The organism is Spirosoma gilvum (assembly GCF_054776815.1).
Genome location: NZ_BAAHBH010000007.1, coordinates 401,782 through 444,202, shown reverse-complemented (window position 1 = coordinate 444,202; position 42,421 = coordinate 401,782). Strand labels below are relative to the sequence as shown.

Below are 42,421 nucleotides of genomic sequence, written 5' to 3'. Positions count from 1 at the left end.
GCATCTAAGTGCGAAACTGGCCTGAAGATGAGTGTTCCAAGCAAGGGGTGTTGTAGACGACGACGTTGATAGGCGGCAGGTGTAGGCAGTGAAAGCTGTTGAGCTGAGCCGTACTAATGGCCCCGGATGCGTGTTCAAATTTGTTTTGTGATTAAGGAAGTTGTTGATTGTTGCGCTTAGTAGTGTGAAACGAAGGTTGATGAAGGCCATTCTCTTTCTGTGGGGTCTTTGAAACATTAAGGATATAGGGTACTCTGGTGAACAGAGTGCTCATAAAGAGTCAATAGGTTGGTGCTGTTAAGGCGGGTGAACACCTCTTTCCATCCCGAACAGAGCCGTTAAGCCCCGTACTGCCGATGGTACTGCTGTCACAAGCGGGAGAGTAGGTAGGTGCCACCTTTGAAATCAGGAGGCCTGTCCAGACGGACAGGCCTTTTCTGTTTTAAGACCTTCTGAAAAATGTAGGTAAGCAGCACCTGTAACGGATCAGACAAATTCTATTTGCTCGATAACAGGTAAAGTTATTTTGGCTAGAAGCTGTTCTTCCAGCAAGTCCGCCCATGCGTTCATGTAAGCAATGACATCTTCTCGAACGTTATGCTTTAAATACCGTTTCTCGAGTGGGAATCGGCCTACTATCTGCCGATCGTCAAGCCGCTCTAAATGCTTCAGATCCTCCAGCGTAAGCCCTGCGTTTAGCATCTCGCTGATAAGTAAATCAATAGGCATCTGGCTTGTGGAGCAATAGTCTTCAGCCTGTTCATTCCAGTCGCCATGCCGCTGCATCGCATACCGATGAATTTGATCTTTACTCAGTTTAGTCAGTTCCTGGGCGAGATTGCCGCAGTTACAGCCTCCCATATGTCCCCATTGGTAAGGCGCACCTTTCTTAAGGTTGTTTGCAGTTCTGCGAAGAGCTTCAATAAGTTCAGGCGTTGGACGTGCCATAAGCAAACGATTATAAGTTGATGGTTCTATATCCTTTGCTGGCAAAACAGACAGTTTTGAAAATTTGTTCTTACCAAAAAAGAAAGCCCGTCGCAAAACGGGCTTTTCAATTAACGAACTAATTCCATCAAATCTTTATCGTTTACCTCTTTCCGAATATCGGCCATATCCAGAAAGCGGGAGTAAATGCCGTCGAGTGTTGGTTTATCGTACCGGAAGCCGAGCAACTCTAATCGGTGCTTTAATGCATGACGACCCGATCGTGCCGTGAGAACAATCGACGATTTAGGAACGCCTACATCGTGCGGATTCATGATTTCATAGTTTTCTGAATGTTTCAGGAAACCGTCCTGGTGAATCCCCGACGAGTGAGCAAACGCATTTCGGCCAACAATGGCTTTATTCGCCTGAACAGGCATACGCATCATTTGCGACACCAGATTGCTGACGGGATAAAGGCGTGTTGAATCAATATTGGTGTACAAGCCTAATTCTTTCTTTACCTTAATGGCCATCACCACTTCTTCAAGGGATGTATTTCCCGCCCGTTCGCCGATACCATTGATTGTAACTTCTACCTGACGAGCGCCGTTCATAACACCTGCTAGTGTATTGGCCGTTGCTAAGCCCAGATCGTTATGGCAGTGAATGGAAATGGTTGCCTGATGAACATTGGAAACATGCTCATAGATATACGCAATTTTCTTCCCGTATTCATCAGGGAGGCAATAACCGGTCGTATCAGGGATATTTACAACCGTTGCGCCTGCACCAATAACGGCCTGAGTTAGTTGCGCAAGAAATGCCAAATCGGCCCGACCGGCGTCTTCGGCATAAAATTCTACATCTTCAACGTAGCTTTTAGCGTGTTTAACAGCCGCTACTGCCTGTTCAAGAATCTTTTCGCGCGTGCTATTAAATTTATTTCGAATATGAATGTCCGACGAGCCAATGCCAGTATGAATACGCCCACGCTTTGCCCATTTTAGGGCTTCGCCAGCCGCGTCGATATCGCCTTTTACAGCTCGGCTTAGCGCACATATCGTAGGTTCGGTTACGGCTTTTGAAATTTCGACTACGGACCGGAAGTCGCCAGGACTGGAAATCGGGAAGCCCGCTTCAATAATATCAACACCGAGCCGTTCCAGCTCTTTGGCAACTACGATTTTTTCTTCAGTGGTCAACTGGCAGCCTGGCACTTGTTCGCCGTCGCGCAGGGTAGTGTCGAAAATATAAACTCGTTGGCTCATTGTCCGCTATAAATTGATTGGATGTTGACTCGTTTGTTACCGACAAAAAAAGCCCATTCCTGCGGAGGAAGGGCTTTTTTTACAAAATATATCCTTCTCTCCGCTCTTAGAAAACGATTAGGTTTTGCAGTCGGTTAGTAGAGAGTATTGCCATTTTTAATTTGCGAAATTTCGCTGATTGCGTAAATACGCTACAAAAATAGCCGTTTTTCGAATTGTTACAAGTTTATAAGAAAAATTTTTAACATGTATAATCTTGTGCGTATCAGCTTATAAGCGTTGTAAAATCTGCTCTCCCATTGCTTCGGTGCCCAGAATTTTGTCGGCAGGTGTGTCGCTATTGGCAATATCACGTGTGCGATAACCGGCTTTCAGAACGGCATCAACAGCATTAATTATGGCCTGTGCTTCGTCTTTCAAGCCAAATGATATATCTAGTAGCAATGCGGCCGAAAGTACTGATGCCAATGGATTGGCTACGCCTTTACCCGTAATATCGTGAGCTGAGCCGTGAATAGGCTCATACACACCCGTCAGATCGCCAACCGATGCAGAAGCCAGCATGCCCATCGAACCGGCAATCTGGCTGGCTTCATCTGTCAGAATATCGCCGAATAAGTTACCAGTTACCACTACATCGAACCGCTTTGGATCTTTGATGAGCAACATAGCGGCAGCGTCGATAAACTGGTGTTCAACCGTTACGTCAGGGTATTCAGGAGCAAGTGCCTGCACCACTTCGCGCCATAAACGACTACTTTCGAGTACGTTGGCTTTATCAACCGAGCACAGTTTTTTGCCACGGGTGCGAGCGGCTTCAAACGCTTTCCGAACGATACGTTCTACTTCGTACTTGCTGTAGATCATGGTGTCGTACGCCGTATTGCCGTCGTCGAGTCGTTCGCGTTTGCCAAAATAAACATCGCCTGTTAGTTCACGAAAGAACAGAATATCGGCTCCTCGCAGAATTTCGGGTTTAATGCTCGATGCGTCGAGGAGTTCGTCAAACAGCTTGATCGGGCGAAGGTTGGCGTAAAGCCCTAACTCTTTACGCATTTTTAACAGACCCTGCTCCGGCCGTACTTTAGCCGATGGGTCGTTGTCGTATTTAGGGTGCCCTACTGCGCCAAACAGAACGGCATCGGCAGCCTTCATTTTGGTTAAGGTTTCATCGGGTAGCGGAGAGCCGGTAGCTTCAATGGCGACGTGGCCAATCAGCGCTTCATCGTAGGTAAATTCGTGCCCAAACTTTTGAGCAATTATTTCCAGAACCTGCTTACCAACGGTGGTGACTTCGGCCCCAATGCCGTCGCCGGGGACTACAAGGATGTGTTTTTTCATTGATTAAAGAGTGAAAGAGTGAACGAGTGAAAGAGCAAATCTGGCTGTCGGAGCAGAAGGATCTAGTTACTTTCACAATCCTCTTTTCAAGAATTTACATTAATTGAGAATGCAATGTTTTGTTGGTCATACCAATCGGAACGACATTTTTTTCTACGGCTTAACAGCTTCGGCAATGACGTTTTTGCCAATGACCTGGCCAATGGTTAGTTTATCGAACAAACGGCTTACCGGGAAAATGACCCGATCATACAGAACGACAGACTCTTTTGTGATTCGACCATCTTTACCCATCCATTTGTAGATTAGTGAGATGAAGTAGCCGGCAAAATCGTAGTAGCGGCAGTCAGTAACCCGGAAGCCAGCATCTTCCAGAATCTGGCGCACGAGCTTTTTATCGTAGCGACGGTAATGGCCAACATGCTCGTCCATATTACTGAAAATTTCCTGACGGGCCGGAACAAAGACCTTAATACGCCCGCCCGGTTTGAGTATGGAGTATAACTCCTTTACCATGTCGCCATGATGCTCAATGTGTTCGAGTACATTGATTGTATAAATCAGATCATATTTTTTAGGAAGCTGTCGTATATCGGTGTAAACAGGTTGTTTGATCAGTGGTAGCAGATCGGGATCGATTTCAGCGGCATCGACACTGCCGATTGGGAAACGGTTAGCGTATTCGCCGTTGCCAGCTCCAAAATCAAGAACTGCTTCGCCGGGACGAATGTCGCGGGCTACCCATCTGTACAGACCACTATTATAATTGACAGCATGGCTCATAATGGCCAGATTGTCTGACCCATTATATTCTACTTTTTCGGCCGTCTGTTTTGCCTGACTCATAAAGGACGATTGACGTGGGATTACGGTTTTTCTGTAATACTAAACACGAATTTATTAAAGGAATTGGCATTTGTACAAGTTGAGATGTTACGCTTATCAGACGGTCAGACTTAGTCCAGCGTATTTAGCATTTTTTGCGTGGCTTTAATGGCCGATACCGTTTGGTCGGAATCGAGACCACGGGTTTTAAACTCGCGATTTTTGACTTTCCAGGTAATAATGGTCTCACAAAGCGCATCGGTATGGCCACCTGTCGGAATTCGTACGGCATAATCGACCAATTCCGGGAAAATCAGTTCTTTACGCTTATAGATTTTTTTCAGGGCGTTCATAAAGGCATCGTATTGACCGTCGCCCTGAGCGTTCTCTTCAAATTGCTCATGATCAATCCGTACCTGAATGGTTGCTGATGGTTTTAGTCCTTTCGATTTGGTCAGCGAGTAATTCAGCACTTCAACACGAGCTACGGCTGTATTTTGTTGAAGTACGTCGGCAATAATATAGGGCAGGTCTTCGCGCGTGATGGCTGCTTTCTGGTCGCCTAACTCAATAACGCGCTGGGTTACTTTTTTCAACTCATCATCTGATAAGTAAATGCCCAAATCGCGCAGGTTATTTTCAATGTTGGCCTTCCCCGACATTTTACCCAAAGCATAACTTCGTTGACGGCCGAAACGCTCGGGAAGCAACGTGTTGAAATACAGGTTGTTCTTTTTGTCGCCGTCGGCATGAATACCAGCGGTTTGTGTGAATACGTTATCGCCAACAACCGGCTTATTGTCGGGAATCCGAAGCCCCGAAAACGTTTCGACAAGCTTGCTGACCTGATACAGCGATTTTTCGACCACGCCGGTTCGAATGTCGGGCATGAAATCGCGCAAAACGGCAATCGCACTGGCCATAGGCGCATTACCAGCGCGTTCGCCCAATCCATTCACGGTCAGGTGTAGTCCATGGGCACCCGCCCGAATGGCCTCCATCACATTAGCGATGCTGAGGTCATAGTCGTTATGGGCGTGAAAATCGAAATGCAGTGCTGGATAACGGTTGACGAGCTGGCTGATAAACGTAAAGGTCTCGGCAGGAGTCAATACACCCAGCGTATCGGGAAGCAGAATACGGCGAACAGGCTGCGTTTGCAGAAAATCCAGAAACTGAAGCACATAGTCGGGCGAGTTACGCATACCGTTGCTCCAGTCTTCCAGGTATACATTGACCTGCAACCCCGATTGCTGCGCCAGGTCGATGACCTGCTGAATATCATTAAAATGTTCGGCGGGTGTTTTCTTCAACTGGTGGGTGAGGTGATTCATCGACCCTTTGGTCAGCAGATTCATCACCTTTGCGCCCGACGCAAGCATCCAGTCGAGCGAAGCTTGCCCATCGACGAACGTCAGTACCTCAATCTTATCGAGCAAACCTGCTCCGGCGGCCCAATGGGTAATCTGCTGGACAGCTTCCAGTTCACCGGCCGATACTCGTGCCGATGCCACTTCAACGCGATCGACTTTAACCTCGGTCAGCAACGACTGGGCTAAAGCCAGTTTTTCGGACGCAGAAAACGACACCCCGCTGGTTTGTTCACCATCACGCAGTGTCGTGTCCATGATTTCAATATAACGACGTTTCATACTTTAAAGAGCGAAAGAGTGAATGAGCGAAAGAGTGGCTAGCGCATCATTTTTCGCTCATTCACTCTTTCGCTCTTTCGCTCTTTAAAAGGGTCTCGTTTCGGCGAAGGTTGCGATTTCGGACTTCATCGAAAGCAGATAATCAATGTCGTCGTAACCGTTGATCAGGTTGTGCTTTTTATAGCCGTTGATCGCAAAACTTTCGCTTTCGCCAGTCGAGAGCAGCGTGATGGTTTGCTCGGGCAGGTTAACTTCAATCTCCGTTTTTGGATTGGCCTCGATGGCTGCAAAGAGTTTATCGGCAAACTCTGGACTAACCGTAACTGGCAGAATACCGATGTTAAGGCAGTTATTCTTGAAAATGTCGGCAAAGAAGCTTGATACGACGCAACGGAAACCGTAATCGTAAATAGCCCAGGCAGCGTGCTCACGGCTCGAACCACTCCCGAAGTTTTTGCCACCAATCAGAATCTTACCTGAATAAGTTGGGTTGTTGAGGACAAAATCGGATTTGGGCGTATCGTCGTTATTGTACCGCCAGTCGCGGAAAAGGTTGTCGCCAAATCCTTTGCGCTCGGTGGCTTTCAGGAAACGGGCAGGGATGATCTGGTCCGTATCGACGTTCTCGATCGGCATCGGAACGGCCGTACTACGGAGTATAGTGAATTTATCGTAAGCCATTTTGATAAATGGATAATGTATAATGAAAAATGTAGAATGGATGAGTAAGGAATGGACAGGTCTTGAGGCTAAAGACGGCTTCGAGACCCATTATCCATTGACCATTATTCATTATCAATTAAAATTCTTGGGTCTGTGACAACACCAGTTACAGCGGCAGCGGCAGCAACGAGTGGGCTGGCTAGCAGTGTGCGGGCACCCGGTCCCTGGCGACCTTCGAAGTTTCGGTTAGATGTTGAAACGGCGTATTTACCGGCCGGAATTTTGTCTTCGTTCATGGCCAGGCAAGCCGAACAACCCGGCTGGCGAAGCTGAAAACCGGCATCGGTCAGGATGTCCAGAAGACCTTCGTCCTTAATCTGTGCTTCAACAATGTGCGAACCGGGCACAAGCCAGGCCGTTACGTTATCGGCTTTCTTCCGACCTTTTACAATCGATGCAAAGGCCCGGAAATCTTCGATCCGTCCATTGGTGCAGCTTCCGAGGAATACGAAATCGATGGGTTTACCGATCATGGATTCGTTTTCGGCAAAGCCCATGTATTGCAACGACTTTTTGTAGCTGGCGGCTCCGTCTTTTACAGCTCCGGCCAATGGAATCTGGTGTGTAACGCCCGTGCCTAAGCCAGGGTTTGTACCGTAGGTAATCTGCGGCTCAATGTTGGCTGCATCAAAGGTCAGGTCGATGTCGAACGTGGCGCCTTCATCGGTCTTAAGCGACTCCCAGTACGGAACCAGCTTGTCCCAGGCTTCACCTTTGGGTGCCAGTTCACGGCCATTCAGATAGTTGAGCGTAGCCTGGTCAGGCGCAATCATACCACCCCGAGCTCCCATTTCGATGCTCATGTTACAAACCGTCATGCGGCCTTCCATGCTCATATTCTCAAATACATCACCCGCATATTCGACGAAGTAGCCCGTAGCACCACTTGCCGAAATTTGAGAAATGATGTAAAGAATGACGTCTTTCGGTAGTACGGCTTTGCCCAATGTGCCATTTACGCTGATCCGCATTTTCTTGGGCTTGGGCTGCATGATGCACTGCGACGCCAGTACCATTTCGACCTCCGACGTACCGATACCGAACGCAATCGCACCAAACGCACCGTGCGTAGAGGTATGCGAGTCGCCACAAACGATGGTCATGCCGGGCAGGGTAATACCATTTTCGGGGCCCACAACGTGAACGATACCGTTTTTTTGGTGGCCCAGACCCCAGTGCGAAATGCCGTATTTGTTGGCATTCCGTTCCAGAGCCGCTAACTGATTGGCCGAAAGCGGATCAGCTACGGGTAGATGCTGATTTAAGGTTGGCGTGTTGTGATCGGCGGTAGCGAACGTACGGCCAGAAAACAATACCGATGCGCCCCGACCTTCAAGGCCAAGAAACGCCACCGGGCTAGTAACTTCGTGAATAAAGTGACGGTCGATAAACAACACATCGGGGCCGTCTTCAACGTGCCGAATGACGTGCGCATCCCAGACTTTATCAAACAGGGTCTTTGGGGTACTCATAGTTGTAGAGGATAACTTTTCTATAGGCTTTTCTCTGGTGTCGATTTAGCAGAGAAAGGTGATTACAAAATTGATATATTCAATGCAATGGTACATCCCGCCATTCGTCCAGTAAATAGCGATTTTAGCTCAGGGTGTTATTTTGGGTGTAAAACTGTATTTTAGGACTACTCCCGTGGCCAACTATTATCGGCAGGATTTGCGTCTGGAAAGCGGCCATGCGGATCGAACGTTATCTTGTTGATTTTGCGTTCGCCAAAGTTCATGACCGCATTAAAGGTACGGTTGCCGTCGAACCAGACCGATGCAGGCCATGTAACTTCGGCGGTAGTTGCATCAATCATTTTTGCGTTCGGCACTGTTTTAATGGCGGGTCCTTCTGTTGCAAACTCAACCCTCAGCACAACCGGCGACGGCATCTGTCCTGCCTGATGAACCGTTACTGTTGTTTGGCCATTTGCCGTTTTCACGGCCTGAATCGATCCTTCAACAGTTTCTGTTGTCCATAGCCAGTAATACCAGAACCATTCCAGATTTTGGCCTAACTCATTGTTCATGAAGAAGATATAATCCCAGGGCGACGGATGTTTGAAGGCCCAGGCTGTCGTATATTTTTTCATAGCGTTTATCACCGCCTTATCGCCGACAATTCCACCCAGCATGGAAAGCATCAACGGAGCTTTGCCATAGGTTTGAAACCTGTATCCGCTACCGGCATCGTTGGCACTCCACATCATAGGTGCTTCGTTTTCGTCACCACTCATTCGACCATAGCTTTGTCCCAGACCATCCAGATTATACGGCTTACCCTCTCTGTCGGCAGCTGAGAGAATATTCATATACTGGTTGAAGCCTTCATCCATCCAGCCGTAACGCGTCTCGTTCGTGCCCAGCATCATGGGCCACCACTGGTGTCCGGTTTCGTGATCGGCAGCTCCCTGATTCGAGTTAATGACCATTGGATATTCCATGCCTGCACTTGGGCCATCCTGTAAGGTCAATTGAGGAAATGGATAAGGCGCCCAAAGGCTAGAATAAAATTCGAGCGCATGACGAGAAAGCAGGCCAGCCTTTTCGAAGAGTTTGGCTCGTTCGGGCAGGTAAACCATATGAATCGGAACGGAGCCTTTGCCAGGAATGGTAGCACGGGTTGCTTTCCAGACAAAATTTTCGGCCGTTGCCCAGGCAAAGTCATTAACCTTGTCGGCCACAAAGTGCCAGGTGAGTTTGTCGCCCGGTGCCGTTGCTTGACCAGGGCCTTTTTCTGTCTCACTCACAATGGTTACTTCATTCGATGAGTTAAGCACCGTAGCAAGGCGTTTCCGGGCCATTTCGGTCAGCACCTCGTTCGGATTTTGAAGCAGACCTGTACCACTGACAATCCATCCACCAGGTACGGTTATGGACACGTCAAATTTACCGAAGTTATTATAGAACTCTGAAGGGCCGAGGTAAGGGCTTGTCTCCCAGGCAAGAAGATCATCATATTTGCCCAGACGTGGGTACCATTGTGTGGGTTGAAACAGCTTACTGTCAAATCGTTGCGTCATGCGGTGACCCCGTCCATTTGGGCCGCCAGGAAGTTTGGTATGCCAGTCAATTTCCAATTCAACCGTTGTTCCTGCTTTAACCGGATCAACCAGATTGATTGTGGCTATTGTCTGAGTAAGCCCGGAGACGGTCATTTTTGTTACGGCATTCGTACCGCCACTGGTATTACGTCCTGTTATCAGGGGAGCGGGTGCCGTAAGATCTACTGCCTGGCCAGCTACTTTCAGGCTCGTTACGATCATCCCATCCGTGGCTTCGGCTGGCACCGATGAACCACGCTGAGCTTCCGGGCGAAACAGGTTATGATCAAGGCGCAAAACGATTGTCTTCAGATCGTCCTTGCTGTTATTATGCATGCTGATTTTTTCTGACCCGGTGATTGTTTGGGTGGACGGATCGAGACTTACCTTTATGGTATAATCGGCTTCTAATTGCCAGTAATTGAGCCCCGGTCTACCCGAAAAATCACGCGTACCCGCTCTGAATGCGTTGCGGATGGAGTTGGTCATTGGAACATCGAGCCGAATCGAACGCTTTGTCGTTTCAACCGTTTTGCGGATCGATGGATTTACTTGTTGAGCCGATGCAACTGTATTGATTACCAGTAGGATAAGGATGCTGAATCGCGTGCTCATGAGTGATGAACTGTTCATATTATTGCTACCTATAGATGACTAACCCGGTACTGGTTATCGGAATACCAACAGCTCCGGTTTTGTGAAAACTTTATAGGATAGGTTGGCCTTGTTTAGGCGTAAAACCAAATTGATTTTTAAAGGCTTTGATGAAATGTGAAACGCTTTCATACCCAATTTCCATACTAACTTCTGATACGTTTTTGTCCGTGTTTCGGATCAGAAAATGCGCATGCTCAAGACGCTTCTGACGTATCCAATGCCCTGGCGACGTATGAAAATGCTCCTCAAAATCACGCTTGAACGCGGATAAGCTGCGGCCGGACAGCCGTGCTAATTCATTCATTGCCAGTGGTTTGAGGAGATAGGTGCTCATCAGATAATCCAGATCGGTTTTTTGCCCCTGATAGATATGCAGCAGAATTGATCGTAACTGCTTGGTTTTATCGAGTTCGAGCAAATGCAAGAGCAATTCCTGAAACTTCAGTCGTAATAACTCGTTGAGAAAAGGGGTTTTGGCACCAAAGTAGGGTAACAAGGAATCGATGAACGTACTGAATGTTGGTGATGACGTGAACGAGAGAATAAGGTCTGTCGGCAGGGTAGTGGATGAAGGCTGGAACAGGGCCAGATGCTGGCTGACAAACTCTTTCAATAATTTCTCATTGACGAAGAACACCAGACTCCGATAACTGTTGTCGATGGACTCGTTCATGGAGTAGCAGCCCCGCTGAAAAAACAAAATGTCGCCTTTTATGACATGAAGTTCCTGCGTAGGCGAACTAAATTTCTTTTCGCCTTCCAGAACCACAATCACAGCGTGTTCTTCAAAAAATACCTCGTTCCGTTCAGGATATACGTCGCTTCGATAGGCTACAAACGTCATTTCAGAACCGTCGGGCCGCTGAATATTCAACGCCTGAAACTGATTGGGCTGTATGGACGAGGGGACGCGAAGCATGAATTACACCAGAAACTGAAACAGGTCGGGTTGTGTATTAAGTTGGTAAATTGTCTGATTATCAGTTAATTGTCGGTAGTTTCAGGATGCATAGGATCTATACCGGATATGAATGTGATCGCTTCGTTTCTCCGCAACCAGTAAAAAAGGCGGTTGATAATCCAGATCGGACGAAAGGATTGCCTTTAATGTTGGTATATGAAAGTCGCCAGTTAAATGGCCAGGATTAAGTCTAATAATACCAACAAAGGGTTGCTTGTTTTTAAAAACCAGTGCCCCAAAATCATCATCGAGCGTTAAAACTACTCGATAATTCAAATAGGCATAACTTAAAATAATGTGGTCCGCCGTATTTCCTAAATTAACATCGTTAACATGAACAATGTCAAATCCGCTCTCTTTCAAAAATGAAACAAGCCTTGGGTTAATATTTTCGTCGGCAATCAACGCAAAATCGAATACGCTCATTAAGCTGCTAAATCAATATCGATTATGCGTTCATTTCTAATTCCATCGATTGCAAAACGAATTGCCTCCTGAACCGCTTCAGTTGAAAGGTGAGGGAACTCCCTAACGATGTCTGATATGGAAGCTCCATTGGCTATCGTTTCCAAAATTAACTCTATGCTAATACGAGTTCCCTTTATGCAGGGTTTTCCTCCCAAGATACCCGGCGTAGCGGTGATAAACTGATAGTTTGTCATGACTCTTACTAATTTATACCAGAAATTGAAACAGGTCGGGTTGGTCATTCAGGTATTCGTATACGATGTTTTGGGCCTCCATGCGCTGAATAAGGGGCTCAAAGTCTTCGCGGTGTTTCAATTCAATACCGACAACGGCGGGGCCGGTTTCCCGGTTGGTTTTCTTGGTGTATTCAAAGCGACTGATGTCATCCTCGGGGCCAAGTACGTTGAGAAAATCGCGGAAGGCACCGGCGCGTTGTGGAAACCGGATGATGAAGTAATGTTTCAGTCCTTCGTATAATAGTGACCGTTCCTTGATCTCTTCGGTACGGGTGATGTCGTTATTGCCACCGCTAACCAAACAGACTACGTTTTTGCCCCGGATTTCGTCCTTAATCATGTCCAGCGCGGCAATGGTGAGAGCACCAGCCGGTTCGGCAACAATGGCGTCTTCATCATACAGTTTCATGATGGTGGTACATACTTTCCCTTCCGGGACAAGCAGTACGCGATCAAGGTTTTTGCGGCAAACTTCGAAGGTTATATCACCCGGACGCTTGACGGCAGCCCCATCCACAAACTTATCAATCTTGTCGAGCGCGATGACATGCCCTTCTTCGATCGATACTTTCATGGAAGGCGACCCAAGCGGCTCCACACCAATCAACTTCGTTTTTGGACTAAGCTGCTTAAATACCGTCGATACACCCGCTGCCAGACCTCCTCCACCAATGGCCATCAACAGGTAATCGATCTTGACGTTAGAATCTTTGAAGATTTCCAACCCGACCGTTCCCTGACCTTCCATGACCAGCACGTCGTCGAACGGATGAACGAAGGTGCTATCGTGCGTTTTGACAAACTCCATGGCGGCATAAAATGCGTCATCGTAGGTATCGCCAACCAAAACCACTTCTACGAACTCCTTACCAAACAATTTTACCTGCTTTATTTTCTGATTTGGGGTTGTGGTGGGCATGAAGATGGTGCCACGAACGGCCATTTTTCGGCAGGCATAGGCAAGTCCCTGCGCGTGATTACCGGCACTAGCGCATACAACGCCTTTCTCAAGTGCTTCGGTCGGTAAGCTCGCCATCTTATTATACGCGCCCCGAATCTTATACGATCGGACAACCTGCAAATCTTCCCGTTTAAGGAAAATACTAGCTCCGTATCGATCTGAGAGGTTGATATTTTCCTGTAAAGGCGTATGAACCGCTACTCCCTGGAGCCGTTTGGCAGCCAGGTAAATAGTATCGAGGTCGGGGAAGGTCACTTCGTCTAATGAATTATGCACAATGAGCGTTGAAAAATAAGTTGAGTTCAGTGTATTGACGCAACGAATTTACAGGATTCATTGAGCATTCTGAAGTGGCGAATCGGCATTAGTTCAATTATGCCCCAACAGTACCAGTTTTGACTTCACCAGCCCGCTTATAATTGGCGATAATAACCCCACTTGGCGTAGCGATACTTTCTACTAATGTAAATGCTGCCGGAATGGCCCCCTTCGTAAACAACTTTTTGCCTTCGCCAAGCGTCAATGGATGAATCATGATCCAGAGTTCATCGACCAAGTCATTAGTCAGCAGCAGTTGGATAAGCTCGCTGCTACCCCATACTTGAATAGCTGAACCTGTAGTATTCCGGAGTTTTTCGATATCTGTCAGACTGTTGAGAAAAACTGAGTTGTTCCAGTCTGACTGGTTTCTGCTCCGGGACATAACATATTTTGTGACGTCATTGATGCCTGGCCAATAGTCGGCATGTTCGGGCCAATAGTTTTCCCAAATCTCAAATGTTTTTCTACCCAGAAGGATATCGGCAGGTTTCAGCAATTTCTCCATTACCTTTCTGGAAACTTCGTCATCATATGGTGCAACCCAGCCGCCATAGCTGAAACCACCTGATAAATCTTCGTCGGGGCCGCCGGGGGCCTGCATCACACCATCTAATGTGATCATAGAGAGCACAGTGATTTTTCTCATCTTACAAATTGGTTTTGTTATAGAACAAAGTTCGCTAATAACGTCTGTTGATGATGGTATAAATGCGGCAATCGTAGAGGCCTAATACGACAAGCAGAAATTCCTGTACTTGTATAAATGCAATATCGGGTAGAGCTGGTTTGATTACCTGCCCTACCCGATACAATAAGCCATGTAGACTATACGTTAGCTCCGCTCAGGACGCAGCGAACGTACGGCAGCACCAGCCTGCCACATTTCTGATTCACGCAGCTCGGCCAGTTCTACTTCGAGTTTCTCGCGGTAGTCGGGTTGTGAGTTACGGGTAATGCTAATTTCGGCTTGTTCCTGCGTTTTTACGGAGTTATATAATTGCTCAAACACCGGCTTGGTAGCATCACGGAAAGGCTTCCACCAGTCGAGGGCACCCCGTTGGGCTGTTGTCGAGCAGTTGGCATACATCCAGTCCATACCGTTTTCAGCTACCAGCGGCATCAGCGATTGGGTCAGCTCTTCTACGGTTTCGTTAAAGGCTTCCGATGGGCTATGGCCATTCGCACGCAGCACTTCATATTGAGCCGCAAAAATGCCCTGAATGGCACCCATCAGCGTACCACGTTCGCCGGTCAGGTCGGAGGTTACTTCTTTGTAAAAATCGGTTTCGAACAGATAGCCTGAGCCAACGCCAATACCCATAGCAATCGCTTTGGTACGGGCATTACCCGATGCATCCTGGTAAACAGCGAACGATGAGTTCAGACCTTTACCTTCTACGAACAGACGACGCAGCGATGTACCTGATCCTTTTGGAGCCACGAGGAATACGTCAACATCGGCTGGTGGAACAATGCCGGTTTTCTCTTTGTAGGTTACACCAAAGCCGTGCGAGAAATACAGCGATTTGCCGGGTTTAAGAGCGGCTTTTACAGTTGGCCAAAGTTCAATCTGTGCTGCATCGGAAAGCAGGAAGCAGATAATAGTGCCTTTTTCGAGGGCTTCTTCGATTTCAAACAGTGTTTCGCCCGGAACCCAGCCATCGGCTACTGCCTTGTCGTAGGTTTTGCCTTTCCGTTGGCCAACAATCACGTTGAAACCATTGTCGCGCATGTTCAGCGACTGACCTGGGCCTTGTACGCCATAGCCAATCACGGCGATCACTTCATTTGCCAGCACCTCGCGGGCTTTTTCCAGCGGGAACTCTTCCCGTGTCACTACTTGCTCCTCAACTCCTCCGAAATTAATCGTTGCCATTGTTTAATTGGTTTTGTACTCTGATTTTGGGGGTTACTCTTTTGGTTAGTGTCATTCTGGTTGGGAATGACTGTATTTATAGATAATAGGCCCATTCGGCTTCGGGAAGGTATTCAACAAGTCCCTTCTCGGTTTTGCCAACGGCTACACGGCCCGAGCGAACAAACTCCAGGATTTCGTGTCGCTTGATGTAATTGAAAAAATCAAAAATCTCGGTGTCGTTGCCCGTCTTCTCAATTACTACATAATCCAGGCCCCAATAGACGACCCAGGCTTTGTATTGCTGATTGATGGTGTCGACATCGAGCGGTTTGCTGCCCAATCCGGTTGAAATTTTGAACAGCGCAATTTCATTATAAACGATCTCGTCGTTGAGATAACCGAATACAGCTAGTACCTCAACAATCTTACGAATCTGCCGGACGAGTTTTTCGACCTCTTCACGCGATTCATGCTTAATAACAATCGTGAAACGCGATACGCCTTTGCGCTCGGTTTCGGACACGGTCAGGCTTTCGATGTTGATTCGTCGGCGCGTAAAAATGATCGTGATCCGGTTCAGCAGCCCGATGGTATTTTCCGTAAATATGCAGATGGTGTATGTTGTCATAGATCAGTTTTCTGTTTGCAGTTTACTGTCTTCTGTTGTGTTTCCGCGCTGATGTCTTCGTCCTTTTAAATCAGTCTTAAGGAGATAGTTTATAAGACCATCTATAATTTTAGCTACCTCGTCAGCTTGCTCATAACTTTTTTGAAATAATTCCTCTGATAAGTGCTCACTGTCCAGGGCTCTGTACAGTTGAGATTTTACTTCTGTTACTGATCCTTTGGCCACTCCTAAAAATTGCACAAACTCGCCACGGCTACCTCTACCAAAACCTTCTGCAATATTGTCCATTACTGAGCCACTAGCCCGTCGAATCTGCCGAGATAAGTCGTAGTCGCTCTGAAATGGCTTTTTGTTAGTAAGCTCAAGAACCAGTTTATACAATTGGCGAGCCTTTTTCCAAGCGTTTAAGTCTTCAAAACGGTGAATGGTAGCCATACTAAAAACAGAAGACAGAAAACTGTAAACAGAAAACTTAACGTAATCTGATTTGCGCTACACTGGCACCTGCGGGTACCATTGGGAATACATTTTCTTCTTTCTCGACAATGACTTCCAGCAGATACGGGCCATCGAAATTCAGCATCGTATCGAGCGCAACGGACAGGTCATCGCGATCCGTACAAGTGTGACCAGCCATCCCGAACCCTTTAGCAATCGTAATGAAATCAGGGTTTTGTAATTCCACAAACGAATACCGGCGTTCGTGAAACAATTGCTGCCACTGACGGACCATACCCAGGAAATTGTTGTTCAGAATGATTGCTTTTACAGGCTGCTTGTTCTGGACGATGGTTCCCAACTCCTGTAGTGTCATCTGGAAGCAACCATCACCAATGATAGCTACTACCTGACGGTCAGGGGCTCCCACCTGCGCACCAAAAGCAGCCGGAAGCGCAAAACCCATTGTTCCCATCCCACCCGATGTGACCAGGCTATTCGGACGGCGGAACTGATAATAGCGCGAAGCCATCATCTGATGTTGGCCTACATCGGTAACCAGAATTGACTCGCCCTTTGTCTTTTGGGAGAGCATATCGATTACTTCTGCCATTCTGATTTTACCATCTTTACTCGACAATTCAGGCAGTGTGATGGTTTCCTTCTCAATGGCGTCGTACTTCCGAAACTCGTTCCGCCAAATGGTATGATCGTTGGCATTAACCAGTGGAATTAAGGCTTTAAGAGATTCTTTGGCATCGCCAATCACCGGTGCATCGGCGCGGATGATTTTGTCGATTTCGGCCGGATCAATTTCGATATGGACAACCTTCGCCTGCCTGATGTATTTGCTGGCATCACCCGTTACGCGATCGTCGAAACGCATGCCAATCGCGATAATCACATCGGCCTGATCGGTCATCACATTAGGGCCATAGTTGCCATGCATACCCAGCCAACCTACATACAGTGGATGATCAGTGGAAATGGTCGACTGGCCCAGAAGGGTAGTCGCTACCGGAATGCCTGTTTTTTCGGCAAACTCACGAAGCTCATCTTCCGCTTTCGCAATCTGAACGCCATGCCCAACCAGTATGTAGGGTTTCTTCGCACTATTGATCAATTTGGCTGCGGCTTCCAGTTGTTCATGCTTCGGCACGCGACGGGGTCTATAGCTAATGATGCTCTGACAGCGTTCATACGAAAATGGCTTCGTCATCAACTCCAGCTGAGCGCTTTTGGTAATGTCGATCAATACGGGGCCAGGCCGACCCGACTGGGCGATGTAAAATGCTCTCGAAATAACCTCAGGAACTTCATCGGCATTAGTAATCTGATAGTTCCATTTGGTAATGGGCATCGTAACCCCCATGACATCCGCTTCCTGAAATGCATCTGTACCCAACAGTTTTTTCGCAACCTGGCCAACAATGCAAACCATCGGGGTCGAGTCGATCAATGCGTCGGCAATGGCCGTAACCAGGTTGGTGGCACCCGGGCCGGAGGTGACCAGGCAAACTCCGGCACGACCCGTTACACGGGCATACCCTTCGGCCGCATGACCAGCCCCCTGTTCGTGGCGCACCAGAATGTGATTGATACGCTCCTGAAAGTCGTACAGGGCATCATAAACGGGCATGATCGCTCCGCCAGGATAGCCGAAAATAGTGTCGACACCCTCTGCCACAAGTGCCTGCATGAGGGCATGCGAACCGTTGATGAAGGTAGGGGCCGGAATGGTTTCAATGGTTTCCGGTATGACGTTGGCGATAGCTTCCATGACGCTTGTAGCGGTTTAAGGTCGTATTCAGTTTGTTGTATTACTCCGTTTTATCAATTTAAGCTGCGATACCGCAAGCCAGAAATCTTAGTAAAGTCACTATCATTGGTCGATAATAGTGTCCAGTCATTAACCATTGCTGTAGCCGCAATGATTGCATCAGGCAACTTTATGCTTTTGTAGTGGCGACGAAGTCGCACCATCTGGAGGATAATAGATTCTGTTAAATCAACAACATTCGATTCGCTGATAAACTGACGAATGTCTTCATCTAACTCCTTATTGCCAGTAATCCAGCTTAACAATTCAATTCTGGCTATAATGGATAACACACTACTTGTTTCGACTACTGTATTCATGAACTCTGTAGCCTGATCATTCAGCAAGCCCTGAATATATTTGCTACAAGCTGAGGTATCTAAAAGATAGGTCTCTCCCATTCGTTTCGCATAGCATCTAATTCTTTCTGTAGAGCTAGCCGTTGCTCAAGTGGGAGATGTGCCCATTTTTTTCCAAACCGGCTTAGCCCTGGACCTTTGGGCTTTTCAATTTTGGCTTCCGTTCGCTCTACTGTTACTTTCAGTACATAGCCTTCCCAATCAGAAGGGACATCAACGTGTAAGTCAACAGCCCCATTTTTAGGTTCGACAGTCTGTTCAATGACGTTCATGGCTTAGTTTGTTGTTTGTAGAATAACGATTTATGAAAGCAATTTATCCACTTCTACGCTTCATCTGTTACGCACCCTTCACTCGCTGATTTTACATTCCGAATGTATTTGCCCAACACCCCTTTCGTAAATCGGGGAGCAGGTTGCTTCCATTCGCTCTTCCGATACGCCATTTCTTCATCCGATACGTGTAGAATCAGTTCGCGTGTAGTAGCATCGATGGTGATCTGGTCGCCGTTCTGGACAAGGGCAATAGGACCGCCTTCGTAAGCTTCGGGAGTAACGTGACCAACGACGAACCCGTGCGTACCGCCCGAGAAACGGCCGTCGGTGATTAGGGCGACTTTGTCGCCAAGGCCAGCGCCCATAATGGCTGAGGTCGGCTTCAGCATTTCGCTCATGCCGGGGCCTCCTTTGGGTCCCGCATTCCGAATCACAATCACCTGACCGGGTAGAATTTCGCCTTTCGACAGCGCTTCAATTACTTCGCTCTCGTGTTCGCAAACCTTTGCAGGGCCTTCAAATTTCAGGCCTTCTTTGCCCGTAATTTTAGCCACAGCTCCCGTTGGTGATAGGTTACCCCGCAAAATCTGAATGTGTCCGGTTGGCTTGATGGGTTGGCTCAGTGGGAACACAATCTTCTGGGTTTCAAAATTCAGATCAGGCGCTTCTTCCAGATTTTCGGCTACCGTCTTTCCGGTTACAGTCAGACAATCGCCATGAATAAAGCCATTCTGATACAGGTATTTTGTTACGGCCGGAACGCCCCCAATCGCGAGCATATCCTCCATATAATATTTACCACTTGGCTTCAGATCGGCAATTAACGGAGTGCGGTCGCTGATGGCCTGAATTTCGTCGAGGGTGAGTTCAATACCGGCTGCCCGCGCAATGGCTAAATAATGGAGGACGGCATTGGTCGAACCACCCAGCGCCATCACAATGGTCAGGGCGTTTTCGAGCGATTTGCGACTGATAATGTCGGCCGGGGTAATATTCCGTTCGAGCAGCAAGCGCATAGCGGCACCGATTTTCTTGCACTCTTCCTGCTTGCCTTCGTGCGTGGCTGGATACGTACTGCTGAACGGCAGGCTCAGGCCCATCGCTTCAATGCTGCTAGCCATGGTATTGGCCGTATACATACCGCCACAGGCACCCGCACCCGGAATGGAGTTTTTAATCACTCCTTCGTAATCTTCGTCGGAAATATTACCTGCGTATTTTTTGCCCAGTGCTTCAAAGGCCGATACAATATCGAGCTTCTGGCCCTTGTAATGACCCGAACGAATCGTGCCACCATACACCATAATACCGGGCCGGTCGAGCCGGGCCATTGCCATTACCGCGCCTGGCATGTTTTTATCACAACCGACCACTGTTACTACACCATCATACCACTGAGCGGCTACTACCGACTCAATCGAGTCAGCAATGAGGTCGCGGCTGGGAAGCGAATATTGCATGCCATCGTTCCCATTGGTCATGCCATCCGATACGCCAATCGTATTGAAAATAAGACCGACCAGCCCATTGGCCTGAATACCTTGCTTGACGTACACCGAAAGGCCGTTCAGGTGCATGTTGCAGGTATTTCCCTCATACCCCGTACTGGCAATACCAATTTGGGGTTTCTGCATATCGTCTTCCGTCAATCCGACTCCATAGAGCATGGCTTTGGCGGCTGGGTTACTGATCTCCTGGGTGAGGGTACGACTAAAGCGATTCAGTTGTGTAGGGGTCGATTCGGTAAGCATACTTTGCGATTAGCGAAATTTCGCTGATGGTGTAATAACGCTGTAAAGAAAAAATATGTTTTTCGAAAAGGCAAGAAAAAAGTGATTATTTGTCAGTTAAAATGAGTGCATGTTACATTTGAGGTATGACTACTGAAAGCACATCACATTATGACCATTTGGAGCAAATGTCGGTTCACGACTTGCTGGTCAATATTAATAAGGAAGATCAAACGGTTCCGCTGGCTGTAGAGAAAGCTATTCCTCAGCTTGAAGCGCTGGTGACCGAAACGGCTAAACGTATGAAAGAGGGTGGACGGCTCTTTTATATCGGAGCCGGTACAAGCGGTCGCTTAGGCGTCGTTGATGCGTCGGAGTGTCCACCCACCTATGGCGTTCCGCACGATTTGGTGGTTGGTCTGATCGCTGGTGGTGATGGAGCCATCCGCAAGGCTGTAGAATTTGCTGAAGATGACCCAGAGCAAGCCTGGAAGGATATAGCCCCTTACCACCCTGACGAGCTGGATACGGTTATTGGTATTGCGGCTTCAGGCCGAACTCCCTATGTTATAGGCGGATTGGAGGACGCCAGGAAAGCGGGGCTGCTGACAGGGTGTATTGTCTGTAACGCAGGGTCAGCAGTGGCCAAAGCGGCTGAATACCCGGTTGAAGTTGTGGTAGGGCCTGAGTTTGTAACGGGAAGTACCCGTATGAAAGCGGGCACGGCTCAGAAACTGGTACTCAATATGCTTTCGACTGCTGTAATGATTCGACTGGGCCGGGTGAAAGGTAACAAGATGGTCGACATGCAACTAACCAATATCAAGCTTCAGGACCGGGCCGCTCGTATGGTCATGGGCGAACTGAGTGTCGGTCGCGAAGAAGCAGAAGCCTTGTTGGCAAAATTCGGCAATGTTCGGGGAGCTATTAACGGCTATCATCAGTAAGAAGCCCGCTCTTAATGAATAATGAACAATGGATAATGAATAATTAGCAATCTAGCCATTATCCATTGTTCATTATTCATTGCTACAATGATCTTCTCACAATTAAGCGGAAGGGATTTTCGATGTGTTCCTGACTACCGTTCAGTATAAGTTGTGCGGCCGTTCGTCCCATCTGAGCGAAATCGGTTGAAATTACCGTAATCCCTTCCAGAAGAAACTCCTTAAGTGGCGTGTCGTTATAAGACAGAATCCCTACTTCCTGGCCGATTCCATAGGCTGTCTGCTTTATCTTCTTAATCAGCTCGACCAAGTCTTCCTCCATTAGGTTAATATAAGCTTGCTGAGGTATTATAGGCTCGTTCTGAATATCATGGATAACCCTGGTTTGAAACCCGTATTCATAACAGAATTTATAGAAACCGTTTAGTATCGCTTTGGGGTGATAGGTGTAAGAAGGCATAAGGATACTTATCGTCCTATACTTTCTTAATAACGGGAGCGCTTCAATTAGCGTTAGATAAAGATCCTTCTCAAAATTCTGAAAGACAGCCGCATAATTGCCTGTTATGCCGTCTAGCAGCTTGTCCAGAATCACTAGTTTGTGCTTGGGTAAACTATTGATCAACTCAGCCGCTTTTTCTTCTCCGTCGAAAAAATGCCCAATGATTACATAATGCGTGTGATTGCGAGCCTGGCGCTGGATTAAATCCCGAAACAGCCGAAAATCATTGTTATAAATGAAGAAGTCAATGGCTACCGAGTTCCCCAGCATCTCAACAAAGGAATCGTAGATGATCTTTTTATGCGCACTTAACTTATTAAATAATAGGAATATCTTCAGGTTATTGCCCGTTGGCGTGTAGTTGATATAAAACCCTTTGCCTTTTACCCCACCAATAATTTCTTTCTCTTTCAGCAGTTCATAAGCTCGCTCAATCGTACCCTTCGACACATCAAAAGATGCACATAGCTCATGAATTGACGGCAATTTGTCGCCCGGTAGAATATCCCGATTTTCAATACCCTCTACGATTGAATTGTAAATCTGCTGGTATTTCGGGGTATTCGAATAATCATTGATTCGAATGTGATCAAGCATCTCTGATAACAGATTTCCAGACAGCATCAACTGTAAACTTACCTTTAGGGATGTACAGAAAAAGTAAGTATGTTCTAAAAAGCAGTTAGGTCATCTGATATATTGAAAATTCTTAAAAAGTTAATTAAATAATGCCAAAAACTAGGTAGGTATAGGAAAGTTGCCCCTATATGTTTATCAATATTTGAGTATTCGCTTATGTTTTTTCTATATCTGTTTCTGGTAACCCTATTCGATCTAAATCTCCATGAAAAAAATTTATCAGCTAGCTACGCTGAGCCTAATGGCGGGAATAATACCCGGTTTCGCTCAGACGATGCAAAAAATTGAGCCGAAAAAAAGTGATTTGATGGCAGGGCAATTGCTGGCGCTGCACGTTCCCAGACCAGACTTGTCCTATGAAACTGTTCAGGCAGCAGACATAACTGTTTCGGGTAAGGTAACTGATGAGAAAGGGGATATACTGGCTGGCGTAAGTGTCATTGTGAAAGGCACTACCACGGGTACAACCACTGATGGTACAGGGGGCTTCCGAATTTCGGTACCCGATACGCGGGCAACACTGGTGTTTAGCTTTGTAGGCTATGCTAAAAAAGAAGTTGTGGTTGGTAGCCAGACTTCGTTGTCTGTTGTGTTGACTCCTGACGATCAGACCCTTAACGAAGTCGTGGTGGTCGGATATGGTAGTCAGTTAAAGAAAGAAGTAACAGGTGCTGTTCAAACCATAAGCTCTCAGGAAATTAAAGACTTACCCGTTTCGCAGATCGGGCAAAAATTACAGGGGCGACTAGCGGGCGTTCAGATCAACCAGGCCACCGGTAAGCCCGGCCAGGGAATCAGCATTCGGATTCGGGGACAGGTTTCGGTTTCGGCGGGTAGCGATCCATTGTATGTAGTAGATGGATTTCCAATCACGGGGAATATTGCCCAGTTGAACCCCGACGAAATCGAAGATCTTTCGATTCTGAAGGATGCGGCTTCTACTTCCTTGTATGGTTCGCGTGCGGCCAATGGTGTTGTGCTCATTACCACAAAAAAAGGCAAGCCGGGTCAAACGAATATTAGCTTCAGTACCTATACGGGTATCCAGAAAGTGCCGATGAAAGGCCGGGTAAAAATGCTGAATGCAGTACAGTTTGCCCAGTTTAAGAAAGAGTTCTACGAAGATCAGCTCTTGCCTGTGCCAGATATTTTCCAGAACCCGGCGCAATACGAAGGAAAAAACAACGACTGGTACGATGCCTTACTCCGGACAGCTCCGCTACAAAGCTATAACCTGAGCATTTCACACAATACCGAAAAGTCGAACACCTCGTTGGTCGCCGGTATTTTCAATCAGGATGGGGTCGTGCTGAATAATAAATACAAGCGGTACTCCCTGCGGATGAACTCAAACTATAACCTCTCCAATAAGGTTGCGGTCGGGTTCAATGTAGCGCCTTCGTATGTGTTTGATAATACACCTCGTACCGACGGTGACCGGGGAACGGGAATTCTGTTCAACGCCCTGCATACCTGGCCAATCATGCCGATTTATGATGCCAATGGCGAACTGACGAAATTCAATACATTGCCAAGTAGCACGGGTAATATTTTCAATTATCCAAACTGGGTACGGGCCGCCAATGAACTGGTCAACGAATCGAAGAATACCAACCTGTTGGGGAACGCCTATATTCAGTTCCGCCCCATCACCGGGCTGACGTTGAAATCGACGATGAATATAGAATATACGAATACTAAATTCTTCTTCTTCAACCCCTCTACGGCCACGAGCGCTATCAACGTACCCATTCCGACAACCGCTGTTTCCACCCGCAATAGTCAGGAGAATATGTCCTGGCTGAACGAAAACTTAGCAACGTATGCCAGGAGCTTTAACGATCATAACTTCGAACTGTTAGCGGGTTTTACGAATCAGAAGTTCCGGTCGGAGTTTTCGCAGATCCAGGGTAATACGTATGCGGATGATCGGCTACCAACCATTCAGGGAGCCTTGAACATTGACCGGACAACTTCGCAGAACGGAGCCAACCAATGGTCGTTAACCTCGTATCTTTCTCGTTTAACCTACAACTACAAAGGTAAGTATCTGTTAACGGCGGCTGTCCGTACGGATGGGTCATCCCGGTTCGGTTCCAACAATCGCTGGGGTACATTCCCATCGGCTTCAGTAGGCTGGGTCGCGTCGGATGAAGAGTTCCTCAAGACCGTACCACAGGTGTCGTTTGCCAAAGTACGGGCCAGCTATGGTGTAATCGGTAATAACAACATTGGTAACTACACCCAATATGCTCTGGTGAATAATACGACCAATGCTGTATTTGGAAGCACAGTAGCAGCCGGGTCTGTGGTTACGTCGCTGGCTAACCCAAATCTGGGCTGGGAAACCACGAAGCAGTTTGATGTAGGCCTTGATCTGGGCCTGTTCAACGACCGTATCCAGTTCATCTATGATTTTTATACAAAACGGACCACGAATCTGTTGTATGCGGTGCAGATTCCGCAGGAGTCTGGTTTCACCAACTTCAACGATAACATTGGCGAGATCAAATTCTGGGGCCACGAATTCTCACTGACCACCAAAAACACAACGGGTAAATTGAAGTGGACCACCAACGCCAATATTTCGTTCAACCGAAATCAGGTAGTATCGCTGGCACCAGGTATCGATCGGGTGTATGGTACGATTGGACCATTCCACATTACCCAGGTAGGGCAGCCCTTTGGTCAATTCTATGGCTTGGTAAAAGAAGGCTATTATACAAGTGCCGAACAAGTCAAGAGTTCCCCCATTATTCCGGGACGCTCGGCTATCGGAACCATCAAATTTAAAGATGTAAACGGCGATGGCGTGATAACCTATGGTGGCGACCAGGATGACCGCGCTATTATTGGTAGCCCATTCCCCAAGTTTACCTACGGGATTACCAACGATCTGAAATACGGCAATTTCGACTTCTCGATCACCGGTTCTGGATCGTACGGCAACCAGTTGTGGGTTCGTCACCTGTATAGCACGGCCAACCTGGATGGAGTGTTCAACATGGTTGAAGGGGTAAAAGACCGGTTCCGGGTTCAGAATACCCTCGTCAATGGCGCGGCTGTTGCCACCACGGTAATCAATCCCGGAGCTGGCCAATTTGGCGCTGTTAACAATGGCGGTAACTACACCGGTATCGAACGCGACTGGCCAAGCTCACAGTTTATAGCCGATGCATCGTTCTTCACGATTAAAAACATAACTCTGGGCTATAATATTGGGGCTGTGAACAAGCTGTTTAAATCGGCCCGGGTGTATGCATCCTGTCAGCAAGTGTACATTTTCACGAAATACTGGGGCGGGCCAAACCCCGAAACCAGTGGCAACACGACGGGTAACGGTGATGGCGGGAACCTGAGCCAGGGTATTGATTTCTCGAACTATCCAGTGCCACGTACGTATACACTCGGGGTAAATCTGAATTTCTAAAAACAGTAATCACTACGTTGCTGGTGAATAGCCCGCGACTAATCCTAAAAACTTGTTCCTGATGAAAATAAAATATATCGCAGTCGGGCTGTTGATCCTGGCCTCAATCGGCTGCAAAGATGATTTTCTGACTGCCATTCCAGAAACGGCATTAAGTTCGGCTACATTCTTCAAAACAGAAGCCGACTTTGTACAGGCTGTCAATGGCGCGTATGTGCCCTTCCGGCAAATGTATAACGAACGGGCCTGGGTATTGGAGGAAATGCACTCGGATAATACCTATTATGCCCGTAACACGCTGTATGGCGCTGTAGATCCGACCGAAAACGTGGCTGATTTTGCGGTCCCTGTCGGAACGGGGGATGGTGGCGTCAAGGTGACGGCCAATGATAACGTGTTGGTACAGTACCGACTGAATTACGTGATTATTGCCCGGGCTAACCAGATTCTGAGTTTGATCGATGGGGTTACCTTTAGTAGCGATGCGGTCAAAAGCAACCTGAAAGGGCAGGCGCAGTTTCTTCGGGCGTTCGCCTACTTCGATCTGGTCCGGTTGTTTGGCCGAGTCCCTTTGCATTTAACTCCCGTTACGGGGCGACAGGACGCACCAGTTGAGTTGGGTACGACGGAGCAGATCTATGCGCAGATTGAAAAAGATGCCACTGAGGCCAGTAAAAATCTACTGAACAAAGCGAAGCAGGAAGGCGGACGGGCTACATCGGGAGCGGCCAAAACATTGCTGGCTAATCTGTATCTGACGCAGAAAAAATGGGGTCAGGTCGAAACGTTGATGAAAGACGTTGTGACCAACGACGGTTATAAGCTGATGCCCGATTATAATGATGCCTTTTCGTTCACAGGTACCAATAAGAACAACCCTGAATCGGTATTCGAGATCCAGTACATGGAAGGGTCGGCAGGCTATAACGGCAATCAGATTTACCGTTTCCTGCCGTCGCCCATAACGGCGGCTGAAATTGCACCTATTACGGGTACATCGAACCCGCAGCCTACATCGCAGGAAAGTAATAACATTCCTACGCCGGATCTGATCGCAGCCTATGAAACGGGTGATAAACGAAAAGATATTTCGATCGGAACCGTCACGTTGAGCACAAGTTTGCGGGCCAATAAAGTGTATCCGTATATCAAAAAATACGCCCGCACCCATGCGTTGCACAACAACACGGGGCAGAACTGGCCGGTTTATCGCTATGCTGAAGTGCTGCTATTCCTGGCCGAATCACTCAATGAACAGGGGAAAACCGGCGAGGCAGCTACCTATCTGAATCAGGTGCGGGCCCGGGCTGGGCTGGCGGCTACCACCGCATCGTCGCAGGCCGATATGCGGGAAGCTATTTTTAAGGAAAGACGTGTTGAGTTGGCCTTCGAAAACAAGCGTTGGTTTGATTTAACGAGAACCGGCCGTGTGAAGGAAATTATTACAGCGTATGGCGCTCGTGTAAAAGCGAATCCGGGTGACTATTATTTCCCCGCGGGTGCTGTTCCGCCACCGAATGCCTTTACGATGCTGGATGACTATTATCCGTTGCCAGCAGTTGAATCAGCATTGACCCCTTATTTCTAATTGATAGTACTTCTCCCATTCTCAGTCGGGAGTGGGAGAAGTAGAAAAGCCTCTCGCATAGAACAGTAGCCCATTCGCACTGATTTCAGATACTATTATAGGTTGGTAATACGGAGTACATAGAAGCAGATTCGTATCGGCTCTGCTTCTTTTTTCGTGTATTTATTCACTACAACGGGGCGGTAAAACCTCAATCGGCTCTGCTTTTATAAGCCTACGCCGTAAAAACAATCGACAAACTACCGGCCACTCAATAGATGTATTGACACTCACTTACTCATATTGTTATGTTTTTTACGTACAAACCTGTCCGATTAGCCTTGGTGTTTGCTGCGATTGTCCTGCTTGGGACCTCCTGGATTACCATGCAGGAAGCAGCCGTCACTACCGTCGATCCGGAAAATCCTAAAATCGATAAACTGAAACTACTGCCCGGTTTTAAAGCCGAACACATATTCAGCCCTTCTGAGAATAAGATGGGCTCATGGGTTGCCATGACGTTCGACAACAAGGGCCGAATGATTACCTCCGATCAATACGGAGCCTTATATCGATTAGAATTGCCGCCGATTGGTTCCGGAGCGTCAAAACCCAAAATTGAGAAACTTAAAGTCGGCAATGTCCAGCCAGGCGATACCACCATAGGTATGGGGTATGCGCAAGGCTTGTTATATGCCTTCAATAGTCTCTATGTGATGGTCAATAACCGGGAGAACAAGAATTTTGGGAAAGGCAGCGGCCTCTACCGGCTTCAGGATACCAACGGCGATGACCAGTTTGAGACCGTAACGCTGCTAAAAGCACTGAAAGGAGAAGGAGAGCACGGACCCCATAGTATAAAGCTCTCGCCCGATAAGAAATCGTTATATGTGATTGCGGGGAACCATACCGATGTACCCCAAATGGATGCGTATCGCTTACCCTCTAACTGGAAAGAAGATAACCTGTTTCCGCAGATAAAAGACCCGCGCGGCCATGCCAACGATCGGATGGCACCCGGAGGTTGGGTGGCAAATGTCGACCCGGAAGGGAAGCGCTGGGAACTGATGGCGGCCGGTTTCCGCAATGCCTTCGATATTGCATTCAATGAAGCGGGCGATATGTTTGCCTATGATTCAGATATGGAGTGGGATTTTGGTCTTCCCTGGTATCGCCCAACGCGCATTTGTCACGTTACCAGCGGAGCCGAGTTTGGCTGGCGTACGGGTAATGGCAAGTGGTTGCCCAGCAATCCAGATAATTTGCCTCCCGTCCTGAACATTGGTCAGGGGTCACCCACCAACCTGGTCTATGGCGATAATGCCCGGTTTCCGCAACGGTATCGTCAATCGTTATATGCGTTCGACTGGAGCTTTGGCATCATCTATTCCATTTACCTAAAGCCTAAAGGGTCAACCTACGAAGCCGAACGGGAAGAGTTTATTTCGGGCTCACCACTGCCGCTGACCGATGGTATGTTTGGGCCAGATGGAGCTCTGTATTTCCTAACCGGCGGACGCCGTCTGGAGTCGGATCTTTATCGGATCACTTATACTGGAACAGAATCGGTAGCCCCTGTAGCCAAGGCACCAGTACTGACGAAAGAGCATCAACTTCGGACTCAGTTGGAGCAGTACCACCATGGGGCCAATCCAGCAGCGGTTACTGCGGCCTGGCCTAATCTGAACAATCCCGACCGGTTTGTTCGGTACGCGGCTCGTATTGCGGTAGAACATCAGCCTGTTGCTCAGTGGCAGGATAAAGTCTTTACCGAAACGGACCCTCAACGATTGATACAGTCGGCGGTTGCATTGGCCAGACAGGGCGACGCTTCGCAAAAAAGTAAGCTATTGAATGCCCTTTTAAAAATAAAGTACGATCAACTGTCAGAATCTCAGCAGTTTGATTTGTGCCGGGCTTTTGAGCTGGTTTTCCTACGCATGGGCATGCCTGAAGGAGCCGATAAAGATCGCGTCGTTGCTTTCCTGAATCCGCATTATCCGGCTAAAACAGCTCTGATGAATCGTGGACTTAGCCGCGTTCTTATCTCCCTCGAAGCACCGGGCGTAGTAAATAAGACATTGGCTCTGATGGATATCAAAGACGAACCGGGCAGCAACAATCTGGGGCTCGAAACGGCGACTGCCTCGTCGGACCTGATCCTGCGCAATCCACAGTACGGACTGGATATTGCTAAAATGCTGGAGAAAGTTCCACCCCTTCAACAGACATTCTATGCCGTTATGCTAAGCCGGGCCGATGCTGGCTGGACACCGGAGCTTCGGACTAAGTACTTCACCTGGTTTGCTAATGGATTCAAGTTTCAGGGAGGACGGAGTTATGTCGGTTTCATCGACAGGGCTCGTAAGCTGGCGTTAGCGCACGTACCCAAAGATCAGTTTGAAAAATACAACAAACTATCGGGTGCCGATTTGTTGACCACCTCCGGCAACGACATCGTCAGCGATTATTCGCCTAAAGGACCCGGAAGACGATGGAAGCTGGACACGGCCTTGCTGGCAGTCGATACGGGACTTGTGGCATCGCTCAACTTCGACAGGGGACAAAAAATTTACTCTGCAATTTTGTGTAGTCGTTGCCACTCGATGGGCGGTCAGGGTGGAGATATTGGCCCTGATCTGACGCAGCTAGGTACCCGGTTCTCAAACAAGGATATTCTGGAGGCTATCATCAATCCCGACAAAGCCATTTCTGATCAATACGTGTCGACCATTTTCACACTGAAAAACGGGCAGTCGGTCCTGGGGAGACTTGTTAATGAGGATAAAGTGAACTATTCGATTTCGCAGAACCCGTTTGCGCCTGATTTCCTCCGGAAAATTCCGAAGAAAGACGTAGTATCGAAAAAGAATTCGACGGTTTCGATTATGTTGCCCGGACTAATTAATAGTTTGAATCCTGGTGAGCTAAGAGATCTGGTTGCCTACCTTAAGTCGGGAGGAAAGCAGGATAGCGAGGTGTACAAAGCAACAGGCGGATTGAAAGGTAAATAATAAGTAGTCAGGAAGGAGACTCTTCTTCCTGACTAAAATTGTAGGACTATAACCGTGAATTTGATATGGTAAGCAAAAGAAAGGTCAACGTTATCCTGCTTCTAGTAGCGGCTTTCGCAATTGTCGGCACCAGCACATCCTGCATCGCGCAGAAAAAGAAAGATGGCTACGTATCGATCTTCGATGGAAAAAGCCTGAAAGGGTGGGATGGTGATCCGAACTACTGGCGGGTTGAGGATGGCTGCCTGACCGGAGAAATAACCCCTGAAAAACTCCTGAAAACTAACTCGTTCATTATCTGGCAGGGTGGCGAGCCAGGCGATTTCGAACTGAAAGGTGAATTCAAAATTACCGAAGCTGGAAACTCCGGCATCAATTACCGCAGTGACCGATTACCCGATGTCCCGTTCGCTCTAAGAGGCTATCAGGCTGATATTGACGGAAAAATGCGGTATACGGGCCAAAACTACGAAGAGCGGAAACGGACTACCCTGGCGTATCGTGGACAAAAAACCACCATTGGACCTTATACGGGTGAAAGCACACCGGAAGCCATTCGGGCCAATGTAAAAGCGAATGCCTGGACCGGTATGAACGTTACGGGTTCGCTGGGCAGCTCCGATTCGCTGAAGACATTTATCAAAAGCGAAGACTGGAACACCTTTCATCTGGTGATCAAAGGCAATCGTTTACAGCACTACATTAACGACGTCTTGATGAGTGAAGTGATTGACGATGATACGGTAAACCGAAAGGCTAAGGGCCTACTTGGTGTACAGGTACACGTCGGGCCGCCGATGAAGGTGCAATACCGCAACCTGATGATCAAACAATAATAAGCGTACATTCATGGACATGGATAACCAATGTAGTTTGGTTGAGGTATTTTAGTGTCAATTCGTTTAGGTTAGTTAAAATAAAACAGTTGCCTATTAATTAATGGAAACAGTCTCAGCAGTAAGCGTAGCGAAAAAAGCATTAGAAAAAGGGAAAGGTATCCTGCGACTGACCCCCACCTGGGTACCCCGGTCCTTCTGCGTACCCGGGCGTCGAATCAAACTCCACCCCGACGATTATTATGTGCTGGGCGGAGAACGGGGTGGTATCGATGAACGCTGGTTCTCCTCCACCACACCCGCCAAAAATGGCCCCCTTACCGGCGAAAATGAAGGATTGAGCCACATCGTTTTCACCGACGAAGATGGCGCCGAAGTGCAGTTTTTGCTCAAAGATGCCGTTGATGAACTCAAAGGCGAACTCATTGGTGATCGGCTCTGGAATGAATACCAAAGCTGGCCGATGTATTCCAAGTTCTTCGACAACATGGGGCCCCTGCCGCATCACCTCCATCACAACGATGAACAGGCAGCCTTGATCGGTCAGTTGGGTAAGCCCGAAGCCTATTATTTCCCTCCCCAGGTCAACAACCATGGAGGTGATTTTCCCTATACTTTCTTCGGCATTGCTCCCGGCACCACCAAAGAGCAGATCAAAGAGTGCCTGCAGAACTTCACCAAGGGCGACAACAAGATCACCAACTACTCTTCGGCCTACCGGCTGGAACCCGGCACCGGCTGGGATGTGCCTCCTGGGCTCTTGCACGCGCCTGGCAGTATGTGCACCTACGAGCCCCAGAAAGCCTCCGACGTGTTTGCTATGTACCAGTCGCTGGTGAACGAAGCCATCATTCCCGAAGAATTACTGTGGAACGGTACGCCCAAGGAGCGCATTGGCGATTATGACCAATTGATGGAGGCCATCGACTGGGAACTGAACACCGACCCTCAGATGATGGCCAATCGATTTATGCGTCCCCAACCCGTTCGCGACGAAGACGAAATGGCGGCTGCTGGTTATCGGGAGGTATGGGTTTGCTATAAAAATGAAGCTTTCAGCGCAAAAGAACTCACCGTTTTTCCCGGTCAGACGGTCACCATCAAAGACAACGCAGCCTATGGGCTTATTATGATGCAGGGACATGGCAAACTGGGCGATTGGGATATTGAAACCCCAACCATGATCCGTTACGGCCAACTGACCAACGATGAGTTCTTTGTCAGCGAGCAGGCGGCTGTAGCAGGGGTCACTATCACTAATCCCTCCACCACCGATCCCATCGTCATGCTCAAACACTTTGGTCCCGCCAATCCAGACCTGGTGCTATAAGCTATTGATCTGACTAAATCCTGTTAAACTTTCGTAGTGATGAACCAGAATAACTATCCTAAACTCCACAACGCCATGTGGCCGGGAGTGGTGGGCAAAGGCCCCGACTCCGAACCCGTCATAGACTTCGACACCATGCTCAACCTGACGGCCAATGCCGAAGTCGATGGGGTTAAATTCGATGGTGTCGACCTGGCCCTCTTCGAGCACATCGACGTCAACCTGTCGGACGATGACATCAAGCGGCTGGCCGATAAAGTGGGGGCGCATAATCTTAAAATTGGTTCGCTGGTAGCTCCCATCTGGGGCGGTCCGGCCATGGGAACACCCGACCAACGAGCCCAGTTTGTCGAAATGGTCCGTAAATCCTGCCACATTGGCCAGCGCTTAACCGAGTTGGGCATTCGGCCCAGTGGGGTGGTACGCATCGACTCGGCCAGTTCGCCCCACGACTGGGCCGTAGACCCTGTGGGGAACAGCAAACTGATTGTAGAAACCTTCCAGCAGGCCTGTGATGTGGCCGCTGACTATGGCGAAAAGCTGGCGGCCGAAGGGGAAATCTGCTGGGGCGGCATGCACAGCTGGAAAGCCATGGTCGACACACTGGTGGCAGTGAACCGACCCAATATGGGATTCCAGGCCGATATGGCGCATACCTTACTCTATACCCTTGGCTACAATAGCCCCGATGACCGCATCCTGCCCCCTGATTTCGACTGGAGTGATCGGGAAGCCTTGTCCGAAGCGCTCAAGAAGGTGACGGCGGCTCTTCGCCCCTGGACGATCGACTTCCACGTGGCGCAGAACGATGGCACCGTATTCGGTTCGGGCTCGCACGATAAAACGGGTCGTCACTGCCAGGCGCTGGACCCCAACGGTAAGCTCGACATCGTGCATGATGCGGGCTACTGGCTGCGCAACGAGAACGGCGAGCTGACCAAAGCCTTCCGGCACATCTGCTGGGACGGATGCATGTTCCCCAACGAGGTAATGCTCAAGCAGCAAACCTGGAACGACGTGCTGGCCACCATGATCAAAGTACGTCAGGCCCACGGCTGGTACGAATAATTGTTTACGGTGGCGGTACTTGATTTGCGCCGGGCCGTCGCCAGTAACCCCTACATCAATTTATGTCAACCAAAAAAGAACTACGCATTGGCTTAATAGGTACCGGCTTTATGGGCCGTACTCACTCCAATGGCTATAGCCAGGTCAGCCATTTTTTTCCTGAATTACAGTACAAGCCTGTGTTGCAGGCCGTCTGCTCCCGCAATGCTGAGAAGGTGCAGGCCTTTGCCGACCAGTGGGGCTATGCCTCGATTGAAACCGACTGGAAAGCCCTGATTGCCCGGGATGATATCGATGCAGTCGACATCTGTACGCCCAATGATTCCCATGCTGAGATCGCTCTGGCAGCAGCCGCTGCCGGTAAGATGGTGCTTTGTGAAAAACCACTGGCTCGCACAGTAGCCGAAGCCCAGCAGATGGTTGATGCCATCCAGGAGGCTGGAGTAGCCAACACGGTCTGGTATAACTATCGCCGGTTACCGGCCGTTACGTTGGCCAAGCAACTGGTGGACTCGGGCAAACTGGGTAAGATTTTCCATTACCGGGCTAATTTCCTCCAGGACTGGACCATCAGTGCCGATGTGCCACAGGGTGGTGCGGGCACCTGGCGGATGGATGTAGAGGCCGCAGGCTCGGGGGTGACGGGTGACTTACTCGCCCATTGCATCGATACGGCAATGTGGCTCAACGGGGCCATCACCGATGTATCGGCAGTGACGGAGACCTTTGTGAAAGAGCGGATGCATGCTCTGACGGGGAAAGTACAGCCGGTGGGCATCGACGATGCCTGTATCTTCCACTGCCATTTTGCCAACGGCTCGCTGGGTCTGTTCGAGTCGACGCGGTATGCACGGGGTCACAAGGCGTTGTACACCTTTGAAATCAACGGGGAGCATGCGTCGATCCGTTGGGATCTGCACGACCTGAACCGGCTGGAATACTTCGATCATGCTGATGAAGGAATTGTCCGGGGCTGGCGCTCGATTCATGTAACGGATGGAGATCAGCCGTATATGGGTAAGTGGTGGGTGCCCGGCTTAGGGATCGGTTACGAACACAGTTTCATCCATCAGGTAGCAGATTTTCTGGGTAGCCTGGAGCGTGGAGAGCCTTGTCATCCTACGTTCTTAGACGCGTTGGAAACCCAGAAGGTTTGTGAAGCGGTTCTGGAATCGGCGGCCTCAAAGAGCTGGAAAGATACCGGTGTCGAATCCTTTGAGGGATAAAATACTCGTTTATTCCCATTATTAATTTTCTAAAGGTGGCTTGGCCCGAATCGGGTTAAGCCGCCTTTTATATGTATGAATACTCGTCTGCAATTGTATCCCGGACGAGTATTCACATATATAAACCCCTAGTCAGCATCCGGGTTCAGCCAGACTACTTTTTGTTCGGGTGTGTGGGCCTGTCCCAGAATGTTTCGATATAAATCGGGACGCCGGGCTTTTCGGTACCGGTAGCCACCTGCCTGTTGTAATTTTTCGGGTGTGCAATTGGCGACCACCACATCGTTGCCCAACTCACGGCATTCGGCAATGATGTCGCCAAAGGGGTCAATGATCATCGAACAGCCATTTTTTAACTGGTCGTCGTCCATGCCGATCGGATTGGAGAAGACAACATAAATGCCATTGTCGTACGCGCGGGCGGGCAGCCATTTCATCAGCCAGGCTCGTCCTTTCATCCCGTCGAACTCCAGCCGGAGCGACGTAGGATCATTCGCTCGATTAGTCCAAAGAGCAGGGTCGGCAAAACCGGCACCCGGACGGGTAGAGGGCGTCAGCATCGTCACGTGGGGCATGAAAATAATGTCGGCTCCCAATAAGGCCGTAGCCCGTACATTTTCGACGACGTTATTATCGTAACAGATCAGAATGCCACATTTCCAGCCGAATAGATCGAACACGACGTACGAATCGCCCGGCAGCAAATGAGGGTTGATAAACGGATGCAGTTTGCGGTATTTGGCAACCAGTCCGTTCTTGTCGACGCACACATATGCTTTGAAAAGCTGATCCTGTTCGTCTTTTTCGAACAGGCCCGCCAGAACAACAATGTCGTTGGCTTTCGCAATCTGAATAAGAGCCTGAATGCTTTCGCCATCGGGAATGTACTCGGCCAGGTCGAGCATCTGCTCGCGGGATAAGTGCCGGGCAAAGGTGTAGCCCGTGATGGAACATTCATGAAAGGCAACGACTTTGGCACCCTGCTGAGCCGCTTTGGCGGCAAGCTGGTTGATGACCTGTAAGTTAGCTGTTTTGTCGCCACTGGCATTTTCGAACTGTGCCGTCGCGATCTTTAGATTTTGCATGGCTGTACTGTGGTAATGTCAGCCAAAGGTAGCCGGAAATGGGTTACAAATCGACTATATAATCGGTCAGCAACTTCCACTGGAATTTCTGATAAAACCACCAGCCGGTTTCGGCAATGACCGTATTGATAAGTGCCCGGTCGCCCGCTTCGGGCTGTTGATTATTGATGCCTTCCCGCCGACCAATTTCAGAAGCCGTAATGGTTTTATCTGCGATCTCAACCCGAAACGTACTCTGTGCTTCCTTATGGAAAAAATGATCGATCTGGTCGGTGTGTTTTTTCTGCGGATCATGACTGGGATGTACCGTAAACTCCACCCGATTGTCGGTGCTGGCCGTATGACTGACGCGTACCCAGTTTTCAGGCATAGGCCCCGGCAAGGTAACCCGGATGTAGTCACCAAGTTGCGGAGTACCATCAGGCTTCGGAGCGCCATTTGCATCGTGAAGCTGGAAATCGGCGGTGAGACTCGATAGGCCCGACCATCCGTTTACATGCAGTAATTTATCGACAGCACGTTCAAAAGCTTTGCGAGCTTCCACTTCGCTGGCGAATGTCCGTTGACTGGAGTAGCTAACGTCTTTAGTCGCATCGCCCTGAACGACCTGCACTTCCTCTTCAATTTTATCGATAACGGGTTTCAGTTTCATGATGTCTGAGGTGTAAACAGTTTTAAGACGTTCGCTTCAAGCCTTGCCACGGTTCTCTAATGCGCATTAGAGAACCGTGGCAAGGCTTGAAGCGAACGTTTACAGATTATGACCGTCAATAAAACGTGTAAGGGTTTTATCTGTTTGTTTTTGGGGCATAATGCCCGCAGCCTGTGCGGATTTAATAGGGTATGGCCGCCCTTTGCCGACTGATTCAATGCGAGTTGCTAATTGGCATTGATGTATATTTACCACCGAGATTATTCAGCCATGACTTTTTTTTACAGCAAAGCCCTGCACATTATTTTCGTGGTAACCTGGTTTGCCGGGTTATTTTATATGCCCAGGCTGTTCATCTATACGACCGAAGCGGAGCAGCTCGATGAGCCGGGGCGCGGTCTTGTACAAAAGCAATTGTTGCTGATGCAAAATCGGCTTTGGGCTATTATCGCCTGGCCATCGGCTATCATTACGCTGATTATGGGCCTGACTACCTGGTATAATTACGGCTCAACCCCCACCTGGCTGATTTATAAACTTGTACTGGTAGCTGGCTTATATGTTTATCACGGGCTATGCCATGCGATTTATCGTCAGCAGCAGCGAGGGGAGTTTCGCTACACATCCACGCAACTTCGTATCTGGAATGAGGTGTCTACCTTATTCCTCTTTGCCATCGTTTTCCTGGTCGTATTGAAAGATGCCCTGAATATGTTGTGGGGACTATTGGGATTGTTTGGGCTAATGATCCTCCTGATGATGGGTATTCGTGTGTATAAGCGCCTGCGAAAAGGGTAAAGGTTGGAAGAAGGACGGTTAGCGGGCTTTTTGTCATCCCGACGAAGGAGGGATCTCAACTCTCTTATTAGTCAAACTTGAGATCCCTCCTTCGTCGGGATGACAAAAAGCCATTAGTTATAGCTTAAGGTAAATCGGGGATTTATTAACTAATGTATAGTCGCATCGGGGGCAAACCTGTAACAAATGAACTACTTCTGCTGAGCCAGTAAGTCCTTAGGAGCGTGGAGCGATTTCTTCAATACATACTGCGCTAATACCGGAAAATGGTCGGAAAACGAAACGCCTGATAAAGTCTGGCAGGTCTTGATGGCCCAGTCATTGCTGACGAACTGCTGATCGATCCGCACGCAATAGGGGTGGCGATTCAGCGTAAAGCCAAGCCCTTGCCCGGCCTCTTCAAACGCGTTTTTGAAATTCTGACGGAGCTTACCGTACGAATACCCTATAGGCGTTTCGTTGAAATCGCCACAAATGATCACCGGGTAGCGGCTTCCGGCAACGTAGGATTCAACTTCCAGAAACTGCTCGTTGCGGTGTTCAAACCCCTCTTTCAGCTTATGAAACGTGTCGATTAACTCAGTTGCAAACTGGATGAGGTGACCCGATTTTAAGGCTTCGACCGCCAGATTGGTCCGTACGCCCATCGACCATAAATGCACATTGACGACCCGGATGGTATCGGCACCATAGGCAATATCGGCGCACAGGAATCCATTGATGTCGGGGCCAGCCGACCGATTCCAGATGTGACCGTATCGATTAATGATGGGGTATTTAGAGAAAAGGGCCAAACCTACTTCCCGGTCTTTATCGAAACAGGTGAGCTTTTCAACTTTTGCTGAGTACTGGCGCTCTATCTGGCGGTTGGGAGAGTATTCCTGAAAGCAGGCAATATCGGCTTTTAACGCAGCGAGATCAGAGCCGTTCTGGAAAGTTTCGCTGTTGAAACTCAGTACGTTCAGCGTTTGCGCCTGACTCATGTTGGTGGCACCACTATCGGTCCCCAACAATCGTTTGACCACCACAAAGGAGAACAACACCCAGATCATTCCAGCCATGGCGACGGCCGTCTGGTGTTTTCGAAACAAATAAACGCAGGCAACGAATCCACCCAGAATGGCAATGGGTAGGCTCATCATGACAAAACCACCCAGCCAGTGATCAACCACCGGATAGTAGCAAAAAGCCATGCTGAAAAACAGGTAGCCGAGTGCCGTATAGGAGAAAGGAAACTCGCGGTATTTATGCAAAAAAAACGCCGTTAGCTGAGCCAGCGTTCGGTATATAACTTGTAAAACTGGATGCAAATGAGATGTCAATTTGTGAAGAAGTGCCATAGATAAACCGTTGAGTTAAATGAACATTACCCGTAGAGCCATTACCTGACGTCGAAATGGCCACTACCAATGCGGAAGCCTTCTGCGTACAATTCCACGGTATAAGGGCCAGGCTTATAGGGAGCTTCCCGACGGAACAGCATATCGACCTGTTGGTCGTTGTTTTCAAACAGCACCGTTTGCCGGGTGCTGTAGCCAATCTCATGGCCATCGGTCCATAAAACGCCACCGTTTTCACCGACAACGGCTCCATTTGCGTCCAGAATGCGGGCGTATATATCTTTATTGTTCTTCACGGCCACCGGGTTGGAGGGCATAATGAAGGTGATCTTCAGCCGGTCGATCCGTGACGCTTTATACGTACCTCCCCGGCGCTCTTTACCATTGGCTGCCAGCGCTGAAACCTCCACGTTGACCGCTTTCATAGCCGACGCGAGCGATACTTTGTTTTTTAATTCGGCATTCTGGAGCGAGTAATCATCGACCGTTTGAGTCAGAGCCGCTTTTTCGTGCTTTAGGCCTTCATTTTCAGTGAGGATGGTCTGTTTTTCTTCTTCAAGCACCCGTGTCCGACTGAGTAATGTGCCGTTTTCGGCCTTCAGTTGACGAACACTGACGTCATTTTGGACCAGAAACGCTTTATAGTCATTGATCTTCAGGTTGTATTGCTGAATCGAGAACGAGAGGTCGTACTTCAGTTTCTTCTTATCGCTCTCCAGTTGCCGCTTAATCCGTTCCAGTTCGCTCACGCTGCCGCCTAACTTCCGAACTTCGATAATTTTCTGATCCAGCACTGTCGAGATGGAATCGAGCTTTTGTTGGGTAGAGGCAAACTGCTCCACTTTGGTCGTCAGTAGCTTCTGTACCTCCAGCGTTTCGTTACGAGAGCCTACAAATAAATAGGCCAGCAGTGCCAGTACGCCCACCAGTGCCCCAATGGTCAGGTTCAGAATACCCTGTTTATGATTCATTGCCTCGATTTCCATAGCTGTTTTGTTATCCCCTCGCCCTCAGCGGGGGTTAGGGAACGGCTACAAAGCAACGACACCGAACTTAATCCGGACTTAATCTGAGTTTAAAATTACCTTAAAATGTGGCTGTGCTCGGGAGCGTGAGCGTAAAGGTGGTGCCTTCCTGGGTGGACTTTACCGCAATGGTACCGCTGTGAATAGCAGTGACCTGAGCGACAACGGCCAGACCAACGCCATGACCTTTGCTGGATAGAGCTGTGGCATTGCTTCGGAAGAAAGGCTGAAAAATATAAGGGAGATCCGCTTCCGGAACTTGAGGACCTTCGTTGAAAACGGTGATGATAATCTTCCCTTCCCTGGCCTGAAAGGTAACCTGAGCGGTTTTTACTGGCGAAAATTTACAGGCATTATCCAGCAAGTTCATCAACAACACTTTTAGCGATGCCCGGTTACCCTGAGTGATTAGCGCGTCCTCGTCGTCCGGAAATTCCGGGAAGGTAAGCTGGACGTGGTAGCTGTCGTGCCAGCTCTGCAACTGCGTTTTCGATTCCCAAAGCAGCTCATCCATGCGAACAGGTTCGAAAGTCATGGTATCGGCCTGCATGGAGGTGTTGGCCAGTTCCAGCAAGGTATTGGTCAGTTGAGCCAGGTGGCGGGTATCCTCCTGTAAGGATTGCAGCGTGCGTTCATACGCGTCCGGATTGCGCTTCTGGATAAGGGCGACATCAATCTGCGAATTGATTTTGGTAAGCGGATTTTTCAGTTCATGCGATACGTTGGCAATGAACATCTTCTGCTTGTTGATGGCCTGTTCAATCCGGTCGAGTAACTGGTTAAAAGTTGCCACCAGTACGCCAATTTCGTCGGATCGGTTGGAGTGTTCTACCCGTTTCGACACGTCGGCTGGAAAAATAGTATTCACCTGTTGTACGATACCCGACATGGGAGCCAGCGCCCTATCGGCAAAAAACCAACCCGAAATACCCAGCAGCAGGAGTGCCGCCAGAACCATTACGACCAGAATCTTTTTCAGATCGTCCAGTGCTTCCCGGCCGGCCTGGTCGATACCACTGACAATGACCCAATCGCTGCTGTTGGCTTTGGCCAGATGAATGGCTACAACCTGATATTCCTGTTTGCGTAGGTAAAGTGTTTGGGCGGTCGAATCGAGCTGCGGAATGAACTGCTCGTGAAAGCGTGTGTTTGCCGGGTTGGTCGAGAAAAGTACTTTTTGGGTTTTTGCGTTATAGATCGAAATGTTTTCGTTGAGAAGTGGTTCTCGATCGGCGGCATCGATCAGGCGCAGCACGGTACTATCGGTCTGTTGTAAATCGAACAGCAGGGTAGTGGTAGTAATGGCCCGATCCTGAAGCCGTCGGAAAAATCGTTTTTCGAGGTACAGCTTGCTGAAAAAATAAACACCAAGGGAAAAGAACAGTAGAATGACCGTTACCAGTAAGGCGAATTGAACCGTAAGTCGGGTGCGGATATTGGTCATTACGACACGAGCTTTACCACATATCCCATACCGATTTGCGTGTGAAGCAACTTGGGATTGAAGTCTTTATCGATCTTTTTTCGGAGAAAATTTATGTACACTTCAATGACGTTGGTGCCCGTATCGAACGTCAGGTCCCAAAGCCGTTCGGCCAGTTCGACTTTGGAAATAACTCGTCCCTGATGGCGCAGGAAGTATTCGAGTAACTGAAATTCTTTCGCGGTCAGTGCGATTTCTTTACCGGCTCGGATTACGGTCTTGGTATCGGTATTCAGCTCAAGATCAGCAATTTTTAGCACATTGCTGGGCTGGATCGCATGGTGCGTTCGTCGGGTGAGCGCCCTGACGCGCGCCATGAGTTCGCCAAACTCAAATGGTTTTACCAGATAATCATCCGCACCGGCATCGAGCCCAACGATTTTGTCGTCGGTAGTTCCCAGGGCCGTGAGCATCAGAATAGGGGTGGCTATGTTGGCTTCCCGCAGCTTTCGACAAAGCTCAAGGCCGTTCATACCCGGCAAAATAATATCGGAGATGATAAGCGCATAGGGTGATCGGGTCGCTAACTGAAAACCCAGGATGCCATCATAGGCGATGTCGACCTCCCATTGGTGCTCTTCAAGTCCCTGCTTTATGCTCTGAACCGTTTTGACCTCATCTTCAATCAGCAGAATTTTCATGGTACTCCGCTATTTCTACGGTCGAATTTATAGAAATAACGTTACAGATAAACGTTTTGGAGGTCGAACCCATCTATTGAATTTATCGAATAGACTATTAACCCTATTGGGCACAATTGGGTATTGGTATAGTCCTATTAACTGGTGAGCTTATCAGGTAAAAATAAAAGGGATGAAGAAATGTGTATCTTACTATGAACAAAGAATCCTGAATCTCTTCATTTTTCTTGGCTATCTGCCGAAAGGCTTTTAATTTCAACAGTGCATATCAGCAAAGGCATCAGAAGCAGGCCCGGCATAAAGGGATTGCCATGAGGGTAGTTGTCTATTCACTTTACTGAGAGA

The 42,421-nt window shown here is 48.5% G+C and carries 36 protein-coding genes and 2 rRNA genes; 11 read left to right on the top strand and 27 right to left on the bottom strand.

All coding sequences use genetic code 11. The features are described 5' to 3' along the window. Together ACYVFD_RS20525 and rrf are read left to right on the top strand one after the other, a co-directional pair. A 23S ribosomal RNA gene (locus ACYVFD_RS20525) occupies positions 1-138 on the top strand; the annotation flags it as partial. A gap of 149 nt (positions 139-287) precedes the next feature. Continuing rightward, a 5S ribosomal RNA gene (gene rrf / locus ACYVFD_RS20520) occupies positions 288-399 on the top strand. 87 nt (positions 400-486) lie between these two features. Here the strand turns inward: rrf and ACYVFD_RS20515 are convergent. The 20 genes from ACYVFD_RS20515 to ilvD form a co-directional block, all read right to left on the bottom strand. Continuing rightward, positions 487-948: a hypothetical protein gene (locus ACYVFD_RS20515; protein WP_461092371.1), complete on the bottom strand. Its 462-nt coding sequence runs from the start codon at positions 946-948 to the stop codon at positions 487-489. A gap of 110 nt (positions 949-1,058) precedes the next feature. Then, a complete protein-coding gene (locus ACYVFD_RS20510) occupies positions 1,059-2,198 on the bottom strand; it encodes a 2-isopropylmalate synthase (RefSeq protein ID WP_461092370.1) in 1,140 nt (379 codons plus the stop codon). A gap of 270 nt (positions 2,199-2,468) precedes the next feature. Continuing rightward, entirely contained in the window at positions 2,469-3,539 is a 1,071-nt protein-coding gene (gene leuB / locus ACYVFD_RS20505; protein WP_461092369.1) for a 3-isopropylmalate dehydrogenase, read from the bottom strand. A gap of 153 nt (positions 3,540-3,692) precedes the next feature. Next, complete coding sequence (locus ACYVFD_RS20500) at positions 3,693-4,385, bottom strand: class I SAM-dependent methyltransferase (RefSeq protein WP_461092368.1); 693 nt, start codon at positions 4,383-4,385, stop codon at positions 3,693-3,695. Positions 4,386-4,495: 110 nt separating this feature from the next. Beyond that, positions 4,496-6,016, bottom strand: coding sequence for an alpha-isopropylmalate synthase regulatory domain-containing protein (locus ACYVFD_RS20495; RefSeq protein ID WP_461092367.1), 1,521 nt, complete (start codon positions 6,014-6,016; stop codon positions 4,496-4,498). An 84-nt stretch (positions 6,017-6,100) separates the two neighbouring features. Beyond that, positions 6,101-6,697, bottom strand: coding sequence for a 3-isopropylmalate dehydratase small subunit (gene leuD / locus ACYVFD_RS20490; protein WP_461092366.1), 597 nt, complete (start codon positions 6,695-6,697; stop codon positions 6,101-6,103). A 104-nt stretch (positions 6,698-6,801) separates the two neighbouring features. Beyond that, on the bottom strand, positions 6,802-8,211 hold the full coding sequence (gene leuC / locus ACYVFD_RS20485; RefSeq protein WP_461092365.1) for a 3-isopropylmalate dehydratase large subunit: 1,410 nt from the start codon (positions 8,209-8,211) through the stop codon (positions 6,802-6,804). A 167-nt stretch (positions 8,212-8,378) separates the two neighbouring features. Beyond that, positions 8,379-10,397, bottom strand: a complete 2,019-nt coding sequence (locus ACYVFD_RS20480) for a M1 family metallopeptidase (RefSeq protein ID WP_461092364.1) — start codon at positions 10,395-10,397, stop codon at positions 8,379-8,381. A gap of 91 nt (positions 10,398-10,488) precedes the next feature. Then, positions 10,489-11,358, bottom strand: coding sequence for a helix-turn-helix transcriptional regulator (locus ACYVFD_RS20475; RefSeq protein ID WP_461092363.1), 870 nt, complete (start codon positions 11,356-11,358; stop codon positions 10,489-10,491). Between the two features lie 81 nt (positions 11,359-11,439). Next, positions 11,440-11,826, bottom strand: coding sequence for a DUF5615 family PIN-like protein (locus ACYVFD_RS20470; protein ID WP_461092362.1), 387 nt, complete (start codon positions 11,824-11,826; stop codon positions 11,440-11,442). Beyond that, positions 11,826-12,062, bottom strand: a complete 237-nt coding sequence (locus ACYVFD_RS20465; protein ID WP_461092361.1) for a DUF433 domain-containing protein — start codon at positions 12,060-12,062, stop codon at positions 11,826-11,828. Before ACYVFD_RS20465 ends, ACYVFD_RS20470 begins: the two co-directional genes overlap by 1 nt. A 13-nt stretch (positions 12,063-12,075) precedes the next feature. Next, positions 12,076-13,341 carry a threonine ammonia-lyase gene (gene ilvA, locus ACYVFD_RS20460; RefSeq protein ID WP_461092360.1) on the bottom strand — a complete coding sequence of 422 codons (1,266 nt, stop codon included), beginning with the start codon at positions 13,339-13,341 and terminating at the stop codon, positions 12,076-12,078. Between the two features lie 97 nt (positions 13,342-13,438). After that, positions 13,439-14,032 carry a dihydrofolate reductase family protein gene (locus ACYVFD_RS20455; RefSeq protein ID WP_461092359.1) on the bottom strand — a complete coding sequence of 198 codons (594 nt, stop codon included), beginning with the start codon at positions 14,030-14,032 and terminating at the stop codon, positions 13,439-13,441. 186 nt (positions 14,033-14,218) lie between these two features. After that, positions 14,219-15,262: a ketol-acid reductoisomerase gene (ilvC, locus tag ACYVFD_RS20450; protein WP_461092358.1), complete on the bottom strand. Its 1,044-nt coding sequence runs from the start codon at positions 15,260-15,262 to the stop codon at positions 14,219-14,221. A 76-nt stretch (positions 15,263-15,338) separates the two neighbouring features. Then, entirely contained in the window at positions 15,339-15,872 is a 534-nt protein-coding gene (gene ilvN, locus ACYVFD_RS20445) for an acetolactate synthase small subunit (protein ID WP_461092357.1), read from the bottom strand. A gap of 3 nt (positions 15,873-15,875) precedes the next feature. Further along, positions 15,876-16,307, bottom strand: a complete 432-nt coding sequence (locus ACYVFD_RS20440) for a four helix bundle protein (protein ID WP_461092356.1) — start codon at positions 16,305-16,307, stop codon at positions 15,876-15,878. Positions 16,308-16,344: 37 nt separating this feature from the next. After that, positions 16,345-18,090, bottom strand: a complete 1,746-nt coding sequence (gene ilvB, locus ACYVFD_RS20435; protein WP_461092355.1) for a biosynthetic-type acetolactate synthase large subunit — start codon at positions 18,088-18,090, stop codon at positions 16,345-16,347. A 53-nt stretch (positions 18,091-18,143) separates the two neighbouring features. Beyond that, positions 18,144-18,530 carry a type II toxin-antitoxin system VapC family toxin gene (locus ACYVFD_RS20430; RefSeq protein WP_461092354.1) on the bottom strand — a complete coding sequence of 129 codons (387 nt, stop codon included), beginning with the start codon at positions 18,528-18,530 and terminating at the stop codon, positions 18,144-18,146. Then, a complete protein-coding gene (locus ACYVFD_RS20425) occupies positions 18,509-18,760 on the bottom strand; it encodes a hypothetical protein (RefSeq protein ID WP_461092353.1) in 252 nt (83 codons plus the stop codon). Before ACYVFD_RS20425 ends, ACYVFD_RS20430 begins: the two co-directional genes overlap by 22 nt. 53 nt (positions 18,761-18,813) lie before the next feature. Next, on the bottom strand, positions 18,814-20,514 hold the full coding sequence (gene ilvD / locus ACYVFD_RS20420; protein WP_461092352.1) for a dihydroxy-acid dehydratase: 1,701 nt from the start codon (positions 20,512-20,514) through the stop codon (positions 18,814-18,816). 125 nt (positions 20,515-20,639) lie between these two features. Here ilvD and murQ point away from each other — a divergent pair, with 125 nt between their 5' ends. Beyond that, positions 20,640-21,440 carry an N-acetylmuramic acid 6-phosphate etherase gene (gene murQ, locus ACYVFD_RS20415; RefSeq protein ID WP_461092351.1) on the top strand — a complete coding sequence of 267 codons (801 nt, stop codon included), beginning with the start codon at positions 20,640-20,642 and terminating at the stop codon, positions 21,438-21,440. Between the two features lie 82 nt (positions 21,441-21,522). Here the strand turns inward: murQ and ACYVFD_RS20410 are convergent, their stop codons facing one another. Further along, positions 21,523-22,539: a GntR family transcriptional regulator gene (locus ACYVFD_RS20410; protein ID WP_461092350.1), complete on the bottom strand. Its 1,017-nt coding sequence runs from the start codon at positions 22,537-22,539 to the stop codon at positions 21,523-21,525. Between the two features lie 247 nt (positions 22,540-22,786). On the opposite strand from ACYVFD_RS20410, the gene ACYVFD_RS20405 reads away from it, so the two are divergent. The 7 genes from ACYVFD_RS20405 (at position 22,787) to ACYVFD_RS20375 (ending at position 35,052) form a co-directional block, all read left to right on the top strand. Beyond that, positions 22,787-26,011 (top strand): SusC/RagA family TonB-linked outer membrane protein, encoded by a 3,225-nt coding sequence (locus ACYVFD_RS20405; RefSeq protein ID WP_461092349.1) that lies wholly within the window; start codon positions 22,787-22,789, stop codon positions 26,009-26,011. A 61-nt stretch (positions 26,012-26,072) separates the two neighbouring features. Next, the gene (locus ACYVFD_RS20400) at positions 26,073-27,599 is read left to right on the top strand and encodes a RagB/SusD family nutrient uptake outer membrane protein (RefSeq protein ID WP_461092348.1); all 1,527 of its coding nucleotides are present in this window, start codon (positions 26,073-26,075) and stop codon (positions 27,597-27,599) included. A gap of 287 nt (positions 27,600-27,886) precedes the next feature. After that, on the top strand, positions 27,887-30,592 hold the full coding sequence (locus tag ACYVFD_RS20395) for a c-type cytochrome (RefSeq protein ID WP_461092347.1): 2,706 nt from the start codon (positions 27,887-27,889) through the stop codon (positions 30,590-30,592). 65 nt (positions 30,593-30,657) lie between these two features. Further along, complete coding sequence (locus tag ACYVFD_RS20390; protein WP_461092346.1) at positions 30,658-31,428, top strand: 3-keto-disaccharide hydrolase; 771 nt, start codon at positions 30,658-30,660, stop codon at positions 31,426-31,428. Positions 31,429-31,531: 103 nt separating this feature from the next. Continuing rightward, on the top strand, positions 31,532-32,758 hold the full coding sequence (locus ACYVFD_RS20385) for a class I mannose-6-phosphate isomerase (RefSeq protein WP_461092345.1): 1,227 nt from the start codon (positions 31,532-31,534) through the stop codon (positions 32,756-32,758). Between the two features lie 39 nt (positions 32,759-32,797). Then, positions 32,798-33,826 carry a sugar phosphate isomerase/epimerase family protein gene (locus ACYVFD_RS20380; RefSeq protein ID WP_461092344.1) on the top strand — a complete coding sequence of 343 codons (1,029 nt, stop codon included), beginning with the start codon at positions 32,798-32,800 and terminating at the stop codon, positions 33,824-33,826. Between the two features lie 62 nt (positions 33,827-33,888). Beyond that, positions 33,889-35,052, top strand: a complete 1,164-nt coding sequence (locus ACYVFD_RS20375) for a Gfo/Idh/MocA family protein (RefSeq protein ID WP_461092343.1) — start codon at positions 33,889-33,891, stop codon at positions 35,050-35,052. A 128-nt stretch (positions 35,053-35,180) separates the two neighbouring features. On the opposite strand, the gene ACYVFD_RS20370 is transcribed toward ACYVFD_RS20375, so the two are convergent. Both ACYVFD_RS20370 and ACYVFD_RS20365 read right to left on the bottom strand, forming a co-directional pair. Beyond that, a complete protein-coding gene (locus tag ACYVFD_RS20370) occupies positions 35,181-36,137 on the bottom strand; it encodes a nitrilase family protein (RefSeq protein ID WP_461092342.1) in 957 nt (318 codons plus the stop codon). A 43-nt stretch (positions 36,138-36,180) separates the two neighbouring features. Beyond that, the gene (locus ACYVFD_RS20365; protein WP_461092341.1) at positions 36,181-36,789 is read right to left on the bottom strand and encodes a hypothetical protein; all 609 of its coding nucleotides are present in this window, start codon (positions 36,787-36,789) and stop codon (positions 36,181-36,183) included. Positions 36,790-37,059: 270 nt separating this feature from the next. Between ACYVFD_RS20365 and ACYVFD_RS20360 the strand changes: the two genes are divergently transcribed. Further along, positions 37,060-37,587, top strand: coding sequence for a CopD family protein (locus ACYVFD_RS20360; protein ID WP_461092340.1), 528 nt, complete (start codon positions 37,060-37,062; stop codon positions 37,585-37,587). A gap of 191 nt (positions 37,588-37,778) precedes the next feature. Here the strand turns inward: ACYVFD_RS20360 and ACYVFD_RS20355 are convergent, their stop codons facing one another. From ACYVFD_RS20355 to ACYVFD_RS20340, 4 genes are all read right to left on the bottom strand, one after another. Beyond that, on the bottom strand, positions 37,779-38,927 hold the full coding sequence (locus ACYVFD_RS20355; protein WP_461092339.1) for an endonuclease/exonuclease/phosphatase family protein: 1,149 nt from the start codon (positions 38,925-38,927) through the stop codon (positions 37,779-37,781). A gap of 41 nt (positions 38,928-38,968) precedes the next feature. Beyond that, positions 38,969-39,913, bottom strand: coding sequence for a hypothetical protein (locus ACYVFD_RS20350; protein WP_461092338.1), 945 nt, complete (start codon positions 39,911-39,913; stop codon positions 38,969-38,971). A gap of 100 nt (positions 39,914-40,013) precedes the next feature. Continuing rightward, positions 40,014-41,396, bottom strand: coding sequence for a sensor histidine kinase (locus ACYVFD_RS20345; RefSeq protein WP_461092337.1), 1,383 nt, complete (start codon positions 41,394-41,396; stop codon positions 40,014-40,016). Beyond that, entirely contained in the window at positions 41,396-42,076 is a 681-nt protein-coding gene (locus ACYVFD_RS20340) for a response regulator (RefSeq protein WP_461092336.1), read from the bottom strand. Before ACYVFD_RS20340 ends, ACYVFD_RS20345 begins: the two co-directional genes overlap by 1 nt. Positions 42,077-42,421: the final 345 nt, after the last annotated feature.

Excerpts from the sequence above, each read along its gene's own strand:
- ACYVFD_RS20515 (WP_461092371.1), bottom strand. The coding sequence starts at position 948 with ATGGCACGTCCAACGCCTGAACTTATTGAAGCTCTTCGCAGAACTGCA.
- ACYVFD_RS20510 (WP_461092370.1), bottom strand. The coding sequence starts at position 2,198 with ATGAGCCAACGAGTTTATATTTTCGACACTACCCTGCGCGACGGCGAA.
- leuB (WP_461092369.1), bottom strand. The coding sequence starts at position 3,539 with ATGAAAAAACACATCCTTGTAGTCCCCGGCGACGGCATTGGGGCCGAA.
- ACYVFD_RS20500 (WP_461092368.1), bottom strand. The coding sequence starts at position 4,385 with ATGAGTCAGGCAAAACAGACGGCCGAAAAAGTAGAATATAATGGGTCA.
- ACYVFD_RS20495 (WP_461092367.1), bottom strand. The coding sequence starts at position 6,016 with ATGAAACGTCGTTATATTGAAATCATGGACACGACACTGCGTGATGGT.
- leuD (WP_461092366.1), bottom strand. The coding sequence starts at position 6,697 with ATGGCTTACGATAAATTCACTATACTCCGTAGTACGGCCGTTCCGATG.
- leuC (WP_461092365.1), bottom strand. The coding sequence starts at position 8,211 with ATGAGTACCCCAAAGACCCTGTTTGATAAAGTCTGGGATGCGCACGTC.
- ACYVFD_RS20480 (WP_461092364.1), bottom strand. The coding sequence starts at position 10,397 with ATGAGCACGCGATTCAGCATCCTTATCCTACTGGTAATCAATACAGTT.
- ACYVFD_RS20475 (WP_461092363.1), bottom strand. The coding sequence starts at position 11,358 with ATGCTTCGCGTCCCCTCGTCCATACAGCCCAATCAGTTTCAGGCGTTG.
- ACYVFD_RS20470 (WP_461092362.1), bottom strand. The coding sequence starts at position 11,826 with ATGAGCGTATTCGATTTTGCGTTGATTGCCGACGAAAATATTAACCCA.
- ACYVFD_RS20465 (WP_461092361.1), bottom strand. The coding sequence starts at position 12,062 with ATGACAAACTATCAGTTTATCACCGCTACGCCGGGTATCTTGGGAGGA.
- ACYVFD_RS20455 (WP_461092359.1), bottom strand. The coding sequence starts at position 14,032 with ATGAGAAAAATCACTGTGCTCTCTATGATCACATTAGATGGTGTGATG.
- ilvC (WP_461092358.1), bottom strand. The coding sequence starts at position 15,262 with ATGGCAACGATTAATTTCGGAGGAGTTGAGGAGCAAGTAGTGACACGG.
- ilvN (WP_461092357.1), bottom strand. The coding sequence starts at position 15,872 with ATGACAACATACACCATCTGCATATTTACGGAAAATACCATCGGGCTG.
- ACYVFD_RS20440 (WP_461092356.1), bottom strand. The coding sequence starts at position 16,307 with ATGGCTACCATTCACCGTTTTGAAGACTTAAACGCTTGGAAAAAGGCT.
- ilvB (WP_461092355.1), bottom strand. The coding sequence starts at position 18,090 with ATGGAAGCTATCGCCAACGTCATACCGGAAACCATTGAAACCATTCCG.
- ACYVFD_RS20430 (WP_461092354.1), bottom strand. The coding sequence starts at position 18,530 with ATGGGAGAGACCTATCTTTTAGATACCTCAGCTTGTAGCAAATATATT.
- ACYVFD_RS20425 (WP_461092353.1), bottom strand. The coding sequence starts at position 18,760 with ATGAACGTCATTGAACAGACTGTCGAACCTAAAAATGGGGCTGTTGAC.
- ilvD (WP_461092352.1), bottom strand. The coding sequence starts at position 20,514 with ATGCTTACCGAATCGACCCCTACACAACTGAATCGCTTTAGTCGTACC.
- murQ (WP_461092351.1), top strand. The coding sequence starts at position 20,640 with ATGACTACTGAAAGCACATCACATTATGACCATTTGGAGCAAATGTCG.
- ACYVFD_RS20410 (WP_461092350.1), bottom strand. The coding sequence starts at position 22,539 with ATGCTTGATCACATTCGAATCAATGATTATTCGAATACCCCGAAATAC.
- ACYVFD_RS20405 (WP_461092349.1), top strand. The coding sequence starts at position 22,787 with ATGAAAAAAATTTATCAGCTAGCTACGCTGAGCCTAATGGCGGGAATA.
- ACYVFD_RS20400 (WP_461092348.1), top strand. The coding sequence starts at position 26,073 with ATGAAAATAAAATATATCGCAGTCGGGCTGTTGATCCTGGCCTCAATC.
- ACYVFD_RS20395 (WP_461092347.1), top strand. The coding sequence starts at position 27,887 with ATGTTTTTTACGTACAAACCTGTCCGATTAGCCTTGGTGTTTGCTGCG.
- ACYVFD_RS20390 (WP_461092346.1), top strand. The coding sequence starts at position 30,658 with ATGGTAAGCAAAAGAAAGGTCAACGTTATCCTGCTTCTAGTAGCGGCT.
- ACYVFD_RS20385 (WP_461092345.1), top strand. The coding sequence starts at position 31,532 with ATGGAAACAGTCTCAGCAGTAAGCGTAGCGAAAAAAGCATTAGAAAAA.
- ACYVFD_RS20380 (WP_461092344.1), top strand. The coding sequence starts at position 32,798 with ATGAACCAGAATAACTATCCTAAACTCCACAACGCCATGTGGCCGGGA.
- ACYVFD_RS20375 (WP_461092343.1), top strand. The coding sequence starts at position 33,889 with ATGTCAACCAAAAAAGAACTACGCATTGGCTTAATAGGTACCGGCTTT.
- ACYVFD_RS20370 (WP_461092342.1), bottom strand. The coding sequence starts at position 36,137 with ATGCAAAATCTAAAGATCGCGACGGCACAGTTCGAAAATGCCAGTGGC.
- ACYVFD_RS20365 (WP_461092341.1), bottom strand. The coding sequence starts at position 36,789 with ATGAAACTGAAACCCGTTATCGATAAAATTGAAGAGGAAGTGCAGGTC.
- ACYVFD_RS20360 (WP_461092340.1), top strand. The coding sequence starts at position 37,060 with ATGACTTTTTTTTACAGCAAAGCCCTGCACATTATTTTCGTGGTAACC.
- ACYVFD_RS20355 (WP_461092339.1), bottom strand. The coding sequence starts at position 38,927 with ATGGCACTTCTTCACAAATTGACATCTCATTTGCATCCAGTTTTACAA.
- ACYVFD_RS20350 (WP_461092338.1), bottom strand. The coding sequence starts at position 39,913 with ATGGAAATCGAGGCAATGAATCATAAACAGGGTATTCTGAACCTGACC.
- ACYVFD_RS20345 (WP_461092337.1), bottom strand. The coding sequence starts at position 41,396 with ATGACCAATATCCGCACCCGACTTACGGTTCAATTCGCCTTACTGGTA.
- ACYVFD_RS20340 (WP_461092336.1), bottom strand. The coding sequence starts at position 42,076 with ATGAAAATTCTGCTGATTGAAGATGAGGTCAAAACGGTTCAGAGCATA.